This is a genomic window from Pigmentiphaga daeguensis (genome assembly GCF_039523035.1).
GTDB lineage: Bacteria > Pseudomonadota > Gammaproteobacteria > Burkholderiales > Burkholderiaceae_B > Pigmentiphaga > Pigmentiphaga daeguensis.
In genome coordinates this window covers 1-54,934 of record NZ_BAAAEN010000026.1, presented here as the reverse complement: position 1 = coordinate 54,934, position 54,934 = coordinate 1, and the positions used below count along the sequence as shown (strand labels likewise).

Genomic DNA, 54,934 nt, shown 5'->3' with positions numbered 1-54,934 from the left:
GGAATCGGGATCCACCGTGGCCGCCCCGGGCGTCGACCTGGCCCAGTTCCAGCGCAAGGAGACCGAGAAGTACAAGCGCATCGTCGAGTTCGCCAAGATCGAGGAATGAAGATGGCGACTCACGATTTCCTGCTGCCCGTGCCCGACCTGTCCGCCGTCCGTGCCGGCAACACCGGCGTCGAAGGCGTCTGGCACTTCGACTCGGGCACGCCCGGCCGCCATGTGCTGGTCACCTCGCTGGTACACGGCAACGAGCTGTGCGGCGCCTGGGCGGTCAAGACCGCGCTGGAATCCGGCCTGCGACCCCGGCGCGGCAAGCTGACGCTGGCGTTCTGCAACCTGGCCGCGTTCGACACCTTCGATGCCGCCCGCCACGACGCCTCGCGCTATCTGGACGAGGACCTGAACCGGGTCTGGAGCGACGACAAGCTCGCCGCCCCCACTACCAGCGAGCGAGCGCGCGCCGCCGCGCTGCTGCCCTGGGTGCGGCAAGCCGACTGGCTGCTGGACCTGCATTCCATGCACGAACCTTGCGCCCCGCTGCTGCTGACCGGAATGCAGCCGCGCAACCTGGACCTGGCCCGCGAACTGGGCGCGCCGCGCCACATCATCGTCGACGCCGGACACAAGGACGGCGTGCGCATGCGCGACTACGGACGCTTCGGCCAGATAACCGACAACGGCACGCGCTCGCTGCTGATCGAATGCGGCTACCACGGCGCGCTCGAAAGCCGGACCGTGGCGCTGGACCAGATGGCGCGCTTCCTGCGCGCCTCGGGCATCGTCGACGAAGGCGACATTCCCGCCGAGTGGATCGCCCCCGCGCCGGACGCCCAGCAGGCGATCGAGGTCACGCAGCCGGTGGTCGCGCGCAGCATGGACTTCCGGTTCGCCCAGCCCTGGCAGGGACTGGAGGAACTGGAGCGCGCCGGCACCGTCATCGGTTGGCAGGACGGCGAGCCGGTGACGACACCATACGACCATTGCACGCTGGTCATGCCTTCGCTGCGGCAACTCGTGCCGGGCGTGACCGTAGTCAGGCTGGCGCGGCGCGTCGCCTGAGGCTAGGGAGGCCCGACCGCGATCAGGCCGCCTGCGCCATCACCCAGTCGCGAAAATCGCAGACGTGGGCATCGTTCCGCAGGCGTTCGGGATAGACCAGGTAGAAGGCGGAATCCAGCACGAGCCGCCCTTCGAACGGCGCAACCAGCCGGCCGGCGGCCAGGTCGTCGGCCACCAGCGCGTACTGGCCCATGGCGACGCCCATGCCTTGCAGCGCCGCCTGGTAGGCCAGCGTGACGTTCTCGAAGGTCAGCCCGTGCGCCGGGTCGACGCCGTCCACGCCATGGGCGGCCAGCCACCGCCCCCAATAGTCGGGCCGGGCCGCCGATTGCAGCAGGGTATGGCGTGCCAGGTCCGCCGGTACGCGCAGGGGCACCGGTCCGGCAAGCAAGGCCGGGCTGCACACCGGCAGCAGCTCGATGTCCACCAGCCGGTGGGCGATCACGCCCGGCCAGTCGCCATGGCCGATGCAGATGGCGACGTCGGCGTCGCTTAGATTGTCCAGTTGCTTGAGCGACGTGGTGAAAACGGCATCGCGGTCCGGATGCCGCGCATGGAACTCGGCCATGCGCGGCAGCAGCCAGCGCATGGCGAACGTCATCTGGCACCACACGTGCAGCGGCTGGTCCCGGTTCCGGTTCAGGGCCTTGGTGGTCGCCTGCGATATGCGCTCGAAGGCTCCGCTCAGGTCGTCGCGGTACTCCCGGCCCGCCGGCGTCAGGCGTACTTCGCCGCTGGCACGCTCGAACAGGCGCATGCCCAGGAATTCCTCCAGTACGCGGATCTGCCGGCTGACCGCGCCCGTCGTCACGTGCAGCTCGCGCGCGGTCTGCGTGAAGCTCAAGGTGTGCGAGGCGGACTCGAACACCCGCAGGGGGTTCAGGGGCGGCAGTTTCATCCTGGAGATGTTGATGAAAAGTAAACCGGGTTGACTATATATCGATTGCCTGACGGCGCCCAGGCCCGCACGATTCGAGTCTGACGAACCGGAGGCATTCCCGCATGAAGACCATCTTGCTCGCAGGCTTCGGAGCCATGGGGCAGTCGATTTTTGATCAACTGAGGGACGATCCGCGCATCGGCCGGTGGCTGGTGCTGGAACGGGCTGAACGGGCCGACGACGCCCGCCGCAAGCTGGGCAGGCATGGCCAGGTGGTGCAATCGGTCGACGGCCTGGAAACCCGCCCCGACTTCGCCGTCGAATGCGCCGGCCATGAAGCGCTGGGTACCCTGGTGCCCCGGCTGCTGGAACAGGGTATCGACACCATCGTCGCGTCGGTGGGCGCGCTGGCGCTGCCCGGCATGGTCGACCGGCTGGATGCGGCCTGCCGGGCGGGCGGGGCGCAGCTGACGCTGGTGCCGGGCGCGCTGGCCGGCGTCGACGCACTGGCGGCCGCACGCGACAGCGGACTGGTATCGGTGGACTACACCGGGCGCAAGCCCCCTGGCAGCTGGCAAGGCACGGCGGCCGCCAGCCTGTGCGACCTGGAACATCTTGCCGAAGCCACGGTGTTCTTCGAAGGCACCGCGCGCGAAGCCGCCGCGACCTTCCCGCAGAACGCCAACGTCGCCGCCATGGTCGGGCTGGCCGGCATGGGGCTGGACCAGACCCGGGTCCGCCTGATCGCCGACCCCGCCGCCGGCGGCAACACGCACACCATTTCGGCGCGTGGCGCCTTCGGCCGGCTCGAGGTCATGGTCGAGGCCGCCGCCTTCGCGTCCAACCCCAAGACCTCGGCGCTGGCCGGCATGTCCATCGTGCGCGCCGTGCGCAACCGCCTGAACGCCATCGTGATCTGACCCCCCTGTGCGTGCCGGCGCCCGGCGCGGCACCCACGACATCGTTGCAAGGACCATCATGCTCAAGAAACTCATCCCCTGCCTGGCCGCGCTGGGCACCATCGCCGGCCCCGCGATGGCCGCCGCGCCCTTCCCCGCCGGGCCCGTCACGATCGTCGTGCCGAATGCGGCCGGCGGCCTGGCCGACAACATCGCCCGCCCGCTGGCCGATGCCTTGGGCCATGAATTGAAACAGCCGGTCATCGTCGAGAACAAGGGTGGCGCCGGCGGTGTCGTGGGCACGGGCATGGTCGCGCGCGCCAAGCCCGACGGCTACACGCTGCTGCTGACGCTGTCGTCCATATCGGGGCTGCCCGAGGCCGACCGCCTGCTGGGCCGCAAGCCGGCCTTTCAGCTGGACCAGTTCGTACCCATTGCGCGCATCACCGCCGACCCCAACCTGCTGGTGGTCCGGGCCGACGCGCCGTGGAAATCGGTGGCCGAACTGGTCGCGGATGCCAAGAAGAACCCGCAGGCGCTGAACTACGGGTCATCTGGCGTGTATGGCGCCATGCACATCCCCATGGAAATGCTGAAGGCCGCATCGGGCGCTCCCATCACCCACGTGCCGTTCTCGGGCGGCGGCCCGGCCCTGGTATCGTTGCTGGCCGGGCAGGTCCAGCTGGCGGCCAGCGGGCCCGCCAACGCCAGCACCTTCGTCAAGTCAGGCAAGATGCGGCCCCTCGCCCATTGGGGTACCAAGCCGCTGGCCTCGATGCCCGGCGTCCCCAGCCTGAAGTCGCTGGGCTACGATGTCGAGTTCACGCAATGGTCGGCCCTGATCGCCCCCGCCGCCACCCCCAAGCCCGTCATCGACGCGCTGCGCGAGGCGGTGCGCAAGGTCACCGCGCAACAGGAACTGCAACAGGTATTCCTCAACCTGGGCAGCCCCATCGACTACATGGACGCGCCCGAATTCGCGGCCTACTGGAAGACCGACGCCGAACGTGTGCAGGCCGCCGTTCGCCGCATCGGCAAGGTGGACTGACATGCCGCATCCTCCCGACATCCCCCCGTCCCTGCGCCAGGCCATGGCGGAACTCGGTCCGCGCTGGGGCACCAGCGTACAGGCCCACGTCCGCCAGATGGTGCAGGGGTTCTCCGAGATCCTGCGCGACGCGCCGAAACTGGCCACGGTCACGCGCGACCTTCCCTATGGCGACGATCCGCGCCAGTGCCTGGACGTCTTCCAGCCGCTGGGCCAGGCGGCCTCGCGCCGGCCGGTGCTGATGTTCGTGCACGGGGGCGCCTTCGTCGAAGGCGAGAAGGACCGCACGGCGGAGATCTACAGCAATGTGCTCTGGTACTTCGCCCGGCACGGCATCATCGGCGTCAACGTCGAATTCCGCCTGGCGCCCGCCCATCCCTATCCCAGCGGCACGCAGGACATCGCCGCCGCGGTGGCGTGGGTGCGCGCCCACGCGGACGAACTGGGCGCCGACCCGGGCCGCATCTTCCTGATGGGACATTCGGCCGGCGGCACCCATGCGGCGCACTACGCCTACGATGCCCGCTTCCACCCGCCCGCAGGGCACGGCCTGGCCGGCCTGGTGGTGGTGTCCGGCCGCGTGCGGGCCGAGAATTCGGCGGAGAATCCCAACGCCAGCCGGGTGGAGGCCTACTACGGCACTTCGCCCGCCACGATGGAGGACGGCTCGCCCGTCAACCACGTCACGGCGCAGGCGCTGCCCACCATGATCGCCGTAGCCGAGTACGAGAACCCGCTGATCGACGTGCACTGCGTGGAGCTGCTGGCCGCGCTGACCCGCGTCCGGCGCCGCGCGCCGCGCTTCGTCTGGATGGCGGGCCACAACCATACGTCGATCGTGGCGCATTTCAATACCGCCGAGGATGACCTGGGCCGCCAGATCCTGGCGTTCATGGAGCGGCCGGCCTAGGACCTGACGGCGCCAGGGCCGTTCCCGCCGGCATCAATTCCCCAGCAGCGCCCCGGCAAACTCGTCCGCCACGAAGGGCTGCAGGTCGTCGATGCCCTCGCCCACGCCTATCCAGTACACCGGCACCGGCCGCACGCCCTGCGCGCCGGCCGCCACCGCGGCCAGGATGCCGCCCTTGGCGGTGCCGTCCAGCTTGGTCACGATCAGGCCCGTCAGGCCCAGGGCCTGGTCGAAGGCCTTGATCTGCGCCAGCGCGTTCTGTCCGGTGTTGCCGTCTATCACCAGCAGCACCTCGTGCGGCGCCGAGGCATCGGCCTTGGCGATCACGCGCTTGATCTTCTTGACCTCTTCCATCAGGTGCAACTGCGTGGGCAGGCGGCCGGCGGTATCGACCATCACCACGCCCATGCCGCGCGCCTGGCCGGACTTGACCGCATCGAAGGCGACGGCGGCCGGATCGCCGCCTTCCTGGGCGATGACCGTGACGTCGTTGCGGCGGCCCCACTCCACCAGTTGTTCGCGCGCGGCCGCGCGGAAGGTATCGCCCGCGGCCAGCAGCACGCGTCGGCCCTGTTGCTGGAAGGTGCGCGCCAGCTTGCCGATGGACGTGGTCTTGCCGGCCCCGTTCACGCCCGCGATCATGGTCACGATGGGCGCGGGGCGGTCCAGGTCGAAGCGGCGCTCGAGCGGCCGCAGATGCTCGGCCAGCAGTTCGCGCAGGACCTGGCGCACGCGGTCGCCATCCTCGATGCGTTCCTGGCGCACCCGCTCGCGCAGCCCCTTGAGCAGCGATTGCGCCGCGTCCACGCCGGTATCGGCCATGATGAGCGCGGTCTCCAGTTCCTCGAACAGGTCCTCGTCGACCTTCACGCCCACGAACAGCGTGGTCAGGCTCTGGCCGGTGCGCGACAGCCCGCTCTTGAGGCGCGCCAGCCACGACGACTTGGCGGGTGGGGCCGCCTGGGGCGCCGGCGCCGGCGCCGGAGCCGGAGCTGGTGCGGGGACGGGCTGGGCCGGCGCGGGCGCCGCCGGCTCCTCCGGCACGGGAGGCGGCGCTACCGGCGTGTCGGGCGCCGCCATCCCGGGAGCGACGGGCTCCTGGGCAATTGGCTCCCGGGGAGCCGGCGGGACGGCGGGCTGGTCCGCCGCCGGCGCGGGAACGGGCGCGGCGGGCGGCTCCTGCGCACGATCCTGCTCGGGGGAAGGCTGGGGGGTCTTCTTCTTGAAGAAACTGAACATGGAAACCTGTCTGCTGTAACGGCCTGCGCCTTCATCGGGACGACGGGCGGCGGCCCACCCGGCGGACACGCGGCCGCCGGCATATAGAATCTGGGATTCTACCGGTCCATCGCCATGCCCTCATCCCGCCCTCCCGCCGCCCGCTCCCACCGCTCCGCTCCGCACAAGGTCCGCATCATCGGCGGCCGCTACAAGCGCACCCCGCTGCCCGTGCTGGACCTGCCCGGCCTGCGCCCCACGCCCGACCGCGTGCGCGAGACCCTGTTCAACTGGCTCAACCATCTGTGGGGCGGCGAATTCGCCGACAAGACCGTGCTCGACGCCTTCGCCGGCTCGGGCGCGCTGGGCTTCGAGGCCGCTTCCCGCGGCGTGGCACAGGCCGTGCTGGTGGAAAGCGACCGCCGCGCAACGGCGTCGCTGGAGGCACTGCGCGCGCGCCTGGGGGCGGACAATGTCAGCATCGTGACCGGCGACGCCCGCGCCTACCTGGCGCGTCCGGCCGCCCGTTTCGACCTGGTGCTGCTGGACCCGCCCTTCGGCCAGGACTGGCTGGATCGTATCCTCGCGTCATCATTGCAAGCACTTACTGACGGTGGAATGCTCTATATTGAAGCCGAAGCGCCGATACAGGCACCGCCCGGGACCGAATTGCTGCGGCAGGACAAGGCCGGCGCGGTACATTTCCATCTGCTGCGCGCCCAGGCGAAAGCGGCGTAGCGCCTGGAAACGTCTGATACGCGTCATTTCCAATTTGCTGCGCCGCGCAAATAAGGAAATAATCACATCATCCGGAAACCGGATGCCGGCCGCCGAAGGCGCCGGACGATTCGTCCCCGCCATCCGGGCCGGGACCGAAAAGGCTGACGCCCATCAATAGAAATACGGAGCCTACGCATGATCATTGCCGTATACCCTGGCACCTTCGACCCGATGACCCGCGGCCACGAGGACCTCGTCCGCCGCGCGGCCGGGCTGTTCGACAAGGTGGTGGTGGGCGTGGCGGTCAGCCGCAACAAGGCCCCCTTCTTCACGGTCAGCGAACGGGTCGAGATCGCCCGGGAGATCCTGGGCCACTATCCCAACGTCCAGGTGGCCAGCTTCTCCGGCCTGCTCAAGGACTTCGTGCGCGAACAGAACGCCCGCGTCATCGTGCGCGGCCTGCGTGCCGTCTCGGACTTCGAGTACGAGTTCCAGATGGCCGGAATGAACCGATACCTGCTGCCGGATGTCGAAACCATGTTCCTGACGCCTTCGGACCAGTACCAGTTCATCTCGGGCACCATCGTGCGCGAGATCGCCCAACTGGGCGGCGACGTCAGCAAGTTCGTCTTCCCGTCCGTCGAACGCTGGCTGCACGCCAAGGTCACGCAGCTGGGCGGTCGCGACGGCGCCTGAGTCCCCAAGCGGCAAGGAAGTCCCCACCATGGCTCTGCTGATTACCGACGAATGCATCAACTGCGACGTCTGTGAGCCCGAGTGCCCCAACGATGCCATCTACCTGGGCACGGAGATCTACGAGATCGACCCTGCCCGCTGCACCGAGTGCGTCGGCCACCACGACGAGCCGCAATGCAAGGTGGTCTGTCCGGTCGAGTGCATCGAGCTGCATCCCGAGTTTCACGAGACCCACGAGCAGTTGATGGTGAAGTACCGCAAATTGACGGCGCCCGCCTAGGGCGCGCCTTCCGTCAGAAATCCAGCACCACCTCGGCCCGGTCCCCCACGTTCAGCACGGCGCCCGGCGGCGCGCTGACGATGGCGTTCATGCCGAACGTCACGCCGCCTTCGGGCTGGCTGCGGAAAGTGCCCAGCGTGGCCATGGGCTCATTCGCCCGCGCGCCGGTGAGCTGGTCGGTATTGGGGATCTCGCAGCGCACGCAGGGCTTGACCAGCGCCAGCCGGACCTCGCCCACCGTCACCAGCACGGTGTAGTCCTCGTCGTAGGCGCCGAACTCGCTCAGCACCACGTTGGGACGAAAGCGATCCATGCCGACCGGAGCCTGTCCCGTCGCCGCCAGCTTCTGGTTCAGTTCGGCCAGCGAAGCCTCGTTGGCCACCAGGATGGGGTAGCCATCGGCGAAGGCGAAAACGTGGTGTCGCGGAAAGCCTTCGGCCACCGGATGACGCGCCAGCCAATTCTCGATGCGCGTCGTGCTGGCCAGCCGATGCGATTGCGGGTGCACCTTGACCAGCCGGCATGGCGTACCCAGCAATGCGCCGAACCATTGGGCGGCCAGGTCCCCCTCGTCCACGGCATCGACCTCGTCGCGCCAGACCGTGACCCGCGTGCGCACGCTGTCGTCGTCTTCGACCACGTCGACCGGTATGTCCAGGCGCGGCTGCCCCGGTGCGGTCACGAGCAGGTAGCCGTCGCGCAGGTCGGTGCGAACCCGGGCCATGGCCGGATGGCTGCGCTGCGAAAGAAAGACGCCATTGGCGTCGACCACCATCCATCGGCGGTCGTTGTGCAGGCCGGCCATGCCGACGGGAGAGCGGTCCAGGGCGATGCCGCCGCAGGACTTGATGGGGTAGATGTACAGGCCGGAGATGGAAATGGACATCGGCTTTCCGCTAAGAATTCGTCTACCGGAACAATCCCTTGAGCCGGTCCTTGACCTTGCCGCGCAGCTTGTCGCCCGCCTCGGAAGGTTCGATGCCCAGCTCTTCCTTGAGTTTGTTCTTGACGGTGTTCTTGAGCACGTCGGTGGCGACCTTGCTCCATTGGATCGTATAGGACGGCGATGCGAAGGGCCCCGCCACGTGGACCGGCACGGTGACGTTGCGCAGATCCGCGAGGTCCTTGCCGTCCTGTCCCGTGGAGGTATTCACGACCGTGACCAGCGCCACCAGGTCGAAGCGTTCGCCCGGGATGTCGATGCGGGCCGGCTCCCCTTCCGAGATGCGCAGCAGCGGCGCCTTGGCGCTCAGGCTGCGCACGGTGCCGATGCCGCTGGCGAACACCAGCTGGGCCTGCAGTTCCGAAAAATCGGTCTGGAGCGTATCCTGGTGCTGCCTGGCATCGTCCTTGCGGGCGGAGAGCAGCGCACGGAAATCGCGCAGGGACTGGGCGACGTTCACGCCCTTGATGGCCCCGTCGCGCACCGCCAGGCTGGCCGTGCCGTTCAGGCCGCGCTTCATCTGCCCCACGGTCTTGCCGGTCGCGGTCAGGTTGAGGGCAATCGTCGCGCGGCCGATCAGGCCGTCCTTGTGCTTGAGATCGGACAACAGCGGTTGCAGTGAAACGTTGGTGAGCGTGGGCGCGAGGCCGATGCGGTTCGTGGACGCGTCCGCGAACACGCTGCCCGACAGCGAGCCGCCGTACAGCGACGCCTTCAGGCCACTGACATCGGCGCGCCCCTTGGCCACCCGCACCGAGGCGGAGACGTTGCCGGCCTTGAGCCCTCGCGCGACAAGATTGCCGACCTTGACGGTTCCGCTGGCCGTGATGTCCTCGAGCGCGGACAGGTCCACCGGCGGATCCGCGGGCGCGCGGACGCTGCCGCCGGCCCCGCCGCCCGCCGCCACCTGCCCGGCCGGGGGCATCAGCTTGTCAAGGTCCAGCGTATCGGCGGCGACGGTAAAGGCGATGCGCGGTTCGTCGAACTGCGACACCTCGGCCGAGGCGTTGAACTGGCCGCCTTCGATCATGGCATCGAGCCTGGCCACCACGTGTTCCCGCTCGAAGTTGGCGCGCACGCTGCCTTTGATGGGGATCGTCATCAGCTTGTCGGGAAGCGCGGGGTCCTGGATCTCCAGTTGGCCCGCCAGCTGGGGCAGCGATACTTTCCTGCGCGGCAGGCTGGCCTGGACCGGCGAGGCGCTGGAGAGCCGGACCACGCGCTCGCCTTCCTTGAGTTCTCCGTCCAGAGACAGGCGCTCGATGCCGAGCTTGTCGGCGCTGCCCGATATGCCCGACAGGGCCACGCGCAGGTCCAGGTCGCGCTTGCCATCCAGGCTCACCCGGGCGGTCAGCGCCTCGCCTTGGGCCGCCTGCGGCGACACGTGCAGCGCCGGCGCGGACAGCGACAGTTCGAAGGGGTCGGCGCCCAGCTTGCCTTGCGCGGACAACGACAGTTTCTCGACCTGTACCCGGCCCTCGGCCAACCCGGCATTCAGGCGCGGGGCGTCCAGCCGCAGGTCCACGCCGCTGAGCGGCCGGCTGCCCGCCACGTCGCCCTGGAACGCGACCGAGACGCCCGAGGCGTCGATGGCCTGGCGCTGCCCGTCATAGGCGAAATCGCCCTGCGCCGTCAGCGCGGTGGCCCGGATGGAGGGCAGCACGCCCGTCGCCTTCAGGTCGAAGTCCTTGACCGAGAAAAAACGCTGCCCGGGATCCACCGTCAGCCGTCCCTGGACCTGGATGGTGGCATCCACGCGCGGATTCTGGCCCAGCACCCTGGCCGACAGGTCCAGGTCGAACGGCGTGCGCGGCGCCACGCGTCCCGTCGTGGCGGACAGCCGCTCCACTCGCATCGACGTGCCTTTCACGTAGTCGCGCAGCGCCAGCTCGCCACCGCTGAATTCGATGCCCGCCACGTCGAACAGCAAAGGTTTGCCGCCGGCATCCAGCTGGCCGCCCGCCGGCTGGTCCGGGGTCTTGGGCGCCGGGCCCAGCAGGTCCTCGAAATTGAACTTGCCGTCCTGGTAGCGCACCACGTTGGCCTTGAGTCCCACGACCCGGACGCGGTCGACCACGATGCGGCCGGACAGCAGCGGCAGCACCGCCACCGATACCCGTGCGGTATCCACCGCCGCGAAGATCTGGGTGGAACGAGGCTCGGACAGCGACAGCTTCTCGATCTCCACGCCCAGATTGGGGAAAACGCTGAACCGGACGTTGCCGTCCATGCGCAGGGTACGGTCGTAGCGTTTCTTGACCGCGTCGGCGACCGGACCCTTGTAGTGATTGGGATCGACCAGCAGCACCAGGGCCGTCAACCCGATGGCCGCCACGGCGAGCAGGACAGCCGCACCGATTGCGATGCGCTTGAACCACCGCATTTAACACGTCTCCGAAAATCCTGGATGGCCGGCGTGCCGCTGCCGGTTCCGCGACTGTACCCACCAGGCCTATATGATAACGGGTCCCCCCTACGCGCTGCATATGGAGAACCTGACATGACTGCTGAGAATTCCGGTATCGAACGCATCGAGTCGCGCACGGCGCAGATCGGGGGCGGCATCAGCGTGGACAGGGTATTGCCGGTACGGCAGCACCGGCGCATCGGGGCCTGGTGTTTCCTGGACCATGCCGGGCCGGCCCGGTTCGAGCCCGGCCAGGGGATGCTGGTCGAGGCGCATCCCCACATCGGCCTGCAGACCTTCACCTGGCTGATCGAGGGCGAGGCCCTGCATCGCGACAGCCTGGGCAACGAGCAAATTCTGCGCCCGGGGCAGGTCAACCTGATGACCGCCGGCATCGGCATCAGCCATACCGAGGAATCCCTGCCCGACCAGCGCGTGCTGCACGCCGCCCAGCTATGGATCGCGCTGCCGCCCGGCAAGCAGGAAATCGCCCCGGCGTTCGACCATTATCCCGACCTGCCGCGCTGGTCGGAAGCCGGCCTGGACTTCACCCTTCTGGCGGGCTCCCATGCCGGGCGCACGGCGCCCACCCGGGTCCATACGCCGCTGGTCGGCATGGACCTGCAAAGCCCGGAAGGCGCCTCGCTGCGCCTGGCGCTCGAGCCCGGTTTCGAACACGGCCTGCTGGTGCTGGAAGGTGCGGCGCAGGTCGAGGGCGAACGCTTCGGCCCGAACGAGCTCGCCTACCTCTCGCCAGGACGGGTCGAGCTGAACCTGTCGACCGAGGCCGGCAGCCGGCTGCTGCTGATCGGCGGCGAACCGCCCACCGACGACATCACTATCTGGTGGAACTTCGTCGGCAGCAAGGCGGCCATTGCCCAGGCCCAGCGTGACTGGGAGGCCGGCAGCGCGCGCTTCGGCTCGGTCAAGGGCTACGAAAACCGGCGGCTGGTCGCGCCGCCGGTGCCCTGGTAGGTTTTCGCTGGGCGGAAACTCGAAAAATCCGGCTTGAGGTCGGCCTGCGCGCGGTGTCTAGTGTGCATGGCGCGTCTCGCAGGCGCGCCATATCCTCACCAGAACATCCGGAGACCCCCCATGCGCGTCCTTGCACTCGGACGGCTCGCGGCCACCCTGGCCGCTGCGCTTGCGCTGTGCCCACCGGCCCTGGCGGCCGACTACCCCTCCCAACCGGTCACCTTCGTGGTCGGCTACACCCCTGGCGGAGCCATCGACCAGTCCGCCCGCCTGATCGCCAGCGAACTGGCCAAGCGCTGGAAGCAGTCGGTCATCGTCGACAACAAGCCGGGAGCCAATGCCACGATCGCCGCCACCGCGGTGGCCAACGCCCGGCCCGACGGCTATACGCTGCTGGTGGCCGCCAGCAGCCACAACCTCAACAAGTTCGTGAACAAGAACCTGCGCTACGACGTGGAGAAATCGTTCACGCCGGTTGCGCTGACGGTCGAGGTGCCCAACGTGCTCGTGGTGAACGCGGCCTCGCCCTACCGGAACCTGGGCCAGTTGCTGACGGCGCTGCGCGAGAAGAAAAAACCGTTCAGCTACAGCTCGCAGGGCATAGGCGGCGTGCCGCACCTGGCGGGTGAACTGTTCAAGATCCGCACCGGGACCGACATCCTGCACGTACCCTACAAGGGCGCGGCACAGGGCATGACCGACCTGATGGGGGGCGTCGTGGACATGTCCTTCCCCACGCCGGGCTCGGCCATGGGCTACATCAGCCAGGGCAAGCTGCGGGCGCTGGCGGTGGCGTCGAACGAGCGGCTGGCGCAGTTGAAGGACGTTCCCACCTTCGCCGAGGCCGGCGTGCCCGACTACCTGATCAGCACCTGGCACGGCCTGCTTGCTCCCGCGGGGACCCCGCCCGAGGTGGTGGCGAAGATCAACGCCGACGTGGCCGACATCCTGCGCGACCCCGCCGTGCAGCAGGCGCTGGAAGCGCAGGGCAACCTGGCGGCCAAGCCGCTGACGCCCGCCGAGTTCCGCGCCAAGCTGTCCCGCGAGCTGTCCGTCTACGGCGACATCGCCTCGCGCATAGATCTCAGCGGAGGCTGATACCCGCCCCCCTACGCGCTTACACGCGCCCAGCATGGTGAGCCCCCAGCCGCTACGCGGTCCGCTGTGCCTGGGTCAAACGGCATCCGCTTCTTGCTTCACGTTGGCCAGAAGCAGGTAGATGCGGGTCTTCAGGTCGGACGGCGGGGTGGTCTTCGGGTCGTTCACGTATTCCTCGAACACCGGGAAGTCGGCCGGCTGCTCGCCGCTGGCCGGCAGCCAGCCGCCGAACAGCCAGGCATAGGCCGACTCCAGCTCGCTGTACGGCCCGGTGTGCTCCAGTACCGCGCAGCGGCCGGCGGGCAGCTCCACGCGGTGCAGGGGCGCGTCCAGCGCCACGCCGGGCGGCGCCTCCAGGCCCGCTTCGCTGCGCAGGTCCTGCGTGGCCACCTGCTCGGGGTCGTCGTAGTAGATGCCGAAGCTGCGCGGTTCGCCACGCAACAGGTTGCGGCTGCCCGCCAGCATGAACAGCCGGTCGAAGGTCGCGCCTATCCGAAGATAGTCGCCGGTATGCGAAAGGGCCGCCAGGGAGGCGCCGGGAAAGCTTGCGATCTGCACGGGATACATGGTGAGCTCCTTGCTGCGATAGATGACGTCGGAAGAACGGTCCTCGCGATATCGCCCGGGCGGCATGCCGAACGCCGTGCGGAACGCCCGGCTGAACGCGGCGGTCGAGCCGTAGCCCGCCCGCCGCGCGACCTGGTCCAGCGTACGGCCACCCCGGTGCAGCTCCGCCGATGCCCGCAACAGCCTGACCCGCTGCACCGTGGCCGCCACGGTCTCGCCCAGCATGGCGCGATAGACCCGGTGGAAGTGATACGGCGACAGGCAGGCCAGCCCGGCCAGGTGATACAGGTCGGCATCGTGGTCCGGATGCGCGGCCAGCCAGGCCAGGACAGGTTCCAGGCGCCGTTCGTAGTGGCTGCGTGTCTGCGATTTCATGAGTACCTCCGGGTACCGACTGTACGGGGGGACGTATTGCGGATTTTGCGGTTTTGGCGCCTGGCGGACCGGCCGGCGGCGAGGGCTAGAATATAAGCGTCCCGCCCCCCGAGGTATCAACGTGTCCGACTTCGACAAGATCAGGCGCGCCGTCCGGCGCTTCACCGAAGAACGCAACTGGGACCAGTTCCACTCCCCCAAGAATCTCGCCATGGCGCTGAGCGGCGAAGCGGGCGAGCTCGTCTCCATCTTCCAATGGATGACCGAGGAAGAATCGAAGGAACTCAATCCCATCAAGCTGTCCGAGGCGGCCGACGAGATCGCCGACGTGCAGCTCTATCTGATCGCGCTGGCGGACAAGCTGGATATCGACATCGGCCAGGCGGTGGAGCGCAAGATGGTGAAGAATGCGATCAAGTATCCTCCCCGGGCGTTCTATGGCAGCGCCCGCAAGTACAACGAAAGCGACGAGACCTGAAGGCGACCGCCATGACTCCGTCCCGGACCGCAGCCCAGCCCCATCTCGCGACGCTGCTGCAGGCCATGCCCAAGGCCGAGCTGCACGTGCACATCGAAGGCACCCTCGAGCCCGAACTGATCTTCGCGCTGGCGCGGCGCAACGGCCTCGAGCTGCCCTATCCCGACATCGACAGCCTGCGCCGGGCCTATGCGTTCCAGGACCTGCAAAGCTTCCTCGATCTCTACTACGCCGGCGCCGCCGTGCTGCAACGCGAGGAAGATTTCTACGACATGGGCATGGCCTACTTCCGGCGCGCCGCCGCGGACAACGTCGTGCATGCCGAGATCTTCTTCGATCCACAGACGCATACGGTGCGCGGCGTGGAGTTCGGCACCGTCATCGCGGGGCTGGAGCGCGCGCGGCGCGACGCCCGCGACACGCTGGGCGTAGGCAGCGAGCTGATCATGTGCTTCCTGCGCCACCTGCCCCAGGAGTCGGCCTTCGAGACCCTGGCGGCGGCGCTGCCGTACCGGGACCGCATTCTGGGCGTGGGACTGGACAGCGGCGAGGTCGGCAACCCGCCCGGGAAATTCACCGAAGTGTTCCGGCGTTGCCGCGAACTGGGATGGCATGCGGTCGCCCACGCCGGCGAGGAGGGCCCGGCATCCTACATCTGGAGCGCCCTGCACGACCTGAAGGCCGAACGCATCGATCACGGCGTGCGCTGCCTGGACGATCCGCGACTGGTGGCCCATCTGGCCGAGCACCGGATTCCGCTGACCGTCTGTCCGCTGTCCAACGTCATGCTGAAGGTCTATCCCAGCATGGAACGGCACACGCTGGCGCGGTTGCTGGAGGCCGGGCTGTGCGTGACGGTGAACTCGGACGACCCCGCCTATTTCGGCGGCTACGTGAACCGGAACTACCTGGCCTGCTTCGAGGCCTTGCCCGAACTGGGCGCGCGCGAAGCATACCGGCTGGCCCGCAACAGCCTTGACGCGAGCTTCGCGCCCGAGACGGACAAACAGCGCTGGCGGCAACAGCTGGACGCCACCTTCGCCGGCGTCCCCGACGCCCGCTAGGACCTGTTCACGCCATCCGGGGGATACCGCCCCGGTGCCATGAAGCCGTCACACAGGCGGCCAACAATGCGCGTCGCCGGCACTACCCGCGACGCATGGCGCCGCGGATGGCGCCGGCTGTCCGGCGCCGCCATTCGGCCCGCCTTCGCAGCACGCCACCCAACCTGACATGCCCATGAAGACACGCTGCTTCGACCGGCAGGCAACCTCCCGCCCTGTCGCCGCATCCCTGCTCGCCTCGCTCGTCCTGTCGCTGGCCGCCTGTGGCGGCGATGGAGACGGGTCCCCGGGAACGACACCCCCGACCACGCCTCCCGCCACCCCGCCCGCCGCCTCCATGGACGTCACCCTGGCCGGCTGGCCCGGTCTTGCCGGCCTGACCGTCAAGGCGGACGGCAAGGAGATCGCCGTCGCCAACGGCGCCTTCTCGGTAGCCGGCGGCGCCACCCTGACCCTCGAGGCCGGCGGGGTGGAACTGGCGTCGCTATCGCCCCGGCATACCATCACCGTGTTCGATCTGCTGTCCAGCCGCGACTGCCAGAGCTCGCCCGAACTGGGCAGGCTGCTGAGCCTGCTGCTGGCCCTGGACAGCGACCAGGATTCCTCGAACGGCATCACCCTCGCCCCGATCGCGCAGCCGGCCTCCGGGGTCAAGCTGGCGGCGCTGAGCGAACAGGAACTGCTCGCGCTGGAAACCCGGCTCGTGGGCCGCAGCGTGTCGATCACCGATGCCCTGCGTGCGGCCAACGCAGCGCTGGACCAGGAGACCTGGACCGAATCGCTGGCCACGCGCACCTCGTTCGTGAACGACATGAAGGTATTGCAGAACTACCTGGACCGCGTGCTGGCCGAGCTGGCCATGGATGCCCGGGCGCTGACGGGCTTCTCGTACCTGACCGACGAGCAGGCCGCGCGCATCCCGGCCACGCTCAAGAGCCAGGGCATGGCCTTCGACGGCGACACGCCGGTCTTCTCGTGGCGCTACGGCCTGCAGCGCACCAGCGCCGTCTATCAGCCCACCCTGAACCGTCCGCTGGCGCTGCCCGCCGACATCCAGTCCGAATACGGCGCCAGCGCCGACGGACCGCACATGGGCCACATCGGCGACATCGACATCCTGGACGGCAAGCTCTATGCCCCCATCGAAGACGAGGACGACTCGTCGCAGCAGTCCTACATCGCCGTGTTCGACGCCAAGACCCTGCAATACACCGGCGAGAAGCATGCGCTGCCGCTTGCCGAGCACGCCGACGGCGTGCCCTGGGTGGCCGTGGACGGCCCCCGCAAGCAGCTCTACACGGTGACCTGGAGCACCTCGGCGGCCGACAAGCTGAACGTCTTCGACCTGGCGACCTTCAAGCTGGTCCGCTCGGTGCCCCTGCAGACTTCATTCAACGGCAAGCGGGTGCAGGGCGCCAAGGTCTATCACGGCATGCTGTACGCCTCCAGCGACACCAAGGACGGCGTAGCCGGCACCGACCTCAAGCGCAAGCGCATCTACAAGGTCGATCCCGTCAGCGGCGCCGTCATCGAGCTGATGCACTACGACGAGCCCAACCGCACCGAAGCCGAGGGCCTGGCCTTCAGCCCCGACGGCACCATGCACCTGACGGTCATCGCTCCGTACACGACACCGATATACGGCCAGACGACCAATCCCAGGCCCTTCGACGAGAGCTACAGCATCGACGGCGACGACTGGAATCCGTCCGCCACGCTGCGCCACTTCAAGCGCACCGGTGGTCCGCTGCGCGAGAAGCTCTGCGCGCTGGGCGCATAGCCGCCGCTGTCCGCCCCGCCTACAGGCCTTCCGAGAAGCCCGTGCGCGGGGCGTTGACCACCGGCTGGTCGAGGGTGACGCGTTCTCCCTGGCGCTGGTGCCAATAGGGTTCGGTCCCGTAGCGGCCGTGCAGCTCGGTGGCCCAGCCCGCGTCGGCGAAGCTTGGCCAGCGGTCCTTGTCGAAGCCTTCGGCCTGCTTCACCACGTCGGCCGACACGCCCAGGATGAACACCTTGCGGTCGGTATCCAGCGTCAGCGCGTTCCACGGGATGGCCAGGAGCTTGTCGCCCATGCCCAGGAAGCCGCCGCTCGACAGCACCGCGTAGGCGATACGGCCGGTCGACACGTCCAGCATGATGTCCTTGATCGATCCGACGTGCACGTCATCGGCGCTGTAGACCTTGTTGCCGTCCAGGGTCGAGGCGGCCATGATGTGCGGACCCGGCCCGTCGGCCGTGGCGCTGCCCTTGCCCACGATGCCGGCGCCGCCCTGCTGGGGCGCGGAAGTGCTGTCGATCTGTGCCATGTTGATCTCCTTCATGGACGTCGGCGGCTTCCACGCCCACGCCCGGTGACGAAACTGCGGAAGCGCCGTGGATCAGCAAGGAACGTACCCACATGGCAGGGCACCTTGTCGAGCTCAGGCGGAATACGAGCTTCCCAGCCGCATCAATTCCGGCGTGCCGATCAGCGCGTTCAGCTCGTCGAAATCCAACATGCGGTCGCGCCAGGGAGCCGTCGTGCCGTGCTCGCGCAGGCTGCCGTAGTAGCCCTGCAGCACGTGGGCGACCGCGCGCGCGGTGCCGCCCGGGAAGATCGCGATGCCGAAGCCGTGCCGCTCGAGTTCCGCCGCGCTCTGGATAGGGGTCTTGCCGCCCTCCACCATGTTGGCCAGCAGCGGCACCCGGCCTTTGAAGCGGCGGCAGGCCGTGTCCATCTGCTCCGGAGTCCTCAGGGCCTCGATGAACAGCGCGTCCACGCCGGTCTCCAGGTATCGTTCGACCCGGTCCAGGGCCGCCTCCAGTCCTTCGACGGCGACCGCATCGGTACGCGCCAGGATCAGGGTGGACGAGGAGTCCCGCGCATCCAGCGCGGCCTTGAGCTTGCCGGCCATCTCGGCGACCGGCACCACGGACTTGCCGTCCAAGTGGCCACAGCGCTTGGGAAAGGTCTGGTCCTCGAGCTGTATCATCGCGGCGCCTGCGCGCTCCAGTCCGCGCACCGTGCGCATCGCGTTCAGCGCGTTGCCGAACCCGGTATCGGCGTCGACGATCACGGGCAGCGACACCCGCTCGGTGATGCGCGCCAGGGTATCGGCGACTTCGGTGTAGGTGGTCAGGCCGACGTCCGAACGCCCCAGGCGGGTATAGGCGATGGATGCGCCCGACAGGTACAGGGCCTCGAAGCCGGCCTGCTCGGCGATCAGGGCGCTGAAGGCATCGTAGACGCCCGGGGCGAGCACGATGCCGGGACGGGCCAGGCGGCCGCGCAAATCATGGGACATGGCGGGCTCTCCTTCAGGCGGCCAGGCCGCGCTCGAAGCTGCGGCAGTCGGTTACGTCGGCGATGCCCGCCATGTCGGCCAGCGCCGTGGCATGCACTTCCTCGCGGAAGGCGGCGCAGCCGTCCGCCAGCACGGCGACATGGTATTCGCGCATGTGGGCGTCGCGGACCGTGCTGGCCACGCCGCCGTTGGTCACGATGCCGCACACCGCGACCGTATCGATGCCGGCATGGCGCAGCACCCAGTCCAGCTGCGTGTTGAAGAAGGCGGAGTACGCCACCTTGCAGACCGACACGTCGACCAGGCCGTCCAGCTCGGCCACATTGGCTTGCCCACGGCTGCCGGGCGCGAAATCGCCCTTGCGCAGGAACGGCCGGAGCGCCGCCAGGTGCGGGGCGATCATCGGTTCGCCCCGGCCGTCCGGCCACAGCGTGAACTGGCTGGCAACCACCATGCCGCCGGCCGCTTTCAGGGCCCGCGCCGCTGCCGCCACGCGCGGCGGCAGCGCGGCCGCGGCGGCGCTGACGGCCCCGCCCCGCGCGTAGGCGCCGTCGGGCGCGAGGAAGTCGTTCTGCAGGTCGACGATCAGCAGCGCGGTGCGCGCCGGGTCGGCGGGAAAGGATGCGTTGGTCATGACGGTCGATGTCCGGTGGAAGAAGTGGAGGGACCATTCCCGGCCAGACGCTTGCGCAGCTGGTTCAGCAGTCCGCCGCTGCGGGCCATGTCTACCAGGAAATCCGGAATGGCCTCGCACTCGAGCACCCTGCCGTCCCGCTTCACCACTTGCGGCGTCGCGCGAAACCGGATCTCGATCCGCTCGGCCTCGTCCAGCGACTCCGCCTGCGGGCAGGTCAGCAGCATCAGCCCGACGTTGAAGGCGTTGCGGAAGAACAGCCCGCCATAGGACGGCGCGATCACCGCCGCCACGCCCAGGCGTACCAGCGCCGCCGCCGCTTGTTCGCGCGAGGATCCGATGCCGAAACCCGGTCCCGCCGCCACGACGTCGCCCGGCCGCACCGTGGCGGCGAACTCGGGCCGGACCGACTCCAGGCAGTGCGTGGCGATGACATCGATGCCGTGCTTCATGACGTAGCCGGGCGCCAGCAGGTCGGTATCGATGTCCGGCCCCAGCTTCCAGACGCGGTGCGTGGTCCCGCTCATGCCAGTACCTCCCGGGGATCGCTGATGACGCCGCGCAATGCCGAGGCGGCCACGGTATAGGGCGACCCCAGGTACACCTGGGCGGTGGGCGAGCCCATGCGCCCCTTGAAGTTGCGCGCGGTGGTCGAGATGACCGTGACGTCGTCGCCCATGGGACTGCCATAGCCCGAGCAGGCGCCGCAGGATGTGGGAAAGAGTTCCGCGCCGGCATCCATCAGGACCTGCAGCACGCCTTCGTCGCGCGCGGCATCCTGGTCGCGCAGGCTGGCCGGGGCGACGATCAGCCGCACGCCCGGCGCGACGCGGTGTCCCTTGAGCACCGATGCGGCGGCGCGCAGGTCATCGAGCTTGGCACCCGTGCAGGCGCCGACATAGGCGACGTGGACCGGAACGCCGTGATAATCGTCCACCGGCCGCGAATTCGCGGGGCTGTGCGGCGCGGCCACCATGGGCGACAGCGCGCTGGCATCGAAGTCGTAGCGGGTGCAGGCGGCCCCTTCGTCCGTATGCCATTCCCCCAGGTCGGGCACCCTGGCGCCGATGGCGGACAGCCATTCGGCCGTGATCTCGTCGGGTGCGATCAGGCCGGCCTGGGCGCCCAGCTCGGCGCTCATGTTCGACAGCGTCATGCGTTCCTGCATGCCGAGCGCCCGTACCGCCGGCCCGCAGAACTCCACGGCCTGGTAGGCGCCGCCGTTCATGCCGAAGCGGCCCAGCATGTGCAGCATCATGTCCTTGGCGGTGACGCCCCCGGACAGGGCGCCGGACCAGTGCATGCGCAGGGTGTCCGGCACGCGCAGCCAGATCTCGCCCGTCACGACCACGCCCAGCATCTCGGTCGAGCCTATGCCGAACATGTAGGCGCCGAACGCGCCGCCCGTCGGCGAATGCGAATCCCCGCCCACGCAGAACATGCCGGGCAGGATATGGCCGCCCTGCGGCACCACGACGTGGCAGATGCCCTGGCTGTCGTAGACGTGGGGCAGATCCTGCTCGCGAGCCCATTCGCGCGCGATGCGGACGATCCTGCGGGAATCCTCGTCGCGCTCGGGCACGTAGTGGTCCATCACCAGCACCACGCGCGACTTGTCCCAGATGCCCGCGCCCAGCTCTTCCAGCATGGGCTTGAGGCGCCTCGGTCCCGAAGAATCATGGAACATCGCGAGATCGACCTTGCAGGTCACGATCTCGCCCACGCGCACGCTGGCGCGCCCCGACGCGCGCGCGATCAGCTTCTGCGCCAGCGTCCGGCCTTCATCCGGCGATGTAATCAAGCTGTCACCCGATATCCTCGAAGGTCCCGGCCGGGCCCTTCCAATCTATTGTCCTAACAATAGTACATTTGATTCGGGTTCTTGTGTTCTTATTTGTGGCGCGCCGGATACCCGGCGCGGCGCGTCAGCGCATGTAGGCGTTGAAATCCTTGCTGACCCAGACCTTGGCGTCGATGTCGCCCACCCGCGACAGCTCCATCTCGTACTCGTAGCGGTCGGGGCAGTACAGGCCCTGCAGCCAGAGCACGGGCCGATCGTTCACGTCGTAGACCACCCGGCTGACCGACAGCAGGGCCGATCCCAGCGGCATGCCGAGCAGGCCCGCGACGGTGGCATCGGCCTGGCGCGCGGAAATGCTTTGCCGGGCCCGGCCGATCTCCACGCCCGACTCCTCGATCAGCACCAGCATGGCCTTGCGGCCCAGTTGCCGGCGGCCGAGGTTGCCCGCGAACTCGCGCGGCACCCAGGTGGTGATGCAGGAGACGGGGCCCGCCTTGGTGCTGCGCACGCGCACCGCCCGCAGCACCTGCGCACGCGGTTCGATCTGCAGCATCTGCGCCACCGGCTCGGTGGCGGACACGTATTCGTGCTCGATGACCTTGACCGTGGTGTCCAGGCTGGCGGCGATGATGTTGTCCAGCAGCCCCGCCATCCGGTGGGTGGACGAGGCTTGCTGCCCCGCCTGGCCCGGAGGCTGCAAACGCCGCGTCCCCCGGCCGGCCGATCGCTCGATCAATCCTTCCTGGGTCAGGTTCTCCAGGGCCTTGCGAACGGTCGCCCGCGAGACGCCGAACTCTTCCATCAGTTCCAGCTCGCCGGGCACGCGCTGGTCGTACAGGCCATCGCGCAGCCTTTCTTTCAACACCAGGTATACGCTGTGGTACTTCGGCAGGGGCAAGGTTTGCTGCATAGACTGGGGTTCTGTCTTATTGTCTGTCCAATAGAACAATTTAGCTTGACTCGATAGCGAAACCTGGCGGAATATCCACATGCGTTGTCCATATTCTTTCAGGTCCTGCCATGCGCCATCATAGTACAGGGGAACACCGCGCCCACCCCCGCGCGCTGAATATCTGCCGCCGTGCATTTCTGGCCCTGGGCCTGGCCGCGGCTTCGATCACGGTCCACGCGCAAACCTATCCGGACCGCCCCATCAAGCTGATCGTGCCATTCAGCCCGGGCGGCTCGACCGACGTCATCGGCCGCCTCGTCGCCAGCGCGCTGGCCGAACAGGTCGGCCAGTCCGTCATCGTCGACAACAAGGGCGGCGCCGGCTCCATCCTCGGGACCGACCTCGGCGCCAAGGCGCCGGCCGACGGCTACACGCTGGTCATCACCAACGGCGCGGCCATCACCACCGGACCGCTGCTCGGCCAGAAGATTCCCTACGATCCGTTCCGCGACTTCACGCACATCATGCTGCTGGGGACCTTTCCCAATGGCCTCATCGTGCGCACCAGCCACCCGGCGAAGAACTTCAAGGAATTCGTCGAGCTGGCCCGCCAGGCCGGCGGCAAGTACAACTACGGTTCGGCGGGCGTAGGCTCGGCCGGCTTCCTGACCGGCGAAATGCTGAAGCAGAAGGCCCGCCTGGACATGACCCACGTACCCTACAAGGGCACCGGGCCCGCCATGAACGACCTGCTGGGCGGACAGCTCGACGCCATCTTCAACAACATGTCGGTCGCCTCGACCCAGGCCAAGGCGGGCAACGTGCGCATCCTGGCCGTCAGCGGCCCCAAGCGCGTCGCCGCCTTCCCGGACGTGCCCACCATGGACGAAATCGTGCCGGGCACGGTGGGCGAGGCCTGGTTCGGCGTCTCGGCGCCCGCCGGCACGCCAGCCGCGGTCGTCGACCGGCTGCAGGCCGCGCTGGGCAAGGTCATGGCCAACGCCGACATCCGCGCCAAGCTGTCGGACTTGGGACTTACCCCCGTCGGCGCGCCGCAGGCCGAGTTCGTGAAATTCCTGCACGACGAAGACCGCAAGTGGGCGCCCATCATCAAGGCCGCCAACATCAAGCTGGATTGATGCCCGCATGGCCGTCGAATACGCACCCCGGGGGCTCATCGGCCTGCTGACCCCGCAGGCCAACACCACGGTCGAGCCCGAATACTTCATCCTGCTGCCGGCCGGCTACGCCCACATCAATGCCCGGTTGATGAGCGACAAGTCCACGATCGAGGCGCGGCTGGTCGACTACGTGGACAGGCTGGACACCGCCTGCGACCAGTTCGCCAACGCGCCCATCAAGGCAGTCGCGGTGGGCTGCACCGGCGCCTCCTACCTGGTGGGCCGCGAACGCGAGGAACGGGTACTGGCAGGCATCGAGCGCGAGCGCGGCGTCCCGGCCTTCACGGCGGCCACCGCGGTGGTCGCTTCATTGAAGCAATTGGGCGCCCGCCGGATCGCGCTGGCCTCGCCCTACCCCGCCGGGCTGACCGCCGCCAGCAAGGCCTATTGGGAATCCCAGGGGTTCACGGTCGTGCGCGTGGCGTCGGCCGCCATGGACCACACGCAGTTCCATCCCATCTATTCGATGAAAGCGGACACCGCCGGCGCGCTGCTCGATGACCTGGCCCGCGACGACACCGACGCCATCCTGATGCTGGGCACGGGCATGCCCACCCTGACCCCGCTGCTGGCGGCGAACGCCCGGTCGCGCGTGCCGGTGCTGTCGTGCATGCTGTGTCTGGCCTGGATGGGCGTCTCGGCCGTGGATGGCCAGCCCGCGCCGCTGGAACCCTGGCTGCGTGGCGACCACTGGCGCGAGCGCCTCGCGCGGCAACAGCCCTGAACCACCACGAAACGGCGCTTCCACCGGAAAGCGCCGTTTTTTCATCGCCGGGCCGCCCCAAGATGAAAAACACCCCCTTGGGGGGCAGCGCCGCCGCGAAGCGGCAAGCGTGGGGGCCATTTTTCATGTCCCCAGGCGTGGGATGGACGGCGGCACCGTGGGCAGCATGACCGTCTTCTCGAAGGTATAGAACTTCATGCTGGACTCGCCGCCCTCCCGGCCGTAGCCCGATGCCTTGATGCCGCCGAAGGGCGCGCGCAGGTCACGCGTCATGGGCGTGTTGACCCACACCATGCCGGCCCGGATCTCCGACAGCGCGCGCATCACCGTGGGCTGGTGGTCGCTCCATACATACGACACCAGGCCGAACTCGCTGTCGTTCGCGATGGCGTAGGCCTCGTCCTGCGTATCGAACGGGACGATGGTCGCGAAGGGTCCGAAGATCTCCTCGCGGCAGACACGCGCCGTGTTGTCCCGCGCCAATACCGCCGTCGGCTGGAAATAGAAGCCCGGTTCCAGTTCCTCGACCGTCGCGCCGCCGCATAGCAGCTGCGCCCCATCAGCGCGGGCGATGTCCACGTAGCCGGCCACTCGTTGCCGGTGCGCCTGGAACGCCAGCGGTCCGATCTCGGTGGCCGGGTCCAGCGGGCTGCCTATGCGCAGCCGGCGGGCACGCTGCGCGAAGGCGTCGACGAAGCGGTCCAGCACCGCCCGCTGTACCAGGATGCGCGAACCGGCCAGGCACTGCTGGCCGTTGTTCGAGAAAATGCCGACCAGCGCGCCGTCCAACGCGCGGTCCAGGTCGGCCGATTCGAAGACGATGTTGGCCGACTTGCCGCCCAGTTCCAGCGACAGGGGCTTGAGCCCTTCGCCGGCGCTGGCCGAGATCCGCCGTGCCGTCTGCGTGCCGCCCGTGAACGACACCAGGTCCACCTGCGGATGCGCCACCAGGGCTTCGCCCGTGACGCCGCCCCGGCCGTTGACCAGGTTGACGACGCCCGGCGGCACGCCTGCTTCCACCAGCAGTTCCATGAAGCGCGCGACCGCCAGCGGCGTGACCTCGGACGGCTTGCAGACGCAGCTGTTGCCGAACGCGATGGCGCCGGCGATCTTCATCGACGTCAGGGCCAGCGGCGCGTTCCACGGGCCGATCAGCGCCGCCACGCCCACCGGCTCGCGCAGCACCAGCGTCAGGTACCCGTCCGTCTGGCCGTGCAGCTTCTCGGCATGCTGGCCCAGGAACTCCGCGAAAAAGCGGAAGTTGTAGGCGGTACGGGGAATCTGGCCCTTTTGCAGGTGGCGCATGGGAATGCCGGAGTTCATGCACTCCAGGTAGGCCAGTTCGTCGCGATGCAGGTCGACCAGGTCGGCCACCCTGCGCATCACGGCCTGCCGGGCCTCGACCGGCAGCCTGCGCCAGCGCCCGTCCTCGAAAGCGGCCCGGGCGGACCGCACCGCCGCATCGACCTCGTCCGCCGGCGCCTCGACCAGGGTCGAGATGCGCCGCGCGTCGCCGGGGAAGATCACCGGCAGCTCGTATCCGGCCGAACGCGTGCAGCGGCCGTCGATGAAACTCGTTACTTGCTCGCGGATGGGGAATTCGGCCGGCGCGGGTTGCTTCATGTCGTTCCGTGCTATTCGATCGCGGCCGCTTCGCGCAGGCTCAGGATCATCGAGGTTTCGAGCAGGTACTCGCGGGCCAGGCGCGGATCGTCCGCCTTGCGCTTCAAGTCCTCCAGCGTCGCGCGGCGTTGCGCCTCCCCGCGCTCCTGCATGCGGGCGCGGTTACGGCCGGACTGCTGCAATACGTGCTTGATCGCGATCGGGCGGCGCTGGCGCTCGTATTGCCCCAGCAGCGCATCGCTTTCGCCCGCATAGATGCGGCGCAGCTTGTCGGTAAGGTTGAAGGCGTCGTGGATGCCGCCGTTCATGCCCATGCCGCCGCTGGGGCTGTTGATGTGGGCGGCGTCGCCGGCCAGCACGATGCGGCCGTTGACATAGGTGTTCACGACCCGCTGGTGGATGCGGTAGGGCCGGATCTCCATCACCTCGTAGGCCTGTTCGCGCGGCAGGACGTGTTGCAGTTTCTTCTGGATGGACTCGGGCTGGAGGGCGTCGTCGATCGACTCGCCTTCCCACGGGTACAGGCTGACCCGCCAGAGGCCGGGAAGCCGCAGCAGGCTGAAGGTGCCGGTCGAGGCCCAGCAATAGTTGATGTAGGACAGCGTGGGAATGTGCTCGTGGAACGGAAAGCGGGTGGTGGCCAGCACCGTGGTCTCGGGAAAGGTCAGTCCCTCGAAGCTCAGGTCCAGCGCGGCCCGCACCATGCTGCGGGCGCCGTCGGCCGCGACCAGGTAGCGCCCCGTCAGTTCCTGGCGCTCGCCGCCGGGCCGCTCCACCGTGACGCGCACCGAGTCCGCGTCCTGCGACACCTCCACGCACGGGTGTCCCATCAGCACCCGCACCGCCGGCAGCTTTTCCCGGATGTGGGCCAGCAGCAGCTCGGACAGTTTCCATTGTTCGGTCTGCAGGCGATAGGGATGCGGGGTCTCGTCCTTGAGCACCGACAGGTCGAATTCGGCGAATTCGCCCGTCTCGTGCATGCGCACCTGCCAGGTGGGGGCGACCAGCCCGGCTTCGATCAACCCGGGCGTGATACCGTACTCGTCCAGCATCTCCAGCGTCGGGGGGTGGAAGGTCGAGGCCTTCAAGGCGCGCGACACCTGTTCCTCGGCTTCCACGACCACGACCGGAATGCCGTAATGGCCCAGCCGCATCGCCGCGACCAGGCCCACGGGGCCGCCGCCTACAATAATGACCTGCTCGGGGGTCCCGGTGCTCACACGCTACCTCGTTTCGGTTATCGACGCTTTTCGAGCCATTTCACATTTATTCTATTGACCTGTCAATAGGACAATTAAACCATCCGATCCGGCGTTCGGGACGGTGTCGCACGGGACGTCACAAACCGGCGGGCTCGTTCGTCACAAGGAGATCGCGGCGCCGACCAGCGCGATCGCGGCGATATCAACCTCTGGAGCCGGCTCCAGGTATCGATGCACTGATGGGTCCGCTCGGGAATGAATCATGGACATGATGACGGGTGATGGGACGGAGATCTTCGAAGCACGGCGGCGGTTCCTGTTCGGGCTGGCCTACCGCATGCTGGGCACGCGGGCGGATGCCGAGGATGCCGTGCAGGAGACCTTCATCAAGTGGATGCACGCGGATCGCGGCGCGATCGCGAATCCCGCGGCGTGGCTGACCAGCATCTGCACCAACCTGTGCGTGGACATGCTGCGCGCGGCGCACCGGACGCGGGTGGACTACGTGGGTTCGTGGCTGCCCGAGCCCATCCATACCCGCGAGGACGACACGCCGGAGTCGCGGCTGGAACTGGCCTCGTCGCTGACCACGGCCTTCCTGCTGGTGCTGGAGCGGCTCACGCCCAAGGAGCGCGCCGCGTACCTGCTGCACGAGATCTTCGACACCCCCTATCCGGACATCGCGGCCACGCTGGGCATGCAGGAAAGCGCCTGCCGCAAGCTGGTCTCGCGGGCGCGCGAGGCGGTCGAGTCCAGCAAGGTCCGCCACGCCACGCCGGCCGAACGCCAGGAGCAGTTGCTGTCGGCCTTCCAGGACGCCATCAATGGCCATGGTACGGGGCCGCTGGCTGCCCTGCTGTCGGACGATGTCCGCTTCTCGTCGGACGGCGGCGGCAAGGCCATCACGCTGCAGCAGGAACTGATGGGCAAGATGTCGGTGATGCGCTTCGTCGAACGCGGCCTGATACGGTTCTGGCGGGGCATGGACTGGATCGTGGCCGACATCAGCGGCGCCAGGGGCGTGCTGCTGCGCGAGAACGGCGTAATCATCGGCGCGTTGACCTTCGCCTACGGCGAAAACGGCGCGGTGTCCAATATTTACCTGATGCGCAACCCGGACAAGCTCGCCCGATTCCAGGGCCTGTGAGGCGGCTCTTGCAGGCCTTGCGGCAAGAGGTAACAAGTTTTGCGGACCTCGCGCCACGTTCCTAAGATGAAGGCTGCACAGCTTTCATGGGCACGATCATGCATCTTCCTTCCCCCGGATTTTCGTCGCCGCGCCGGGCCGCCCTGGCCGGCCTGCTGGCGGTGGCGCTGGCCGGCTGCGCCAGCCTGCCCGGCCGCGATCCGCTCAACGTGCAGGTCGCCGGCATCGAACCCCTGGAAGGCCAGGGGCTGGAGATGCGGATGGCGGTCAAGCTGCGGGTCCAGAACCCCAACGACTCCGCGGTGGACTACGACGGCGCCGCGCTGGAACTGGAGTTGAACGGCAAGCGCTTCGCGACGGGCGTCAGCAACGAACGCGGCAGCGTGCCCCGCTTCGGCGAGACCGTGCTGACGGTACCGGTATCGGTGTCCGCGCTCAGCGCCATCCGGCAGGCACTGGGCCTGGCCGATGGCTCCAGCCTGGACAACATTCCCTATGTGGTCCGCGGCAAGCTGTCGGGCGGCATGTTCGGCACGACGCGCTTTTCGGACACGGGCAGCCTGAGCCTGCCCGGTTACTGAAGCGAGTCTCCTACAACCCCTTCTCCACCATCTCCAGCAGCCGCTGCCCCACCGCTTCGACCTGCGCGGGACTGAAGCCGCGCAACGGCCCGTCTATCACCAGCATGGCCAGCCCATGGACGGACGACCACGCGAGGTATTCGGCGGCGTGGCGCCGCTCCGGCGTGAGCAGGCCCGCCGCCGCCATGCGATCCAAGGCGGCGCTGAGCAGCTGGAACGGATCCAGTCCGCCCCGGCCGGCCTTGTCGGCCGGGGGTACGTTCAGCGGCCCGTCGGCCGGGGCGAACGCGGTGCGGAACAGGCCGGGCTCCTTGCTGGCGAAGCTCAGGTAGCCCGCGCCCACCGCGCGCAGGCTGGCGCGGGCGTAGTCGGCGGGCGGGCTGTCGCCGTCCAGCTTGTCGAGCTCGGCTTCCATGGCGGTCGCCAGCGCGGACAGCGCCGCGGCCCGCACCGCCAGCAGCAGGTCTCCCCGGCTGGCGAAATGGCGGTAGGCGGCGTTCGGAACGACGCCGGCGCGGCGGGTGGCTTCGCGCAGCACGATCGCCGACGGGCCGCCCTGGCGGGCGAGCTCGATGCCCGCTTCCAGCAGGGCGCGGCGCAGGTCGCCGTGGCGGTAGGTGCTGCGCGAGGCGGGCGGGGTGACGGCGCTGGTCATGGGAACTCCATGTGGACACTGTACATTATCTCTGATAACTTATGTGTACAGCGTCCACAAACCCATCCCCTTCATCCAGCAGTCAGACGAGGAGACCGTCATGCACATCCAGCCCTATCTGTTCTTCGAAGGCCGGGCCGAGGAAGCGGCCGAGTTCTACGCCAAGGCGCTCGGCGCCCAGGTCACGATGATGCTGCGTTTCAAGGACGGCCCTCCGGCCTCGGGCGACAACGAGAACTGCGCGCCGCCGCCCGGGTCGGAAGACAAGATCATGCACATGTCGCTGCAGATCGGCGATGCCGTCGTGATGGGATCGGACGGCATGTGCAAGGGCCCGGCCGAATTCAAGGGTGTCTCGCTGGCGCTCAGCGTGGCCGACGACGCCGATGCCGAACGCAAGTTCGCGGCCCTGGGCGACGGCGGGACCGTGATCGCGCCGATGACGCCCACCTTCTTCTCGTCGCGCTTCGGCATGGTGACGGACCGCTTCGGCGTGACCTGGATGGTACAGGTCGCGCCCTGAGGCCGGCCCCGCTACCTCCCGTCTCCGGGCAAGGCGTAGGCGATCACGTAGTCTCCCGCCTTGGTGCCCAGTGAACCGTGGCCGCCGGCCACCACCAGCAGGTACTGGCGGCCGTCGGCACCCGCGTAGGTCATGGGCGTGGCCTGGCCGCCCGCAGGCAGGCGGGCCTCCCACAGTTGCCTGCCGTCGCGCACGTCATAGGCGCGCACGTAGTTGTCCAGCGTTCCCGACAGGAAGGCCACGCCTCCTGCCGTCATGATGGGACCGCCCAGGTTGGGCACGCCCATCCGGAAAGGCAACGGCAAGGGCGAGCTGTCGCGCACGGTGCCGTTCTTGTGTCGCCAGACGATTTCACCGGTACGCAGGTCGGCTCCGGCCACGTAACCCCAGGGCGGCGCCTGGCACGGCAGGCCCAGCGGCGACGTAAAGGCGCTCAGCTTGACGGCGAACGGCGCGCCGAAGTTCTCGTTCAGGGCAGGCAGGCTGTCATTGGGCCGCTCCGAGCCCTGCACGTACAGGCTCTTGTCGTTCTTGCGCGGGACCAGTTGCGAGACGAACGCAAGATAGGTGGGTGTCGTGAAGGCGATCTGGCGCCGCGGATCGACGGCGATCCCGCCCCAGTTGAAGACGCCGAAGTTGCCCGGATAGATCAGCGAGCCCTGCGTGGACGGCGGCGTGTACCGGCCCTCGTAGCGCAGTTGATGGAACCTGATGCGGCAGGCGAGCTGGTCGAACATCGTCGCCCCCCACATGCTGGCGCCGGTCAAGGGCGGCGGGTCGTAGGACAGCGCCGATACCGGTTGCGTGGGCGCGGCCCGGTCTCCCCGCGCGGCGCCCTGGGGCGCCAGCTTCTCGGTAACGGGCAGCAGCGGACGCCCCGTGCGGCGGTCCAGCACGTAGAGTTCGCCCTGCTTGGTCGGCTGGACCAGGGCCGGGACGGTCGCGCCCCCCATCGTCAGGTCGATGAGCGTGGGCTGCGCCGGCACGTCGTAGTCCCACAAGTCGTGGTGCACGGTCTGGAACGACCAGCGCACGCGGCCCGTCTCCAGGTCCAGCGCCACCACCGACGACGAGAATTTCTCCGCGCCCTCGCTGCGGTTGCCGCCCCATTGGTCGGGCGGCTGGTTGCCCAGCGGCACGTAGACCATGCCCAGCTCCTCGTCCACGCTGGAGATGGACCAGCTGTTGGGGGAATTGGCCGTATAGGTACGCCCTTCGGCAATGGGCTCGGTGTCCTCGGGGTTGCCCGAATCCCAGTTCCACACGAGCCGGCCCGTGCGTATGTCGAATGCGCGGATCACGCCCGAGGCCTCGTTCACCGAGACGTTGTCCAGCACCGTGCCGCCCACGATGATGAGTCCGCGCGCGACCACCACGGGCGAGGTGGAGTAATAGGAGCCCGGGCGGACGTTGGGCATGTTGCGCCACAGGTCGATCTGCCCGGTGCCGCCGCCGAAGTCGGTGCAGACGCCGCCGCTGTCGGGATCGAGCGCGATGACGCGGCCGTCCGCCGTCGGCATGAACAATTTGGCCGGACAGCGGGCGGAGGTCCTGCCATCGTTCGCGGCCACCGGTTGGCCGGCGGTGGGAGCCGGTCCGTTCGCCGGCGCCGGCGCCGGGGGCGAGGGCGCGGCGGCGGCCGGAGCGGAATCCGGCTGCGCGGCATCGCCGGGATAGTAGGACAGGCCCCGGCAGGTCAGGTGTTGCAGCGCCAGCCTGTCCTGCACGTGCGGGTCGTATCGCCACAGTTCGCGACCGGTGGTCGCGTCCAGCGCGATAACCGACTGGTGAGGCGTGCAAAGGAAGAGCCGATTGCCTATCTTGAGCGGCGTGGCCTGGAAGGTCGTCTCCTCGGGATCGCCTTCCCTGCCCCGGACGTCGCCGGTGCGGAATACCCAGGCCTGCTCCAGGCGCCCGACGTTGCCGGGCGTGATCTGCCCCAGCGCGGAATAGCGCTGCCCGCGGCCGGTTCCGCCATAGGCGGTCCATTCCTCGCCCGCCACCGGTCCCGGCGCGGCGGCGGGCGCTTCTTCCGTGAAGCTGCCGCGCAATTGATGCAGGTCGACGAACCAGGAGACGACGCCGACCGCCAGAAACGCCCCCAGCGCCACCGCCAGCCCCGCGCGGGCACGCAACAGCGGTCCCGACGGCGACAGCAGCGCCCCGGTCTCCAGGCTCGGGGGCTCCAGCCTGCGACGTATCCAGGGCGTCAACAGGAACAGGCCCAGCACGAACAGCACGTCGCCGCGCGCGGCCAACGGCCACCAGTCCAGCCCCGACTCCCACAGCGCCCAGGCCAGCGTGCCCAGCACCAGCGCGGCGTAGAGCCAGATCGCCGACACATGGCCCGCGGCCAGGCGGACCCCGCAGACCGCCATCACGATCCCCGCCACGAGGTAGTACCAGGATCCGTCCAGATAGATCAGCCACGCTCCTCCCACCATCAGCGCAATCCCGAGCAGGACGAGCACGGCGCCGGTGGCGATCAGGAGTCCGTAACGCGGTGGAGCTGGCATGGGAGCCTCCTCGGGGCTGGACAGAGGGGGGCGCGTCAACAAGTTTCATGCCCAGCCGCGCCATGCCGGCCCCGTCCCGCCCGGTGCTAAGATTCACGCACCGGTCTGCTCAAGGCCCGCTTCCCGCAGGTGCGGCGCCCGGCACTTTTTGCATGCCCGGCCGGCCTGTCGTGCCTATCTGGAAAACCATCCCTCTTCGCCTCCTCGCGCTGGCCCAGCGCTACCCCGGCACCATCGCGGCCTTCGGCTTCGCTTCCGGGGTGGTCAGCTTTTTCACCGTCGAGCGCCACGAGTCCTTTGCCCGCGTCATTGCCGCGGTCATGCTGCTGAGCTGGATCTGGCTGATGCTCGAGCGCGCGCTGCGACGGCGCATCGCACAGCGCTTCGGGTGGACCATACCCATACCGGTGCTGCGCTACGGCACGCAGATGATCCACCAGGAAGGCCTGTTCTTCGTGCTGCCCTTCCTGTACACCGCCACCACCTGGAACAGCGGCCAGGCGCTGTTCACCGGGCTCGTTGGCGCCGCGGCGCTGATAGCGCTGGTCGATCCGCTGTACTTCCGGTGGCTGTCGACCCGCAGGTGGGTGTTCCTGACCTACCACACCTTCACGCTGTTCGTGGTGCTGCTGACCGCGCTGCCACTGGTCCTGCACATCCCGACGGGCAATAGCTACAAGCTGGCGCTGGGCGTGGCGGTGCTGCTGTCCTTCCCCACGCTGGCCGAGCTGGTTTCGCTGGATGCCCGCTGGCGCAGGTGGGCGGTCGTGGGACTGATGCTGGCGCTCGGCTCGGTGGGATGGCTGCTGCGCCTGTGGGTACCGCCCGCCACGCTGTGGCTGACCGAGGTCGCCATCTCGACCAGCATGGACAGCCTCAACATGAAAGCGGGCGAACGCCTGCGCGCCGTGACGCCCGCCCAGATGCGCGATCAGGGCATCTATGCCTATACCGCGATCAATGCCCCGCTGGGCCTGGAGGAACACATCTACCACGTCTGGCTGCACGACGGACGCGAGGTCGACCGCATCGCGCTGGACATCCGCGGCGGCCGCAAGGAAGGCTACCGGGCCTGGACCCACAAGCAGAATTTTCCCGCCGACTCCGGCGGCCGCTGGCAGGTCAAGGTGGTGACGGACACCGGCCAGATGATAGGCACGCTGCGCTTTCGCGTGGAAGGCGACCAGGAACCGGCCGCGGCGCCCTAGCCTACCCCTGCCTGCGCAGCAGCCTGCGGGCCAGTTCGACCACGAACACGATCGCCGCGCCGGCCAGCACGCCGAACGCGATATTGAGCAGCACGGGCAGCACCGCCGCCGCCACCGCGCCGATCACGGGCAGGCTGGCCGCCCCATGCGCCAGGCGTTCGATGCCACCGTGCACGGCTTCGAGCCCATGCGTCAGGATGGAGCCGCCCACTGCGAACATGGCCACCGTGCCGACGACCGACAGGCCGCGCATCAGGAACGGCGCGGCGCCGACGATGCTCCTTCCCACCGCGCGCGCCACCGCGGACCGCCTCGCCCCCAGATATGCCCCGGCATCGTCCAGCTTCACCACGCCGGCCACGATGCCGTAGACCCCGATCGTCATCAACAGCGCGATGCCCACCAGCACGGCCACCTGCGTGCCGAAGTCCGCCCCGGCCACGGTCCCCAGCGCGATCGCGACGATTTCGGCGGACAGGATGAAATCGGTCCGCACGGCGCCGCGGATCTTGTCCCGCTCGAAGGCCACCATGTCCACGCCGGGGTCCTCCAGGGCCTTGCGCCGTTCGTCGTGCCGGGCCGCCTTGTCATGCGCGGGCAGGAATTTCGCCGCCAGCTTCTCGGCGCCCTCGAAGCACAGGAAGGCGCCGCCCACCATCAGCAGCGGCAGGATCGCCCATGGCGCGAAGGCGCTGATGATCAGCGCCGCCGGCACCAGGATGGCCTTGTTGCGCAGCGAGCCCTTGGCCACGGCCCACACGACCGGCAATTCGCGGTTCACCGACACGCCGGTCACCTGCTGGGCGTTCAGCGCGAGATCGTCGCCCAGCACGCCCGCCGTCTTCTTGGCGGCAACCTTGGTCATCAACGAGATGTCGTCCAGGACCGACGCGATATCGTCGAGCAAGGCGAAAAAGCTGCTTCCTGCCATCATGGCTCCTCGAACGTCGCTGCCATGGTAGAGGCGCCGAGGCGCAACGTCTGTAACGCGTAGCGACAGCGCGGTCTTCAAAAACTGTGGTTCACGCCCATGCCCACGTTGGTCCGGCTGCCGTCGTTGGATGGCCGCCCGTGGCCCACCCCGGCGTAGACCTGCGTGCGCCTGGACAGCGCATACGACACGCCGGCGCTGACATAGTCGGTCGCGCCGCTGCGGCCGTAGCCCTGGAAGTCCCGGCCCACGCCGATCTTGAGCGTGGCCGCGCCGATGCGGTGGGTCGCGGCCAGCATGGCGCTGGTGCGGCGCCGGCGGGCCTCGCCCAGGAACACCTGGCTGGCGGTCGTCAGCTCGGTCAGGCTGGCGGAGGCCATCACCCGCGTCGGGCCCGAGCCGTAGGCCAGCCCGACGAAATAGGTCTTGTCGTTCACGCTGTTGCGTTCGGCGGAAACCAGCAAGGTCGCCGAGCCGTCGTCGTAGTTGATTCCGGCCGCCAGCCCCCGCTTGCTTTCGACCGTGCCGTTGGCATCGGGCACCTTGCTGCGCTCGCCGTTGGCCGCCAGGTGCACCGACCAGCCGCGCGCGACCGGCGAGTCGTAGAACACGCCGTTGTTCGCGCGGTTGTAGTCGCCCGCCGGCCCGTTGCGATAAGGGTCGGTCCGGTACGCCGGATGGTAGATCTGCCAGGCGATGGAAGCCACGCGATCGAAGTTGTACCAGGGGTCGAACTGCCAATCGAGCGCCCACATGGGAGTCATCGCCCGTCCCAGCCGCAGCTGGCCGAAGGGCCCCTTCACGCCCACGGTGGATTCGCCGTAGAACAGGGGCGCGCCGCCGCTGGCCTCCAGGCGGCCGGTGTCGATCTCGAAGCGCGACTGGAGGTGGAACATGGCGGCATAGCCGCTGCCCAGGTCCTCCGAACCCTTGATGCCCCAATAACTGCGCTGGATGTTGCCGATGGAGGTGGCGCCGCGCGCCAGGCGGTAGATGCCGGCGTCGACCACGCCGTACAGGGTGAGGGACGACTGGGCGTGTGCCGCGGTTGCCGGCACCAGCGACGCGGACAGTATGGCCAGCCAGGTGCGATGCGATCTTCTCATGTTCTGGCATGTCTGGAAAAACAAGACCCGGCGCAAGTGTGGCGCGATCGGCGCCGCTTGGCAAAGGCGCCCGCCGCCGGGCCTACGCACAAGCCCCCACGGACGACCATGCGCACGCGCGCCCCGGACACGCCCGGATCCCGGCCTAATGGCACCTCGCCCGCGCCGTGCCGGCCGGGACGCCCTCGCCATGCAGGCGAAGGACGCCACGCTTGGGAAACGCCATGACACCGCGCCACCTGGGGATGCTCGTGTCCCTCCTGTCCCTGCTTGCCGCCTGCGGCGGGGAAGACCCCGCTCCGTTACAGGCGCGGTCCATCGAAGACCTGGAACGCCAGGGCGCGCTTCCCGTCCTGGATCGCTCCGAGGACCTGGGCGGGCCCGACGCCGACGGCAATGGCGTACGCGACGACATCGACGCCTGGATCGCGCGCCAGGGCGGAGCGCCGGCGCGGCAGGACGCGCTCAGGCAACTGGCCCGCGCGTTCCGCGACGCCTTGCTGGTCCGCGGCGACTCCGTCGCCGCGCAGGAGGCCGCGTGGCGCACCACCCTGGCCGTGTCATGCGTGATGGCGCGCAGCGGCTCCAGCACCGAGGGCGCCGACGCGGTGGCCGACATGCGCAAGATGTCCGCCAACACCAAGGCCCGGGTCCTTGCCTATCTCGATTATTCCGCGGCGCTGGACGGCGCCATCCTGTCGCTACCCGCCGGGGACGGCTGCGATGAATAGGATGCTGCGCCGATGGACACGAACGCTGCTGGCGATGGCTGGCATGCTGGCGCCAGGTGCGTACGCGGCGGATCTGTGTCCGGCCCATACCCACACCCTGGCCTTCTTCAACGGCGTCTGGAATACGCCCGATACCGCAGCCAGCGGCGCGCGGGCCCTGCTCGGGGCGCTGGACGAAGCGCTGCGCGCACACCCCGCACGCGCGACGCTCGCCATCGGCGCCGAGGTGTTCTACAACGCCAGCGGCTTGCAACGCGGGACGCGCGAGGGCATCGAAGACCTGGTCGAAGTCTTCGCGCAGCGGGCCGCGGAACTGGACGATGCCGTGCGCCAGCGCTGGGAGCTGTTCTGGGAAATCGTCGATGGCCGCCTGGAAGGCTGGCATCGGATAGCAGCCGTGCTGCCTCGCGCCCGCGACCTCGCCGTCGCGCTGACCGAGGCACGCAACGCGCGGCTGCTTGCGCATGCCACCTCGTTCGCCGCCGCCCCGCCCACCGGAATCGACTACGCCGCCCATCGGCTGCGCTTGCGCGCGCTGCACGCCCTGGGACGCGGCGTCCTGCTGGTGGGGCATTCGCAGGGCAACTTCTTCCTGAACGGCGCCTATCGCGCACAACCCGATCCGGCGGCGCTCGCGGTGGTCCACATCGCGCCCGCATCGGCCCGCGCCAGCGGTCCCCACCTGCTGTCGGGCAACGACATGGTCATCGCTGCCCTGCGCGGCGTGGTACCGGGCACCCCGCCGCCGCCCAATCTCTGGATCCCGCCGTCGACCCGGGACCCTTCCGGCCATCAGTTGATCGAGACCTACCTGGACGCCGACCGCAACGGCCGGTCCGCCGCCGGCGCGCTGATGGCCGATCGCCTGCTGGCGCTGAAGGCCGCCGAACCCCGGGCAAGCCCGGGATTCTTCACCGCCACGCTGGCCTGGGACGGCGACGGCGACATCGACCTGCACGTGCTGGAACCTGGCGGCGCCCACGTGCACTACGGCGCGCGCGTGGGCGCCAGCGGCTCCCTAGACCTGGACAACACGGCGGGCCATGGGCCGGAACACTATCACGCGACCTGCGATCCGCAGCGCCTGCAAGCCGGCATATTCAGCGTGGGCTTGAACAACTACGCGGCGCCCGCCGGCAGGAAGGCGATGCTGCAGATCGCCACCGCGGCCCACGGCGTGACGCGCACCGTCCAGGTGGATGCGGGCCCGCCGCGCGGCGAAGCGGGGGATGCCTCGCCCATCGTCCTCCTGCGCGTCGCCGTGGCCCGATCCGGCTCGGCCTGGACGGCAACCGTCCACTAGGGCCTGTTCACGCTAAAAGGAGGCTCGCACAGACCGGGAGTGGGCCTTGGGCCGGGCGGATCATTCGGCGCGGATGCCACGCTCCCTGATCAATTGGCCGAAGCGGGCGTAGTCCTTGGCGAAGCCGGCCGCCGCCGACCGCGGGTCGTCGCCTACCGGCACGAAGCCCATGCCCCGAAGCTGTTTCGCCACGTCGGGATCCCGCAGCACGCGGGCGAACTCGGCGTGGATGCGGTCCACGACGTCCTGCGGCGTCCCCCTGGCGGCGAACAGCAACTGGAAACCTTCGACCTCCGTGCCCGGATAGCGGCGGGCCATGGGCTGGGCGGACGGAAACAGGAAGAATGGCTCGGCCGAGGTCACACCCAGCACACGGACGGTGCCCATGTCGACCAGGGGCTGCACATTCGTCGGGGTGTCGATGCCGCAATCGAGTTGCCCCGAGGCCAGGCTGGGGGCGGCCTGCGAGAAGCTCCGGTACGGGGCGTGGACGATCTCGACCGACGCCGCCTGCTTGATCAGCTCCAAGGCCAGGTGCGGCGGCGAACCCACGCCGTAGCTGGAACAGGTCAGCTTGCCGGGATGGGCGGCCGCGTAGGCCACGAAGGCCTCGAACGACTCCACCGGCAGGGAGGTCCTGACGACCAGGGCATAGGGGGTACGCGCGATGCGGGTCACGGGCACGAGGTCGCGCCCCACGTCGAACGGCAGCCTGGACAGCCATGGGGTGATGGCCAGCGCCGAGGTCTGCATCAGCAACGTGTAGCCGTCCGGCGGGGCCGCCACGACGGCCTGGGTGCCGATGTTGCCGGTCGCGCCGGTCCGGTTGTCGACGATAACCGGCTGCCCCACCCGGGCCTGGATGCGCTCGGCCAGCAGGCGCGCCACGCGGTCGATCGAACCGCCCGCCACGAAGGGAACGATGAGCCGTATCGGCCGTTCCGGGTAGCCTGCCGCCGCCGGGGCGAACGGCGCCAGGAGGATGGCCGCCATCAGGCCGTGCCAGAACGCTCGGATCATGTGCCGTCTCCGTTGTTGTCATGTATCGTGGTCGCCCGATCGCTGCACTGTAGAAGGCGGACGCCTCTCCCGCCATAGGCGCGAGGCAATGCGGCCATTGCCGGCAGGTGATGATGCCGCGCGGACACGAGACCGAACGATGACGACCCTGGAACTGATCGCCGGCCGCCACGCCGGCCTTGCCTTTCTCGCCTGGCTGGCCGGCGCGTGCGCGCTCGGCCTGTGGGTAGGGAGGCTGCTGGACGCGAGCCGGACCTCGCCGGTGCGCCGGTCGCGCGTGATGGCGGGGTTGATCGCGGGCGGCGTCGCCGTGTTCGGATTCATCGCCGCCAACGTCGTGACCGAGTCACGGCTGGTGGCCTTCGACAAGGTGCTGGCCGAGACCCTGGCCGAACGCGCCTCGCCCGCCTGGCTGCGGTTCCTGTCCATGCTGACCGTGGCCGGCGACCGGGACTTCCTGCTGGGACTGGGCACCCTCGTGCTGGCCGTGCTGCTGTGGCGCCGCCGCTGGCGCGACGCGGTGCTCTGGCTGGCGGGCACGCTGGGCGCGGCGGGGCTGAACGTGCTGCTCAAGAGCACCTTCCAGCGGGTCCGCCCCGAACACCTGCACGGGTTCACGCAGGAACTGGGCTGGAGCTTCCCCAGCGGGCACGCCACCGGCGCGATGGCGGTGTACGGCATGCTGGCCTATTTGCTGGCTGGCCTGGCGCCGCCGGCGTGGCGCCAGGCCATGGCCATGTTCGCGGCCGGCCTGATCGCCAGCGTCGGCTACAGCCGCGTGATGCTGCAGGTGCACTACCTGAGCGACGTCATCGCCGCCTTCGCCGTCACCGCGGCCTGGCTGATGGCATGCGTGGCCGTGCGCGAGCGGACGGACCGTTCGCGCGTACTCAGGCCATCAGGCCTTCGATCTCGCTGACCTCGCGCACGTCGCCGAAGTTCTGCACGAAGGTCTCCAGCGCCGCCCGGTGTTCCTCGTCGGACAGCGCCGCCAGGCAATCCGCCACCATGATGGGGAAGAAGTCCAGCATCATGGCATCGCGGCCGGTGGACTCGCAGCAGATGTTGGTCTTGGTGCCGGCGATCAGCAGATGGGTGATTCCCGCGCTGCGCAGCACTCGCTCCAGCCCGGACGAACCGTGGGCCAGGGCGCTGTAGCGGTTCTTGGCCAAATGAACGTCGCCGGGCGCGGGCGCCATGCCCTGCCACAGCGCCTCGGAAGCCGGGCGCGGCGCGTTCGCCTCGATGGTGCGGGCGCGCACGTCGGCGGCCACGAAATGGTCGTAGAAGCCGGACCAGTCCGATCCCTGCCCCACCGGCAGGTTCGCGTGGGTGACCCACGCGACCAGTCCGCCCCGGCGCCGCACGATGCGGGCCAGGGCGTTGATGTTGTCGACGATGGACCGGGATTCGGGGACTTCGGCGGGGCTGCCGGGGGCGACGAAGGTCGGCTGCATGTCGATGACGACGAGGGCGGTCCTGGTCGGGTCGAGCCGGTCGTGCAAGTGCACGCGGCCGCGCCGGGCGATGACGCGATCGACGATATGCTGGCGTATCGGTAGCGTGTGCATGCTAGCGACGGCCTCCCAACAGGCTGCCGCCGATCTTGACCAGATCGTCCAGGCCCACCTGCCCGTCGCCGTTCTGGTCGAGCAAGGATCCCAGCAGGCCGCCGCCCAGGCCGCCCTGCTGGCGCGCGGCATCGCGCTCCTGGCCCAGCGTGGTGCCCAGGCTGTCGGCCGACATGCCGCCCGACTGCACGCGCTGCGCCAGGAAGGCCATCACGATGGGAGCGAGCATTTTCAGCAGGTTCGCGGCGTTGCCGCCGCCCAGGCCGGTGGCCTCGCCCAGCCCGGCCTCGGCGCGCTGCCGGTCGGCGCCGAAGATGTGGCCCAGGATGGCGCCTCCGTCCGATTGGGCACCCGCGCTGCCACCCCCCAGGAGCGACCCCAGCATGCCCTCCAGGCCGCCGCCCCCGCCGTGGTCCTGCAGCGCGCCGAACAGCGCCTGCGCGCCCTGCGGCTGGGCCGCGTTGTTGCCCATCGCGCCCAGCAGCAGGGGCAGCGCGGCGCCCACGGCCTGCTGGGTCTGGGCGGTGTCCGTGCCCAGTTGCTGCGCGAGCTGCTGCAAGGGGGCGCCTTGCAGCTGGGACATCAGTTCGTCTGACAGGGAAGAAGAGGCGTTCATGGCGATTCTCGCTGAAGACGCCGGCGCAGTGCCGGCCCAGGGGCCATCGTAGCTCGCCATGCATGAGCGGGCATGGCGTTAACAGACTGATACGTCTGGCGGGGCCGATTGTTTCGGCCGGGCGCCCGCACAAGGGTCAACGCCGCGGCAGCGCCAGGTACGCCTCGCGCACGGCCTCGGTCCCATGGACGCGCTCCAATCGCCGCACGGTGAAGTGGCCGCGCCCCATGTCCTGGAAATGATCGATGAACAACGCGTTGATCGCCCCGCCGCCGATGGCGCCTATCATCGGCACCGCCTGCGCCAGCGCCTTCTCGGACACCGCGATCGAGAAGCGCGAGGCGATCTCGGAGATCAGCCGGACCAGCACCGGCGCGCTGCCCTTGGCCGTGCCATGCTGCGCGAGGTACTGGCTGGCCGAGGCGATGGCCTGCGCCAGCGCGGCGCGGGAGGCGAAGTAGCCGGCGTCGGTCGCGTCGTCGGCCTTCGAGGAACCGCCCAGCGCCAGCACGTGCAGGCACTCCAGCCGCGCTTCGGGCGTCTTCAGGTCCTCGCCCTGGCTGCGGGCGATGTCGGCGATGGAGCGCAGCATGATGGTGGTCGAGATCGGCAGCTCCACGGCCAGCCCCGCCATGCCGAAGGCGCCGCCTGCGGCTCCCGAGGCCCCGGCCGCCAGCTTGTGCCACCAGTCGGCGGCCGCCGCCGGCCGGGTCGGATCCATGGTCTTGACCGCCACGTCCAGGGCCTTGCTGATGGAACGGCGGGCGAGTTCGTCGATCATCGACGACACCCGGTCCGGCAGCGCGGCCAGCGTACGCTCGATGGGCTTGCCGGCGATCCCCGCGATGCGCGCGGCGATGCCCGGGTGCTCCAGCAGGTGCCTGGCCCGCGCCAGTTCCTGCAGATCGGATTCGGAAAGCGGCATGGAAAGTCCTCGAAAGACGTCCGGTTGCATGGGACCGGTACGAGGGCCGGCGGGTTCTGGCCCATGTTAAACAAAAAGGTACGGGCGCGGTCCCTGCGCGCCGGGAGGACTACAATCATTGATCGATCAATGATTCTGGCATCCTCCCATGTCCACGCTTCCCCAGCATTCCGAAGGCCAGGTCCTGCCCTTCAGGCAATCGCTGATGGCCGTCCTCGGCATGTGCTTCGTCATGATGATGGTCGCCATCGACCAGACCGTGGTGGGTACCGCCTTGCCCACCATCGTGGCCGAGCTGCAGGGATTCGACCTGTATGCGTGGGTGGCCACCGCCTACCTGCTGCCGTCCGTCATCACCGTGCCCATCTTCGGCCGGCTGGGCGACTACTACGGCCGCAAGCCGTTCGTGATCGCGGCCATCTTCGTCTTCACGCTGGCCTCGGTGCTGTGCGGGGCCGCCACCAGCATGCTGTGGCTGGTCGTGGCGCGCGGCCTGCAAGGCATAGGCGGCGGCATGCTGGTGGGCTGCGCGTTCGCGTGCATTCCCGACCTGTTCCCCGAGCCCCGCGTGCGCCTGCGCTGGCAGATCATCGTCAGCTCGGCCTTCGGCATCGCCAACGCCATCGGCCCTTCGCTGGGCGGGGTGATGACCGAGCAGTACGGCTGGCGCTCGGTGTTCTACGTCAACCTGCCGGTCGGGCTGCTGGGCATCCTGTTCGTCGCGCGCTTCCTGCCGCGCATCCGCCATCACACGGCCGGCAAGATACAACTGGACTGGCCCGGCGCGCTGCTGATCGCGCTGGCGCTCGGTTGCCTGCAGATGGTCGTGGAACTGCTGCCCAAGGGCGCCGCCTCGACCACGGTACTGCTCCTGGGGGCCGGCAGCCTGGCCGCCTTCGCCGGCCTGTATTTCTGGGAACAGCGCTGCCCGCAGCCGCTGCTGCCCATCGACATGTTCCGCAACCCGGCGCTGGCGGTGCTGTTCGTGCTGGCGACACTGGTCGGCTTCATCATCTTCGCGCTGATGTTCTACGCGCCGCTGCTGCTGCAGGGCGGCTTCGGGCTGTCGCCCCAGGAAGCGGGCCTGCTCATCACCCCCATGGCGGCCTGCATCACCGTGGGCAGCATCCTGAACGGCCGCATCATCAGCCACATCGACAAGCCCAACCGCATGCTGTATGCGGGCTTCGCCACGCTGGCGCTGGCCTGCCTGGGGGTCGTCACCACCCACCACGACACGCCGCACGCGCTCTTCGCGTTCTACATGTTCCTGGCCGGGATAGGCATAGGCTTCACCATGCCCAACCTGACGATCTTCGCCCAGCACACCGCGGACCGGACCCACCTGGGCATCGCCACCGCCACGCTGCAATCGACCCGCATGGTGGGCGGCATGCTGGGCACGGCCATCGTCGGCACCATCGTCTCGCACAGCTACCTGTGGCGCGTCACCGACGTGCTGCAATCGGAGAACGCGCTGCAGTGGCTGCCGCAGCTGCACAATCCCCAGGTCCTGGTGGACCCGCAGGCCCAGCGCACGCTGGCCGAACAATTCGCCCTGCATGGCGGCCACGCCACCGAACTGCTCGAACACGTGCGCCAGGCCCTGGTCTCGGGCATCCACAACGGCCAGATCCTCGCGGTGCTGATCGCCCTGGTCGGACTGTGGCTGGTAAGGCGCGTACCGTCCATCCAGATCGTGCGCCCCGAGCGAGGCAAGCGGCCCGCCCCCGAGGAGGCGCCGTGAATCGCGAGCAACGCGGCCTGCAGGTCATCCAGCGCCTGGGCCAGACCTACCGCGCCATGCAGGCCGGCTTCAGCGGCCGCATCGGCCACGCCCTGCCGCGCTGGCGCATCCTGCTGACGCTGGCCGAGCACGGCACCTGCCCGCAGAAGCTCCTGGCCGAGCGCTGCCGGCTGGACCCCGCATCGCTGACTCGATTGCTCCATGCCCTGGAACAGCTCGGCTGGATCGCCCGTCAGGTGGATGCCCAGGACAACCGCCAGACCAACGTCAGCCTGACGGCGGCCGGACAGGAGGTGGTGGACGAGGCCATGCCCCGGCGAGCCGCTTTTCTGGACGAAGTGCTCCAGGGCCTGTCGGAGAAAGAGCTCGATGCGCTGTTGCGGACGCTGGAAGCGCTGGAGGGCAACTTCAGGCAGGCCGCCACGGGCCCGGCGGGCAACTAGCTTCGCCGATCTATCTGCTTTTTTGCTAAGGCCTATACAAAGAATCCGTTATCCCATGCCGATGCGCCTCCCTACACTGGCCGAATCTTCCTCAAGCAAGGCGCGGCGCAGGCCATGGCAAGAATCGTTCTGGGTATCGGATCCTCACACAGCCCCATGCTCAACAGTCCCGCCGAGGACTACGCCAAGCATGGCGCGATCGACCTGGGCGGCCGCAAGCTGCTGGACCTGGACGGACGCCCGGTCGGCTACGAGACGCTGCTGGCGCGCCGCGGCGACAGCCTGGCCCGGGCGCTCGAGCCGGACGAGCTGACGCGCAAGGCCGCCGCCTGCGACGCCCACATCCGCCACCTGGCCGGCACGATCGACGCCGCTGCGCTGGACGCGCTGATCGTGATCGGCGACGATCAGAACGAACAATACGGCGAAGAGAACCTGCCCGCCATCCTGGTCTACTGGGGGCAGACGATCGCCAACCGGCCGCTGTCCATGCCGGCGGATGCGCCGCCATTCTGGCGCCGCGCGCGGTCCCAATACCACGAAGACGAAACGCCGCGCGAGTATCCCGTCGCACACGAATTGGGCCGGCATCTCATCGGCTCGCTGATGGACGAGAACTTCGACGTCAGCACGTCTCGCCACCTGGCCAAGGCCCATGGCGAGGGACACGCCTTCGGTTTCGTGCACCGGCGCCTGATGCCGGCGCGGCCTATCCCCATGCTGCCGGTTTCGCTGAACACTTATTACCCGCCCAACCAGCCCCGGCCGCGCCGGTGCTATGAACTGGGCCGTGCCATCGCGCGCGCGGTCGAAAGCTGGGACACGCCGGCCCGCGTCGGCATCGTCGCCTCGGGAGGATTGAGCCATTTCACGGTGGACGAGGATCTGGACCGCCTGGTGTTGCGCGCTTGTGCCGAGAAAGACGCGGCCGCGCTGACCAGCATCGATCCGGCTCGCCTGAACTCGGGCTCGTCCGAAATCCGTAACTGGATCACCACGGCGGGCGCGGCCGAACACCTGCGCTTCGCCTGGCAGGCCTACGAACCCTGTTATCGGACCCCCGCGGGAACGGGATGCGGCATGGCCTTCGCGGTCTGGAAACAGGATTGACACCACGGGCCACCCCACCCGACAGGAGCCAGCATGCGGATCGAGCAGAACACGACGGCGGCCGAAGCCCTGCTGATGGCCTTGAAGGCCAGCGGCATCGATTACCTGTTCGCCAATGCCGGCAACGACTTCGCCCTCATCATCGAGGCTCTGGCCAACCCCCGGCTGGGAGACGCCATGCCCGAGCCCATCACCTGCATGCACGAGACCGTGACCATGGGAATGGCGCACGGCCATTACCTGGCCAGCGGCCGCATGCAGGCCGTGATGGTCCACGTGAACGTGGGCATGGCCAATGCGCTGTGCGGCCTGCTGAACGCCCACAGCGACAACGTGCCGGTGTTCCTGCTGGCCGGGCGCACGCCGCTGACCGAGCATGGACGCGACGGCGCGCGGCTGACCCCCGTGCAGTACGGGCAGGAGCTGTATGACCAGCACGCCATGGTGCGCGAACTGGTCAAGTGGGAATACGAGCTGCGTTATCCCGAACAGGCATGCAGATTGGTGTCACGGGCGGCCGCGCTGGCAATGGCGGAACCGCGCGGACCGGTTTTCCTGGGCTTCCCGCGCGAACCGCTGCTCGCCCCCCTGCCGCCGGGCGTGCGCTTCGAACCGTTCCCGGTAGCCCGTCCCTCGGCCCCTTACCCGGATCCGGCCGCCATCGACGAACTCGCGCAATGGCTGGCGCGGGCCCGCCATCCGCTGATCGTGGCCGAACGCGGCGATCCGGCCGGCAAGGTGGGAACATCACTGGCCCGGCTGGCTCAGGCCCACGCCATTCCCGTTATCGAGATCATGCCGGTACGCAACGTCATGCCCTCGTCCCATCCCATGATGCTGGGCCATTCGGCTGGCGACCAGTTCGAGGCGGCCGACGTCATCCTGGTCGTCGACGCGTCCACGCCCTGGGTGGAGCGGCTGCATCGTCCGGGCCCCGGCAAGCGGATCGCGCACCTGGGCCCCGATCCGCTGGTGGGACGGCAGCCCGTGCGCAGTTTCCAGACCGATCTCGCGATCTGCTGCGATACCGCCGCCGGGCTGGATGCCCTGTTGGCGGCCCTGCCGCCACCGACGGGCGATGTCGAGCGGCGCCGCGCGCACTACGCGCAACTGTCCGAACAGCGCCGGCGGCACGCGCGCGAGGAGGCCTTGCGCGGCGGCGGCAAGCCCGTCTCGGGCGCCTACATTTCCGCCTGCGTGTCCGACGTGCTTGGCGACGACGGCCTCTGCTTCAGCGAACTCGGCACCGTGCCGGACTACATGGACCTCAAGGGCCCCAACCGCTATTTCTTCACGCCTTATTCCGGCGCGCTGGGCTGGGGCGTGCCTGCCGCCCTGGGCGCGCAGCTCGCCGACCGCGACCGGCTCGTGGTGGCGTGCGTGGGCGACGGCTCCTACGTGTTCGCCAACCCCGTCGCCTGCCACCAGATCGCCGAGGCGCAGGCGCTGCCCATCCTGACCATCGTCAAGAACAACGGCATGTGGAACGCCGTGCGCCGATCCACGCTGGGCGTACATGGGGACGGTCATGCGGCGCGGGCAGCGGTCATGCCGCTCACGTCGCTCGAACCGTCGCCGTCCTATTCGATGGTGGCGGCCGCCAGCCGCGCCCACGTGGAAGTAGTGGAGGACGGCGCCCGGCTTGCCGGCGCGCTCGAACGCGCGATCGACGTCATCCGCAACGAACGCCGGCAGGCGCTGGTGGAGGTCCGTACGTCCCTTTCGGCGACCCATTGAAGGCCGCCTTCATACAAGACGAGGAGGAGAGCACCATGTTCACGAGATCCCTGATCGCCATGCTGATCGCCGGATGCGCGGCTCCTGCGCTGGCGCAGGCACCGGCCTACCCGAACCAGCCGATACGCCTCATCGTCCCGCATCCGCCCGGCGGCTTCACCGACATCCTGGCGCGCCTGGCCAGCCAGAAGCTGGGCGAAAACGAAGGCTGGCAGGTCATCGTCGAGAACAAGGGCGGCGGCGGCAGCACCATAGCCGAGAACTTCGTCGCGCGCGCTGCGCCCGACGGCTACACCCTCTTCGTCACCGGCCGCGACGTCACCCTGCGCAGCGCGCTCTACGACAAGCTGCCCTATGACCCCGACCGCGATTTCGCACCCGTCAGCCAATTGGTGTGGTCGCCCATGGTGCTGGTGGCCCACCCGTCCCTGCCGGTCGGCAACTTCCGCGAACTGCTCGACGCCGCCCGCAAGACGCCGGGCAAGATCGCCTATGCATCGCCGGGCAACGGCAGCGGCGGCAGATCGGTGTCCAGTATGCTCAACTGGCCGGCGGCCACCATGTCCTTCACGGCGCAGCGCGACAGGCAGGCCAGCCACAGCCCTTCGGCGGCCGTGTACTTGATCGCTTCCGTGCTGCCCAGCTCGATGTCCATGTTGAGCTGGTGCAGATAGGGCAGCAGCGCCTGCTCCACCGCCAACCTGCTGCCCGAACCGCGCTCGCGCAACAACCAGCGCGATTCGCGCAACTGCTCGCGGGTGATGCGGCGCGTGTGCCACTCGGACGCCAGCGGATGCCGTGCAGAACATACGATCACCATTTCGTCCAGCAGCCAGGGGATCGGCTGGATGTCGGCATCCTGGCACGGCCCTTCGATCAGACCCATGTCGACGTCGAAGGCCGCCACGGCCGCCGACACCTGCGCGGTGTTGGCGATAGTGACCTCGATGGGCGTATGCGGCGCGCGCAGCCGGTAGCGCGCCAGCAACCCCGGCAGAACGTAGTTGCCGATGGTGGTGCTGCATCCGAGCTTGAGGGTGGCCGCCGCGTGCCCGCGCTTGTCGAAGAAACCGCGTTCGATCTGCTGGGCGTTGTCCAGCAGCGCCGTGGCCTCGGCCAGCAGGGCGCGACCGTTGTCGTTCAGGATCAGGCGCTTGCCCACCCGGTCGAACAGACGCGTATGCAGCAGGCCTTCGAGCTCGCTCAGCGCCGCGCTGACGGCCGACTGGGACAGGGCGATTTCCGAGGCCGCGCCCATGGTGCTGCCAGTCTTGGCAACGGCAACGAAGATTCTCAACTGCCTGAGGCTCATGGGCATGGGCTGTGCCTGCGATGGGGTTCCTTGGGCGGATCCTGGTGCCGCCGTGCCGGGCATAGGCGACCACTATAATGGCAACCGCCCCCAGCCGCGAACGTGACGATCCCTCCGGCCGACGCGGATGCCGCATCGACGACGGGGCATGACTCGACAGGCGCACAAGCCATGGCATCGCACGCATCGACGGCCGAAGGCGCCGGCACCGGCCGGCCCGCCAGGATCCTGGTCCCGCAAACCGCGGGCACCACCAACGACCTGCTGGCCCGCGCCATCGCGCCCGGGCTGGCATTGCTAGCCAGCCGCCCCTTCCTGGTGGAGAACCGCGAAGGCGCCTCGGGCATGCTCGGCATGGACGCGGCGGCCAAGTCCGCCCCCGACGGCCTCACGCTGCTGAACAACGTCTCGAACACCCTGGCGCTGCCCTACTTCTACAAGAACCTGCCGTTCGACGTGCTGGCCGACCTGGAACCGGTCGGCATCGAAGGCTATGGCAACCACGCGCTGGTGGTGCACCGGAGCGTACCGGTCGAAAACGTGCGCGACTTCCTGGCCTACGCCGCCGAGCACCCCGGCATGGAATACGCGGCGCCGGGCCTGGCCACCCATCATCATCTGTGCATGGCCATGATCCAGGCCATGGCGGGCATCCGGCTGAGCCCCGTGTTCTACAAGGGTTCGGCCGGGGCGATGGCGGACCTGCTGCGCGGCGAAATCCGTACCATGATCGTGCCCATACAGATCGCCGCCGACCACGCGCGTAGCGGCGACCTGCGCATCCTGGGCGCCACCAGCAGGACGCCCTTTCCGCTGTACCCGGACATTTCCTCGCTGCACGACCAGGGGCTGGCGGGGTTCGACGTCGAACCCTGGTTTGCCTTGTGGGCGCCGCGCGGCACGCCGCCCGATGCGCTGGCGCGCTACAACGCCCTGCTGAACGAGGCCATCGGCCAGGCCGAGGTGGGTGGCGCCCTGGCTCGCCACGGCGTCGTGCCCACGCCGGGCACCGTCGACGACCTGCGCCGCAAGGCCGCCGCCGAACACCGGATGTGGGGCGAGGTGCTTCGAAAAATGCAGATACGGCCGGAATAGGCCCTAGCCGCGGTCGATGCGCTCGCCGTACAGTTCCAGCCTGACATCCCGCAGGCGGTAGCCGAGCGTCTCGGCCGCCGCCTCGTACATGCGCACCAGATCGGCCTCGGGCAGCTCGACGATCTCGCCCGTATGGACATCGATCAAGTGCGCGTGCAGGGCGCGCTGCGCCAGTTCCCAGACGGCCCGCCCCTGGGTGAACACGTGGCGGCGGACCATGCCGCGATCGTGGAATTCCTTCAGGATGCGATAGACGGAAGACAGGCTCAGGGCCGGATCCGTCTTGCGGGCGCGCATCAGCAGGTCTTCCGCCGTGGGGTGGTCGGAGGCCTCGTCCAGCGCGGCAAGCACCGCCTGCCGGCCCTTGGTGGCCCGCATCCCGGCCAGCGCAGGCGGCCGTGACGCGACCGGGCTTCGTGGCGCCAGGGTGGGCTTCATCCTAACCCCCGCTGATGTCCCGGGCGGCCTTCTCCAGGACGTCCAGCACGCGCCGCGTCTCGGCCTCGTCCCAGCCGCGCGAATGGAAGGCCAGCGCCGCGCGCAGCGTGTGCATGGCCTGGTGCACCGAGCCCGGCATGGCGCGGCCGGACATCGACTGGGCGGTGATGTTCATGCGGTTCAGCACCGCGTCGACCATGGGCCGGTTTTCCTGCAGGAAGGCGCGGCCTTCTCCGGTGATCTCGAACGACCGCTTGGCGCCTTCCATGCCGGCGGCGCGGATGTGTCCCTGCTCTTCCAGCAGCGTCAGGGTCGGGTAGACCGAGCCGGGGCTGGGCGCGTAGACGCCGCCGAAGCGCTGTTCGAGTTCCTTGATCAATTCATAGCCCGAGCTGGGACGTTCGGCGATCAGCGCCAGCAGCACCAGCCTCAGGTCGCCCGGCCCGAAGACGCGTCCGGCCCGGCCGAAACCGCGGCCGCCATCGCCGAAACCACCGCGGCCGCGGCCATCCATGTCGAACGGGTCGCGGCCGCGATGGCCGCCCCGGCCCGCCATCCACGCGGGCCAGGCGGCCCACATTCTATGAGGGTGAAACATGAGAATACTCCTTCGATACAGTTAAACGATATATCGTTTTTGTGTATCGTATAGGCGTTCTTTTCGATATGCAAGCCCCCATGAGGCCGTCTAGCCACGCTTGCGCCCGCCCCCGCCTTCATCACCGTGTTCCAGCGCGAGCCGGACGAATTCGCGCGCCGCCGCCGTCTGGTAGGCGCCGCGCCTTTGCATCAGCACCGCGGTTCTTTCCAGCAGCGACGGCGTGAGCGCTATGGAGGCGAGGCCGTCCCGGCCGCTGGCGATGGTGGCCGGCAGCAAGGTCGACAGCGAAGTGCGCCGCACGATCTCGATGACCGCGCCCAGCGAGTTGGCCTCCATCAGGACACGGGGACGCAGGCCGTGCCGGCGGCAATAGCGGTCGATCTGCTCGCGCGTCGCGAACTCGGCGGTCAACAGCACCAGGGATTCGGCGTCCAGCGCCTTCAGCGCCATCCGCCGCCTTCCGGCCAGGGGATGCCGGCTGCCGACCACCAGCGCCAGCGTCTCCACCAGCAGCCGCTGCGATGCGATCTCGGGCGAGCGCACTTCCTCGAATCCTATGCCCACGTCGTACTCGTCGTCCGCCAACAACGCCTCGATGCGCTCCTGCGGCATCTCGCGCAGGATCAGCGAGACGTTGGGGTGGCGGGCGTGGAAGCGCTCGACCAGCGGCCCGACCAGATACGAGGCGAAGGTGGGCGTGACCGCCAGGCGCAGCGATCCCCGGCTCAGGTCGCCCACGTCGTGGATCGCGCGCCGGCCTTCTTCCAGGTCCTGCAGGGCCTTGCGGGCATGCTTGAAATAGACGTGGCCCGCATCCGTGAGGCGCGTCGCGCGCCCCGTGCGGTCGAACAGTTGCGCCTCCAGCATCTCTTCCAGCTGCCGTATCTGCTGCGACAGCGCCGGCTGCGAGACATGCAGCGCCGCGGCGGCACGCGTGAAGCTGCGGTGCTCGGCCACGGCCAGGAAGTAATGGATGGGTCGGAGCAGCATGGACAAACCTTATAAGAGAAAATTATCGAAAAGATAATAAATCCGTCTTTTACCTTATTGATGGCGTCACGTAAGATCGATGTCCTGCCACCGGTCCGTCCTCATAGGGAGACAACAACATGAACATGCCCGAGCATTTCCTGCGCATGGCGGTCGATCTCGCCCGCAAGAACGCGGAATGCGGCGGCCGTCCCTTCGGCGCGGTCATCGTCAGGAACGGTTCGGTCATCGGCACCGGCGTCAACCAGATACTGTCGTGCGCCGACCCCACCGCCCATGCCGAGCTGTCGGCCATCCGCGCGGCCTGCCGCGCGCTGGGCTCGCCGCGGCTGGACGGGTGCGTGGTGTATGCCAGCGCGCAGCCTTGCCCGATGTGTCTGGCGGCGATCCACATGACCGGCATGCGCGAGGTCTTCTACGCCTACTCGAACGACGACGCCGAACCCTATGGACTGTCGTCCGCGCCCGTGTACCGCGAGTTGGCCCTGCCCCTGTCCGAGCAGTCCATCCACATCGTCCACTATCCGATCTCGCCCGCGCCGCAGTTGTATGAATCGTGGCGCGCCGCGATCAGCGAGCGCGCCTGACGGATATCGCGCCGGGCCGTCAGGCCTGGTCCGGGAACACGCCGCGATCGGACGGGAGCGGCGCGCCGGGAGGAAGCGCCGCGTTGCGCAGCCACCGGGCGAAGCGGCGTATCAGTTCCTGCTTGGGATTGTCCCCGCGCCAGACGATGTAGCAATTGACGCTGGCCGGAAAACACGCAGCCAGCGGACGCACCAGCCGTCCCGCCGCCGCCCGACGGCGACACGCTGATGCAGGCCTGGCGCACGCCACGATGGAGCCCATGAATGCCACGGCCGACGTGCGCGGCGGCAAGGCCGAGCTCTGGGGCCTCACCCAGGTCTGCGGCGAGATCGCCGAGCGCCTGGCGCCGGCGCTGGCCAACGCGCTGTTCGCCGCGACGGGGGAACGCCTCCGCTCGTTGCCGCTGTCGCGGCACGGGTACGAGCTGGCGTAGGGGACCAGGCTTCCCTTTCCGGGGAAGCCCACCTCCTAGCTGGGCCAGATCGCCATCGCCGCGCTGGCCACCCGCTCCAGTTCCGCACGCTTGGCGCCGTCCCTGGCCTGCAGCGACATCCCCTGCACGACCGTCGTGAAATACCGGGCAAGGGTATCCAGGTCGGCCGCCGGCGACAGTTCCCCGTCGGCCACCCCCTGCTCCAGGCGCTCGCGCACACGCTGGATCGAGGCCAGCCTGTGGGTTCGCAGGAAGGCCGCCATGCCTTGGTTGGCGGGCGTGCAATTGGTCGCCCCCAGCACCACGAAACACCCCTTGGGCCTGCCCGGCAGCGTCAACGCCTTCGCCGCGGCCATCAACATGCCTTCGACCGCCTCGCGCGCGGTCCTGCCCTCGCGCAGCGCCACGTCGGTCATCCCGCCGTCGGTGTGGCGGTAGCGTTCCACGGCCTCGCGGAACAGCGCTTCCTTGCCGCCGAAGGCCCCGTACAGGCTGGGCGCGTTGATGCCCATCGCCGTCGTCAGATCCGACAGCGACGTGCCCTCATAGCCACGCTCCCAAAAAACCTCCATGGCCCGCTGCAAGGCTGCGTCGCGGTCGAAACCGCGCGGGCGTCCCCGTTCAGCCATATTTCACCTTTTTTGTAACGATCAATATAAAAATTCTTGACGCTCCGCGAAGAGGTCGTGGATCATTTTATAACGATCATTACGAAAATGGAGCACAGCATGTCCCGATTGTCAGGAAAAGTGGCCTTGGTAACCGGCGCGAGCCGTGGCATAGGCGCGGCCATCGCGCTGCGCCTGGCGCGCGAGGGCGCGGACGTGGCGATCACCTACGCCAGTTCGCCGGACAAGGCCGAGACGGTGGCCGGCGCGCTGCGCGAGACCGGCCGCCGCGCCGTGGCCCTGCGCAGCGACAGCGCCGAACCCCATGCCCCCGCGCAGGCGGTGGCGCGCGTGGTGGAGGAATTCGGCCGGCTCGACATCCTGGTCAGCAACGCCGGCATCGGCTACTGGAAGGCGCTGGAGGATTTCACCATCGAGGAATTCGACCGCGTGATGGCGGTGAACGTGCGCGCGGCCTTCACCGGCGCCCAGGCCGCGGCGGCGCGCATGGGGCAAGGCGGCCGCATCATCACGATCGGCAGTTGCAATGCCGATCGCGTGCCGGCCCCGGGCTCGACGCTTTACGCCATGAGCAAGTCCGCGCTGATCGGCCTGACCAAGGGCATGGCGCGCGACCTGGGTCCGCGCGGCATCACGGTGAACCTGGTGCAGCCCGGCCCGATCGACACCGACATGAATCCGGCCGACGGCGAACGCGCGGACAGCCTGCGCGCGCTGATGGCGCTGGGGCACTACGGCGAGGGCGAGGACGTGGCCGGACTGGTGGCCTACCTGGCGAGCGCGGAAAGCCGATTCGTCACCGGCACCGCGCTCACGATCGACGGCGGCTACAACATCTGAGGCAAGGGCATGGACGCGAACATGAAGGCCGCGCATACCGACAAGACCATCGTGCTGGCCGCGGTGTGCCTGGCCGGACTCATGATGCCCCTGAGCTTCACGGGCCCCGCGGTGGCGACGCCCGCCATCGCGCGCGACCTGGGCGGCAGCCCGGTCGCGCTGGCGTGGGTGGTGAACGCCTTCGTGCTCGCGTTCGGCAGCTTCGTGCTGGCGGCCGGCACGCTGGCGCAAGAGTTCGAGGGCCCCGCCCGCACGCGGGCCTTCAGCCTGCTCGGCACCACGTTCGGCGTCGGCCTGGCCTTCGGCCCCATCTGGTCGGGCCTGCTCATCGAACACTTCGGCTGGCGGTCCATCTTCCTGACGGGAGCCGTCATCGGCGCGCTGGTGCTGCTGTTCGGCGTGCCGCGCATGCGCGAGACGCGCGATCCCGACGCGCGAGGCATGGACGGCTGGGGCACCCTGACCTTCACCGTCGCCTTGTCCCTGCTGATCTTCGGTATCGTCACCGGTCCGCAGTACGGCTGGACCGGCACGGCCACGCTCGCGCTGCTGGGCGCGGCGCTCGCCATGCTGGCGGCCTTCGTCGCCATCGAACTGAAGCGGGCCCGCCCGATGCTCGACCTCTCGCTGTTCCGCTATCCGCGCTTCGTGGGCGTGCAACTGCTGCCCCTGGCGACCGCCGTGTGCTATGTCGTCCTGCTGATACTGCTCCCGATAGGCTTCATCGGCGTGGAGGGCTACTCCGAACTGAAGGCCGGCATGATGATGATTCCGCTCTCGCTGCCCATGGCCATCGTCCCCTTCCTGGCCGGGCTGCTGGCGCGCAGGTATCCCGCCGGCGCCCTCTCGGCCGGAGGCCTGGTGATAGCCGCGGCGGGCCTGGCCTGGCTGGCCACGATGCCGGTGGGGCAGCAATCGATGGCCATCATCTGGCCGATGCTGCTGATAGGTATCGGCACGGGCTTGCCATGGGGCTTGATGGATGACCTTTCGGTCAGCGTCGTGCCCAAGGAACGCGCCGGCATGGCGACCGGCATCTTCTCGACCATGCGGCTGGCCGGCGAAGCGGTGGCGCTGGCGGGGTAATGCCCCCTGTAAAGCCTGGGAGTCAGAAGTAGAATTTTCTCGAACAGGGAGTTCTACAGATGAAGCGATCGAAGTTCACGGATAGCCAGAT

57 protein-coding genes and 2 pseudogenes (1 of these 59 cut by a window edge) are annotated in these 54,934 nt (G+C 68.7%); 32 read left to right on the top strand and 27 right to left on the bottom strand.

What is annotated here, in order from left to right; translation table 11 throughout:
• Together ABD104_RS24880 and ABD104_RS24875 are read left to right on the top strand one after the other, a co-directional pair.
• Positions 1-109: the final stretch of a Bug family tripartite tricarboxylate transporter substrate binding protein gene (locus ABD104_RS24880; protein WP_132979802.1), read on the top strand. The gene continues 875 nt to the left of window position 1, outside the view; 109 of the gene's 984 nt are visible here — the last part of the coding sequence; the start codon falls outside the window, past its left edge; it ends in the stop codon at positions 107-109.
• A gap of 2 nt (positions 110-111) precedes the next feature.
• Positions 112-1,062 (top strand): M14 family metallopeptidase, encoded by a 951-nt coding sequence (locus ABD104_RS24875; protein ID WP_343928402.1) that lies wholly within the window; start codon positions 112-114, stop codon positions 1,060-1,062.
• Positions 1,063-1,084: 22 nt separating this feature from the next.
• Here ABD104_RS24875 and gcvA read toward each other — a convergent pair whose 3' ends face one another.
• Complete coding sequence (gcvA, locus tag ABD104_RS24870; protein WP_165963152.1) at positions 1,085-1,960, bottom strand: transcriptional regulator GcvA; 876 nt, start codon at positions 1,958-1,960, stop codon at positions 1,085-1,087.
• A 104-nt stretch (positions 1,961-2,064) separates the two neighbouring features.
• Here gcvA and ABD104_RS24865 point away from each other — a divergent pair, with 104 nt between their 5' ends.
• The 3 genes from ABD104_RS24865 to ABD104_RS24855 are packed head-to-tail and all read left to right on the top strand — an operon-like array spanning position 2,065 to position 4,799.
• The gene (locus tag ABD104_RS24865) at positions 2,065-2,862 is read left to right on the top strand and encodes an aspartate dehydrogenase (RefSeq protein ID WP_343928401.1); all 798 of its coding nucleotides are present in this window, start codon (positions 2,065-2,067) and stop codon (positions 2,860-2,862) included.
• Between the two features lie 58 nt (positions 2,863-2,920).
• Complete coding sequence (locus ABD104_RS24860) at positions 2,921-3,889, top strand: tripartite tricarboxylate transporter substrate binding protein (protein ID WP_343928400.1); 969 nt, start codon at positions 2,921-2,923, stop codon at positions 3,887-3,889.
• Between the two features lies 1 nt (position 3,890).
• The gene (locus tag ABD104_RS24855; protein WP_338617184.1) at positions 3,891-4,799 is read left to right on the top strand and encodes an alpha/beta hydrolase; all 909 of its coding nucleotides are present in this window, start codon (positions 3,891-3,893) and stop codon (positions 4,797-4,799) included.
• A 33-nt stretch (positions 4,800-4,832) separates the two neighbouring features.
• On the opposite strand, the gene ftsY is transcribed toward ABD104_RS24855, so the two are convergent.
• Entirely contained in the window at positions 4,833-6,038 is a 1,206-nt protein-coding gene (gene ftsY / locus ABD104_RS24850) for a signal recognition particle-docking protein FtsY (RefSeq protein ID WP_343928399.1), read from the bottom strand.
• A gap of 114 nt (positions 6,039-6,152) precedes the next feature.
• On the opposite strand from ftsY, the gene rsmD reads away from it, so the two are divergent.
• The 3 genes from rsmD to ABD104_RS24835 all read left to right on the top strand — a co-directional run bounded on the left by rsmD (position 6,153) and on the right by ABD104_RS24835 (position 7,713).
• Positions 6,153-6,755, top strand: a complete 603-nt coding sequence (gene rsmD, locus ABD104_RS24845; RefSeq protein ID WP_132979797.1) for a 16S rRNA (guanine(966)-N(2))-methyltransferase RsmD — start codon at positions 6,153-6,155, stop codon at positions 6,753-6,755.
• 177 nt (positions 6,756-6,932) lie between these two features.
• Entirely contained in the window at positions 6,933-7,433 is a 501-nt protein-coding gene (gene coaD, locus ABD104_RS24840; protein ID WP_087838434.1) for a pantetheine-phosphate adenylyltransferase, read from the top strand.
• Between the two features lie 28 nt (positions 7,434-7,461).
• On the top strand, positions 7,462-7,713 hold the full coding sequence (locus tag ABD104_RS24835) for a YfhL family 4Fe-4S dicluster ferredoxin (RefSeq protein ID WP_087838435.1): 252 nt from the start codon (positions 7,462-7,464) through the stop codon (positions 7,711-7,713).
• Between the two features lie 13 nt (positions 7,714-7,726).
• On the opposite strand, the gene ABD104_RS24830 is transcribed toward ABD104_RS24835, so the two are convergent.
• Both ABD104_RS24830 and ABD104_RS24825 read right to left on the bottom strand, forming a co-directional pair.
• Entirely contained in the window at positions 7,727-8,599 is an 873-nt protein-coding gene (locus ABD104_RS24830) for an MOSC domain-containing protein (RefSeq protein ID WP_343928398.1), read from the bottom strand.
• 22 nt (positions 8,600-8,621) lie between these two features.
• Positions 8,622-11,039, bottom strand: coding sequence for an AsmA family protein (locus ABD104_RS24825; RefSeq protein WP_279814394.1), 2,418 nt, complete (start codon positions 11,037-11,039; stop codon positions 8,622-8,624).
• A 117-nt stretch (positions 11,040-11,156) separates the two neighbouring features.
• Between ABD104_RS24825 and ABD104_RS24820 the strand changes: the two genes are divergently transcribed.
• Together ABD104_RS24820 and ABD104_RS24815 are read left to right on the top strand one after the other, a co-directional pair.
• A complete protein-coding gene (locus ABD104_RS24820; protein WP_343928397.1) occupies positions 11,157-12,038 on the top strand; it encodes a pirin family protein in 882 nt (293 codons plus the stop codon).
• Between the two features lie 120 nt (positions 12,039-12,158).
• Positions 12,159-13,136, top strand: coding sequence for a Bug family tripartite tricarboxylate transporter substrate binding protein (locus tag ABD104_RS24815; RefSeq protein ID WP_343928396.1), 978 nt, complete (start codon positions 12,159-12,161; stop codon positions 13,134-13,136).
• Positions 13,137-13,211: 75 nt separating this feature from the next.
• On the opposite strand, the gene ABD104_RS24810 is transcribed toward ABD104_RS24815, so the two are convergent.
• On the bottom strand, positions 13,212-14,078 hold the full coding sequence (locus ABD104_RS24810) for an AraC family transcriptional regulator (RefSeq protein WP_343928395.1): 867 nt from the start codon (positions 14,076-14,078) through the stop codon (positions 13,212-13,214).
• A 121-nt stretch (positions 14,079-14,199) separates the two neighbouring features.
• Here ABD104_RS24810 and ABD104_RS24805 point away from each other — a divergent pair, with 121 nt between their 5' ends.
• From ABD104_RS24805 to ABD104_RS24795, 3 genes are all read left to right on the top strand, one after another.
• Entirely contained in the window at positions 14,200-14,556 is a 357-nt protein-coding gene (locus tag ABD104_RS24805; RefSeq protein WP_243724513.1) for a nucleotide pyrophosphohydrolase, read from the top strand.
• 11 nt (positions 14,557-14,567) lie between these two features.
• Positions 14,568-15,620, top strand: a complete 1,053-nt coding sequence (locus tag ABD104_RS24800; RefSeq protein WP_132979792.1) for an adenosine deaminase — start codon at positions 14,568-14,570, stop codon at positions 15,618-15,620.
• A 175-nt stretch (positions 15,621-15,795) separates the two neighbouring features.
• Complete coding sequence (locus ABD104_RS24795; protein ID WP_279814381.1) at positions 15,796-17,400, top strand: YncE family protein; 1,605 nt, start codon at positions 15,796-15,798, stop codon at positions 17,398-17,400.
• A 19-nt stretch (positions 17,401-17,419) separates the two neighbouring features.
• Here ABD104_RS24795 and ABD104_RS24790 read toward each other — a convergent pair whose 3' ends face one another.
• The 6 genes from ABD104_RS24790 to ABD104_RS24765 all read right to left on the bottom strand — a co-directional run bounded on the left by ABD104_RS24790 (position 17,420) and on the right by ABD104_RS24765 (position 22,249).
• Complete coding sequence (locus ABD104_RS24790; RefSeq protein ID WP_087838500.1) at positions 17,420-17,926, bottom strand: PRC-barrel domain-containing protein; 507 nt, start codon at positions 17,924-17,926, stop codon at positions 17,420-17,422.
• A 114-nt stretch (positions 17,927-18,040) separates the two neighbouring features.
• Positions 18,041-18,904 carry an isocitrate lyase/PEP mutase family protein gene (locus ABD104_RS24785; protein WP_343928394.1) on the bottom strand — a complete coding sequence of 288 codons (864 nt, stop codon included), beginning with the start codon at positions 18,902-18,904 and terminating at the stop codon, positions 18,041-18,043.
• A gap of 13 nt (positions 18,905-18,917) precedes the next feature.
• The gene (locus ABD104_RS24780) at positions 18,918-19,538 is read right to left on the bottom strand and encodes a cysteine hydrolase family protein (protein WP_087838445.1); all 621 of its coding nucleotides are present in this window, start codon (positions 19,536-19,538) and stop codon (positions 18,918-18,920) included.
• Positions 19,535-20,065, bottom strand: coding sequence for a LeuD/DmdB family oxidoreductase small subunit (locus ABD104_RS24775; RefSeq protein ID WP_132979789.1), 531 nt, complete (start codon positions 20,063-20,065; stop codon positions 19,535-19,537). Before ABD104_RS24775 ends, ABD104_RS24780 begins: the two co-directional genes overlap by 4 nt.
• Positions 20,062-21,339, bottom strand: a complete 1,278-nt coding sequence (locus ABD104_RS24770) for a 3-isopropylmalate dehydratase large subunit (RefSeq protein WP_132979788.1) — start codon at positions 21,337-21,339, stop codon at positions 20,062-20,064. Before ABD104_RS24770 ends, ABD104_RS24775 begins: the two co-directional genes overlap by 4 nt.
• A 124-nt stretch (positions 21,340-21,463) precedes the next feature.
• Positions 21,464-22,249, bottom strand: a complete 786-nt coding sequence (locus ABD104_RS24765) for a GntR family transcriptional regulator (protein WP_087838448.1) — start codon at positions 22,247-22,249, stop codon at positions 21,464-21,466.
• Positions 22,250-22,359: 110 nt separating this feature from the next.
• Between ABD104_RS24765 and ABD104_RS24760 the strand changes: the two genes are divergently transcribed.
• On the top strand, positions 22,360-23,370 hold the full coding sequence (locus tag ABD104_RS24760) for a Bug family tripartite tricarboxylate transporter substrate binding protein (RefSeq protein ID WP_087838449.1): 1,011 nt from the start codon (positions 22,360-22,362) through the stop codon (positions 23,368-23,370).
• A 7-nt stretch (positions 23,371-23,377) separates the two neighbouring features.
• Entirely contained in the window at positions 23,378-24,136 is a 759-nt protein-coding gene (locus ABD104_RS24755) for a maleate cis-trans isomerase family protein (RefSeq protein WP_087838450.1), read from the top strand.
• Between the two features lie 123 nt (positions 24,137-24,259).
• Here the strand turns inward: ABD104_RS24755 and ABD104_RS24750 are convergent, their stop codons facing one another.
• Both ABD104_RS24750 and ABD104_RS24745 read right to left on the bottom strand, forming a co-directional pair.
• The gene (locus tag ABD104_RS24750; protein ID WP_087838452.1) at positions 24,260-25,759 is read right to left on the bottom strand and encodes an aldehyde dehydrogenase; all 1,500 of its coding nucleotides are present in this window, start codon (positions 25,757-25,759) and stop codon (positions 24,260-24,262) included.
• 11 nt (positions 25,760-25,770) lie between these two features.
• Positions 25,771-26,979, bottom strand: a complete 1,209-nt coding sequence (locus tag ABD104_RS24745) for an FAD-dependent oxidoreductase (RefSeq protein WP_207958631.1) — start codon at positions 26,977-26,979, stop codon at positions 25,771-25,773.
• Between the two features lie 244 nt (positions 26,980-27,223).
• On the opposite strand from ABD104_RS24745, the gene sigJ reads away from it, so the two are divergent.
• Entirely contained in the window at positions 27,224-28,108 is an 885-nt protein-coding gene (gene sigJ, locus ABD104_RS24740) for an RNA polymerase sigma factor SigJ (protein ID WP_087838453.1), read from the top strand.
• Between the two features lie 98 nt (positions 28,109-28,206).
• Positions 28,207-28,689 carry an LEA/WHy family protein gene (locus ABD104_RS24735; RefSeq protein ID WP_343928393.1) on the top strand — a complete coding sequence of 161 codons (483 nt, stop codon included), beginning with the start codon at positions 28,207-28,209 and terminating at the stop codon, positions 28,687-28,689.
• A 10-nt stretch (positions 28,690-28,699) separates the two neighbouring features.
• Here ABD104_RS24735 and ABD104_RS24730 read toward each other — a convergent pair whose 3' ends face one another.
• On the bottom strand, positions 28,700-29,344 hold the full coding sequence (locus ABD104_RS24730; protein WP_343928392.1) for a TetR/AcrR family transcriptional regulator: 645 nt from the start codon (positions 29,342-29,344) through the stop codon (positions 28,700-28,702).
• 100 nt (positions 29,345-29,444) lie between these two features.
• On the opposite strand from ABD104_RS24730, the gene ABD104_RS24725 reads away from it, so the two are divergent.
• Entirely contained in the window at positions 29,445-29,867 is a 423-nt protein-coding gene (locus ABD104_RS24725) for a VOC family protein (protein WP_087838455.1), read from the top strand.
• Between the two features lie 11 nt (positions 29,868-29,878).
• Here ABD104_RS24725 and ABD104_RS24720 read toward each other — a convergent pair whose 3' ends face one another.
• Entirely contained in the window at positions 29,879-32,383 is a 2,505-nt protein-coding gene (locus ABD104_RS24720) for a membrane-bound PQQ-dependent dehydrogenase, glucose/quinate/shikimate family (RefSeq protein WP_343928391.1), read from the bottom strand.
• 170 nt (positions 32,384-32,553) lie between these two features.
• Between ABD104_RS24720 and ABD104_RS24715 the strand changes: the two genes are divergently transcribed.
• Positions 32,554-33,591, top strand: coding sequence for a DUF5924 family protein (locus ABD104_RS24715; RefSeq protein WP_217896301.1), 1,038 nt, complete (start codon positions 32,554-32,556; stop codon positions 33,589-33,591).
• A 1-nt stretch (position 33,592) separates the two neighbouring features.
• Here the strand turns inward: ABD104_RS24715 and ABD104_RS24710 are convergent, their stop codons facing one another.
• Together ABD104_RS24710 and ABD104_RS24705 are read right to left on the bottom strand one after the other, a co-directional pair.
• A complete protein-coding gene (locus tag ABD104_RS24710; RefSeq protein ID WP_087838458.1) occupies positions 33,593-34,522 on the bottom strand; it encodes a DUF808 domain-containing protein in 930 nt (309 codons plus the stop codon).
• Between the two features lie 77 nt (positions 34,523-34,599).
• Positions 34,600-35,628: a porin gene (locus ABD104_RS24705; RefSeq protein WP_176400705.1), complete on the bottom strand. Its 1,029-nt coding sequence runs from the start codon at positions 35,626-35,628 to the stop codon at positions 34,600-34,602.
• 224 nt (positions 35,629-35,852) lie between these two features.
• Here ABD104_RS24705 and ABD104_RS24700 point away from each other — a divergent pair, with 224 nt between their 5' ends.
• Entirely contained in the window at positions 35,853-36,359 is a 507-nt protein-coding gene (locus ABD104_RS24700) for a hypothetical protein (RefSeq protein ID WP_132979770.1), read from the top strand.
• Complete coding sequence (locus ABD104_RS24695; RefSeq protein ID WP_132979769.1) at positions 36,352-37,662, top strand: YfaP family protein; 1,311 nt, start codon at positions 36,352-36,354, stop codon at positions 37,660-37,662. The genes ABD104_RS24700 and ABD104_RS24695 overlap by 8 nt, the downstream gene beginning before the upstream one ends.
• Before the next feature lie 60 nt (positions 37,663-37,722).
• Here ABD104_RS24695 and ABD104_RS24690 read toward each other — a convergent pair whose 3' ends face one another.
• The gene (locus ABD104_RS24690) at positions 37,723-38,682 is read right to left on the bottom strand and encodes a Bug family tripartite tricarboxylate transporter substrate binding protein (protein WP_343928390.1); all 960 of its coding nucleotides are present in this window, start codon (positions 38,680-38,682) and stop codon (positions 37,723-37,725) included.
• A gap of 139 nt (positions 38,683-38,821) precedes the next feature.
• On the opposite strand from ABD104_RS24690, the gene ABD104_RS24685 reads away from it, so the two are divergent.
• Positions 38,822-39,601 carry a phosphatase PAP2 family protein gene (locus tag ABD104_RS24685; RefSeq protein ID WP_165963149.1) on the top strand — a complete coding sequence of 260 codons (780 nt, stop codon included), beginning with the start codon at positions 38,822-38,824 and terminating at the stop codon, positions 39,599-39,601.
• Here the strand turns inward: ABD104_RS24685 and ABD104_RS24680 are convergent.
• From ABD104_RS24680 to ABD104_RS24670, 3 genes are all read right to left on the bottom strand, one after another.
• On the bottom strand, positions 39,573-40,253 hold the full coding sequence (locus ABD104_RS24680) for an isochorismatase family protein (protein ID WP_087838464.1): 681 nt from the start codon (positions 40,251-40,253) through the stop codon (positions 39,573-39,575). The two genes, ABD104_RS24685 and ABD104_RS24680, sit on opposite strands and share 29 nt — an antisense overlap.
• Before the next feature lies 1 nt (position 40,254).
• A complete protein-coding gene (locus ABD104_RS24675) occupies positions 40,255-40,869 on the bottom strand; it encodes a DUF937 domain-containing protein (RefSeq protein ID WP_087838465.1) in 615 nt (204 codons plus the stop codon).
• Between the two features lie 136 nt (positions 40,870-41,005).
• Positions 41,006-41,794, bottom strand: a complete 789-nt coding sequence (locus ABD104_RS24670) for an EcsC family protein (RefSeq protein WP_087838466.1) — start codon at positions 41,792-41,794, stop codon at positions 41,006-41,008.
• A 148-nt stretch (positions 41,795-41,942) separates the two neighbouring features.
• Here ABD104_RS24670 and ABD104_RS24665 point away from each other — a divergent pair, with 148 nt between their 5' ends.
• The 5 genes and pseudogenes from ABD104_RS24665 to ABD104_RS24645 form a co-directional block, all read left to right on the top strand.
• Positions 41,943-43,541, top strand: coding sequence for an MDR family MFS transporter (locus ABD104_RS24665; RefSeq protein WP_132979764.1), 1,599 nt, complete (start codon positions 41,943-41,945; stop codon positions 43,539-43,541).
• Entirely contained in the window at positions 43,538-43,984 is a 447-nt protein-coding gene (locus tag ABD104_RS24660; RefSeq protein WP_132979763.1) for a MarR family winged helix-turn-helix transcriptional regulator, read from the top strand. The genes ABD104_RS24665 and ABD104_RS24660 overlap by 4 nt, the downstream gene beginning before the upstream one ends.
• A gap of 114 nt (positions 43,985-44,098) precedes the next feature.
• Positions 44,099-45,094: a DODA-type extradiol aromatic ring-opening family dioxygenase gene (locus tag ABD104_RS24655; protein WP_343928389.1), complete on the top strand. Its 996-nt coding sequence runs from the start codon at positions 44,099-44,101 to the stop codon at positions 45,092-45,094.
• Between the two features lie 33 nt (positions 45,095-45,127).
• Positions 45,128-46,831, top strand: a complete 1,704-nt coding sequence (locus ABD104_RS24650; RefSeq protein ID WP_343928388.1) for a thiamine pyrophosphate-requiring protein — start codon at positions 45,128-45,130, stop codon at positions 46,829-46,831.
• Positions 46,832-46,866: 35 nt separating this feature from the next.
• A pseudogene (locus ABD104_RS24645) lies at positions 46,867-47,295 on the top strand (tripartite tricarboxylate transporter substrate-binding protein); the annotation flags it as partial.
• Between the two features lie 26 nt (positions 47,296-47,321).
• Here ABD104_RS24645 and ABD104_RS24640 read toward each other — a convergent pair.
• Entirely contained in the window at positions 47,322-48,149 is an 828-nt protein-coding gene (locus ABD104_RS24640; RefSeq protein ID WP_343928387.1) for a LysR family transcriptional regulator, read from the bottom strand.
• Between the two features lie 165 nt (positions 48,150-48,314).
• Here ABD104_RS24640 and ABD104_RS24635 point away from each other — a divergent pair, with 165 nt between their 5' ends.
• A complete protein-coding gene (locus ABD104_RS24635) occupies positions 48,315-49,238 on the top strand; it encodes a Bug family tripartite tricarboxylate transporter substrate binding protein (RefSeq protein ID WP_132979759.1) in 924 nt (307 codons plus the stop codon).
• A gap of 3 nt (positions 49,239-49,241) precedes the next feature.
• Here the strand turns inward: ABD104_RS24635 and ABD104_RS24630 are convergent, their stop codons facing one another.
• The 3 genes from ABD104_RS24630 to cynR form a co-directional block, all read right to left on the bottom strand.
• A complete protein-coding gene (locus ABD104_RS24630) occupies positions 49,242-49,676 on the bottom strand; it encodes a Fur family transcriptional regulator (RefSeq protein WP_343928386.1) in 435 nt (144 codons plus the stop codon).
• A 1-nt stretch (position 49,677) separates the two neighbouring features.
• Entirely contained in the window at positions 49,678-50,274 is a 597-nt protein-coding gene (locus ABD104_RS24625; protein ID WP_087838470.1) for a PadR family transcriptional regulator, read from the bottom strand.
• A gap of 90 nt (positions 50,275-50,364) precedes the next feature.
• Complete coding sequence (gene cynR / locus ABD104_RS24620; RefSeq protein WP_087838471.1) at positions 50,365-51,267, bottom strand: transcriptional regulator CynR; 903 nt, start codon at positions 51,265-51,267, stop codon at positions 50,365-50,367.
• Between the two features lie 119 nt (positions 51,268-51,386).
• Here cynR and ABD104_RS24615 point away from each other — a divergent pair, with 119 nt between their 5' ends.
• Entirely contained in the window at positions 51,387-51,854 is a 468-nt protein-coding gene (locus tag ABD104_RS24615) for a nucleoside deaminase (protein ID WP_087838472.1), read from the top strand.
• 19 nt (positions 51,855-51,873) lie between these two features.
• Here the strand turns inward: ABD104_RS24615 and ABD104_RS24610 are convergent, their stop codons facing one another.
• Positions 51,874-52,047, bottom strand: a complete 174-nt coding sequence (locus ABD104_RS24610; RefSeq protein ID WP_243724512.1) for a hypothetical protein — start codon at positions 52,045-52,047, stop codon at positions 51,874-51,876.
• Positions 52,048-52,105: 58 nt separating this feature from the next.
• On the opposite strand from ABD104_RS24610, the gene ABD104_RS24605 reads away from it, so the two are divergent.
• Positions 52,106-52,288, top strand: coding sequence for a hypothetical protein (locus tag ABD104_RS24605; protein WP_165963131.1), 183 nt, complete (start codon positions 52,106-52,108; stop codon positions 52,286-52,288).
• Positions 52,289-52,323: 35 nt separating this feature from the next.
• Here the strand turns inward: ABD104_RS24605 and ABD104_RS24600 are convergent, their stop codons facing one another.
• The gene (locus ABD104_RS24600; protein ID WP_087838473.1) at positions 52,324-52,917 is read right to left on the bottom strand and encodes a TetR/AcrR family transcriptional regulator; all 594 of its coding nucleotides are present in this window, start codon (positions 52,915-52,917) and stop codon (positions 52,324-52,326) included.
• Between the two features lie 99 nt (positions 52,918-53,016).
• Between ABD104_RS24600 and ABD104_RS24595 the strand changes: the two genes are divergently transcribed.
• Positions 53,017-53,757 (top strand): 3-oxoacyl-ACP reductase family protein, encoded by a 741-nt coding sequence (locus ABD104_RS24595; RefSeq protein WP_132979756.1) that lies wholly within the window; start codon positions 53,017-53,019, stop codon positions 53,755-53,757.
• 9 nt (positions 53,758-53,766) lie between these two features.
• Positions 53,767-54,837 (top strand): annotated as a pseudogene (locus ABD104_RS24590) (MFS transporter); the annotation flags it as partial.
• Positions 54,838-54,934: the final 97 nt, after the last annotated feature.

Coding starts and splice junctions, on each gene's coding strand:
- ABD104_RS24875 (WP_343928402.1), top strand. CDS start 112: ATGGCGACTCACGATTTCCTGCTGCCCGTGCCCGACCTGTCCGCCGTC.
- gcvA (WP_165963152.1), bottom strand. CDS start 1,960: ATGAAACTGCCGCCCCTGAACCCCCTGCGGGTGTTCGAGTCCGCCTCG.
- ABD104_RS24865 (WP_343928401.1), top strand. CDS start 2,065: ATGAAGACCATCTTGCTCGCAGGCTTCGGAGCCATGGGGCAGTCGATT.
- ABD104_RS24860 (WP_343928400.1), top strand. CDS start 2,921: ATGCTCAAGAAACTCATCCCCTGCCTGGCCGCGCTGGGCACCATCGCC.
- ABD104_RS24855 (WP_338617184.1), top strand. CDS start 3,891: ATGCCGCATCCTCCCGACATCCCCCCGTCCCTGCGCCAGGCCATGGCG.
- ftsY (WP_343928399.1), bottom strand. CDS start 6,038: ATGTTCAGTTTCTTCAAGAAGAAGACCCCCCAGCCTTCCCCCGAGCAG.
- rsmD (WP_132979797.1), top strand. CDS start 6,153: ATGCCCTCATCCCGCCCTCCCGCCGCCCGCTCCCACCGCTCCGCTCCG.
- coaD (WP_087838434.1), top strand. CDS start 6,933: ATGATCATTGCCGTATACCCTGGCACCTTCGACCCGATGACCCGCGGC.
- ABD104_RS24835 (WP_087838435.1), top strand. CDS start 7,462: ATGGCTCTGCTGATTACCGACGAATGCATCAACTGCGACGTCTGTGAG.
- ABD104_RS24830 (WP_343928398.1), bottom strand. CDS start 8,599: ATGTCCATTTCCATCTCCGGCCTGTACATCTACCCCATCAAGTCCTGC.
- ABD104_RS24825 (WP_279814394.1), bottom strand. CDS start 11,039: ATGCGGTGGTTCAAGCGCATCGCAATCGGTGCGGCTGTCCTGCTCGCC.
- ABD104_RS24820 (WP_343928397.1), top strand. CDS start 11,157: ATGACTGCTGAGAATTCCGGTATCGAACGCATCGAGTCGCGCACGGCG.
- ABD104_RS24815 (WP_343928396.1), top strand. CDS start 12,159: ATGCGCGTCCTTGCACTCGGACGGCTCGCGGCCACCCTGGCCGCTGCG.
- ABD104_RS24810 (WP_343928395.1), bottom strand. CDS start 14,078: ATGAAATCGCAGACACGCAGCCACTACGAACGGCGCCTGGAACCTGTC.
- ABD104_RS24800 (WP_132979792.1), top strand. CDS start 14,568: ATGACTCCGTCCCGGACCGCAGCCCAGCCCCATCTCGCGACGCTGCTG.
- ABD104_RS24795 (WP_279814381.1), top strand. CDS start 15,796: ATGAAGACACGCTGCTTCGACCGGCAGGCAACCTCCCGCCCTGTCGCC.
- ABD104_RS24790 (WP_087838500.1), bottom strand. CDS start 17,926: ATGGCACAGATCGACAGCACTTCCGCGCCCCAGCAGGGCGGCGCCGGC.
- ABD104_RS24785 (WP_343928394.1), bottom strand. CDS start 18,904: ATGTCCCATGATTTGCGCGGCCGCCTGGCCCGTCCCGGCATCGTGCTC.
- ABD104_RS24780 (WP_087838445.1), bottom strand. CDS start 19,538: ATGACCAACGCATCCTTTCCCGCCGACCCGGCGCGCACCGCGCTGCTG.
- ABD104_RS24775 (WP_132979789.1), bottom strand. CDS start 20,065: ATGAGCGGGACCACGCACCGCGTCTGGAAGCTGGGGCCGGACATCGAT.
- ABD104_RS24765 (WP_087838448.1), bottom strand. CDS start 22,249: ATGCAGCAAACCTTGCCCCTGCCGAAGTACCACAGCGTATACCTGGTG.
- ABD104_RS24760 (WP_087838449.1), top strand. CDS start 22,360: ATGCGCCATCATAGTACAGGGGAACACCGCGCCCACCCCCGCGCGCTG.
- ABD104_RS24755 (WP_087838450.1), top strand. CDS start 23,378: ATGGCCGTCGAATACGCACCCCGGGGGCTCATCGGCCTGCTGACCCCG.
- ABD104_RS24750 (WP_087838452.1), bottom strand. CDS start 25,759: ATGAAGCAACCCGCGCCGGCCGAATTCCCCATCCGCGAGCAAGTAACG.
- sigJ (WP_087838453.1), top strand. CDS start 27,224: ATGGACATGATGACGGGTGATGGGACGGAGATCTTCGAAGCACGGCGG.
- ABD104_RS24735 (WP_343928393.1), top strand. CDS start 28,207: ATGCATCTTCCTTCCCCCGGATTTTCGTCGCCGCGCCGGGCCGCCCTG.
- ABD104_RS24730 (WP_343928392.1), bottom strand. CDS start 29,344: ATGACCAGCGCCGTCACCCCGCCCGCCTCGCGCAGCACCTACCGCCAC.
- ABD104_RS24725 (WP_087838455.1), top strand. CDS start 29,445: ATGCACATCCAGCCCTATCTGTTCTTCGAAGGCCGGGCCGAGGAAGCG.
- ABD104_RS24720 (WP_343928391.1), bottom strand. CDS start 32,383: ATGCCAGCTCCACCGCGTTACGGACTCCTGATCGCCACCGGCGCCGTG.
- ABD104_RS24710 (WP_087838458.1), bottom strand. CDS start 34,522: ATGGCAGGAAGCAGCTTTTTCGCCTTGCTCGACGATATCGCGTCGGTC.
- ABD104_RS24705 (WP_176400705.1), bottom strand. CDS start 35,628: ATGAGAAGATCGCATCGCACCTGGCTGGCCATACTGTCCGCGTCGCTG.
- ABD104_RS24700 (WP_132979770.1), top strand. CDS start 35,853: ATGACACCGCGCCACCTGGGGATGCTCGTGTCCCTCCTGTCCCTGCTT.
- ABD104_RS24695 (WP_132979769.1), top strand. CDS start 36,352: ATGAATAGGATGCTGCGCCGATGGACACGAACGCTGCTGGCGATGGCT.
- ABD104_RS24690 (WP_343928390.1), bottom strand. CDS start 38,682: ATGATCCGAGCGTTCTGGCACGGCCTGATGGCGGCCATCCTCCTGGCG.
- ABD104_RS24685 (WP_165963149.1), top strand. CDS start 38,822: ATGACGACCCTGGAACTGATCGCCGGCCGCCACGCCGGCCTTGCCTTT.
- ABD104_RS24680 (WP_087838464.1), bottom strand. CDS start 40,253: ATGCACACGCTACCGATACGCCAGCATATCGTCGATCGCGTCATCGCC.
- ABD104_RS24675 (WP_087838465.1), bottom strand. CDS start 40,869: ATGAACGCCTCTTCTTCCCTGTCAGACGAACTGATGTCCCAGCTGCAA.
- ABD104_RS24670 (WP_087838466.1), bottom strand. CDS start 41,794: ATGCCGCTTTCCGAATCCGATCTGCAGGAACTGGCGCGGGCCAGGCAC.
- ABD104_RS24665 (WP_132979764.1), top strand. CDS start 41,943: ATGTCCACGCTTCCCCAGCATTCCGAAGGCCAGGTCCTGCCCTTCAGG.
- ABD104_RS24655 (WP_343928389.1), top strand. CDS start 44,099: ATGGCAAGAATCGTTCTGGGTATCGGATCCTCACACAGCCCCATGCTC.
- ABD104_RS24650 (WP_343928388.1), top strand. CDS start 45,128: ATGCGGATCGAGCAGAACACGACGGCGGCCGAAGCCCTGCTGATGGCC.
- ABD104_RS24640 (WP_343928387.1), bottom strand. CDS start 48,149: ATGCCCATGAGCCTCAGGCAGTTGAGAATCTTCGTTGCCGTTGCCAAG.
- ABD104_RS24635 (WP_132979759.1), top strand. CDS start 48,315: ATGGCATCGCACGCATCGACGGCCGAAGGCGCCGGCACCGGCCGGCCC.
- ABD104_RS24630 (WP_343928386.1), bottom strand. CDS start 49,676: ATGAAGCCCACCCTGGCGCCACGAAGCCCGGTCGCGTCACGGCCGCCT.
- ABD104_RS24625 (WP_087838470.1), bottom strand. CDS start 50,274: ATGTTTCACCCTCATAGAATGTGGGCCGCCTGGCCCGCGTGGATGGCG.
- cynR (WP_087838471.1), bottom strand. CDS start 51,267: ATGCTGCTCCGACCCATCCATTACTTCCTGGCCGTGGCCGAGCACCGC.
- ABD104_RS24615 (WP_087838472.1), top strand. CDS start 51,387: ATGAACATGCCCGAGCATTTCCTGCGCATGGCGGTCGATCTCGCCCGC.
- ABD104_RS24605 (WP_165963131.1), top strand. CDS start 52,106: ATGGAGCCCATGAATGCCACGGCCGACGTGCGCGGCGGCAAGGCCGAG.
- ABD104_RS24600 (WP_087838473.1), bottom strand. CDS start 52,917: ATGGCTGAACGGGGACGCCCGCGCGGTTTCGACCGCGACGCAGCCTTG.
- ABD104_RS24595 (WP_132979756.1), top strand. CDS start 53,017: ATGTCCCGATTGTCAGGAAAAGTGGCCTTGGTAACCGGCGCGAGCCGT.